Origin of the sequence: Dactylosporangium sp. NPDC050588 (assembly GCF_040654975.1) — a bacterium.
Lineage (GTDB): Bacteria > Actinomycetota > Actinomycetes > Mycobacteriales > Micromonosporaceae > Dactylosporangium > Dactylosporangium maewongense.
The window spans coordinates 1-56,604 of sequence record NZ_JBFAJA010000072.1; the positions used below are offsets into that span (position 1 = coordinate 1).

A 56,604-nucleotide genomic window follows, 5' to 3' on the forward strand; every position below is an offset into this window, starting at 1 on the left:
GCCGGCCAGCCACAGCTGCCGGCCGGCGCAGTCCACGGCCCGCGCGAGATCCTCGACGGTCGCCCGTGCCCCGGCCCGGACCCTCGCCGCGAACTCCCGGCCGTCCGTGGCGACCCGCACCTCACGCTCCATGCCCGTGATCCGCATGTCGCCGGTTCAGCCGCCGGCCTGCTCGAGGGCGTCGGCACGCCGCCGCACCTCGTCCGCCGCGTCCTGCAACGCCACCGACAGCCGGGTCAGCGCCGGCTCGTACTCACTGCTCCACGACGAGCGGAACCGTTCCGAGGCGCCGCCCTGCCAGTACGTGTTGGCCAGTGCGGTGCGCAGATCACGCAGCAGGCTGTCGACCGTGCTGCTCTGCCGGGCGAAGTTGCCGTTCAGCGTGTGCAACTGCCCGATCTCGCCGCCGATCACCGACATGGGACTCTCCTTCGCTGGTGGACTGTTCGCCACTCAACGTAGGGACCGCGCCGGCACCGGCGACATCGGAAAGGCTCCCCAATCCCGGTGACCGCGGCGGGCGCTCAGCGCAGCAGCCGCAGGTCGTCGCGGGTGATCAGCTCCCGGCTCAGCGCATACTCGGCCAGGCCGACGAGTGCGTTGTGGCCGGTCATGCCCGGCACACCGGCCTCGTCGAGCCGGGCCCGCAGGTACTCGATCCGCTTCACGAGGGTCGTGCGCGGCCAGTCCAGCCGCGCGGCCGCGGCCGCGTACGTGCGAGGGTGCGGATCATAGTGCGGCGGCTCCCGCAGGTACCCCGCGAACAGGGCGACCATCGCCAGGCGGTCCGCCGCGCTGATCACCACGGCGGCACCGACCTCGGTCGGCACGGCCGGGGTGAGCGGCTCCGCCACGGGCTCGCCGGCCGGCTGCGGTGCACACGGCGGTGTCAGCCGCAGATCGTGCTGGGCGAGGCTGCCGTCCACGAGCACCGTGACCGGCCGCTCGACCGCGACCCGCCGGCCCGGCGGCAGGACACTGCGGAAGCCGTACTCGTCGGCGACCGCGAACGGCCGGGTGGACGACGCGTTCGTCAACCACCAGACGGACCCCTCCCTGGTGATCGTCCCGGCGATCCGCGAGATCGCCGCGTCACCCGGGTCCAGGCAGATCGTGCACTCCTTCGCCCGCCCGAACGTCAGTCGATCTTCATCGACCAAGGTCAGCGCCTGTCCACCGCGTTCAACACGCATCCGTTGGGAAACCCTTCCCGTCCGACCGCCGCTCCGATTGACCGGCATCGTCGCTATTCTCGGCCACGCCGACAAACCGAGGGAGTGCCATGTCCGGCTTCACCGCCCGGCTCAGGTCCATGTCGCTGCGCCTACCGGGCCGCGCGTCATCGACCGGCGAACGGGTCAACCGCGCCACCCTGGCCGTCGTGCTGTGTGGTGCCGTGATCGCGGTCGGGCTCGGCGTCGGCTACCGGTCCTCCCGCGCCGCGTACGGCGACGGTGGGGCGTTCCTGCAGAAGGACACCAGGATCGTGCACGTCAACGCCGACAACCGTGACGCCGACGCCGTCGTCGCCAAGCAGCTGGCGACCGGCAAGCAGACGCTCGAGGTCGTGCAGGTCCGGCCCGGCGTCGTGTACGTCGTCAACAACGACACCGGCACGGTCACCCTGCTGCCGACCGACACCCTCGACCCGAAGACCGTCGACAAGCGGCCCGACTCCCAGGGCAAGCTCACCGTGGTCAGCGGCGGCGGCGACGCGTACCTCCTCGACTCGCAACGCGGCACGGTCAGCCGGCTCGACGGCACCGCCGGGCAGCAGACCCAGGTGACGGACCTGCCGCCGGTCGACCGGGCGGTGGTCGACGGCGCCGGGACCGCCTGGGGATACGCACCCGCCTCCGGTGAGCTCGTGGAGATCGTCAAGGACAAGGTGAAGTCACGGCAGCGCGTGCTCAGCGCCGGCGAGCGCGCCGAGCTGACCCTCGTCGGCGGCGCGCCGGTGATCTACGTACCGCACACCGGGCAGGCCGGCATGTACGGCCCGGACGGTCCGAAGCGCGTGCTCGACCTCGACGCGACGTTCGGGGTGCTGGCCGCCCCCGGCGCGGCCGCGACCGTCGCCGTCGCCGTCGGCCGCACGGGTGAGCTCGTCCTCGGCGAGTTCAGCGACGAGCGGGACGTGCGCAGGATCGCGCTGCCCGGCCGTGCCGGTCACCGGTTCGGCCCGCCGGTCATCCACAAGGACCGCGTGTACCTGCCGGACTTCACCGCCCGGCACGTGCTCGTCGTGCACACCGCGAGCGGCAAGGTGGAGACCGAACAACCCGTCCCCGGCCGCTCCGACACGTTCCAGGTCTTCACCCGCGACGATCACGTCTGGGTCAACGACCCGCACGACACCGCCGTGGTGATCACCTTCGACGCCGACGGCCGGCCCACCACCACGGACCTCACCGACGCGACCAAGCCGAGCCCGTCGCCGAAAGCGTCGCCGAAGCCATCGGGGAAACCGTCGGCGAGCCCCAGCGGCGCCCAGCCGGCTGCTTCGGCGAGCGCGGCGCCGCAGCAGCCGGTCACCCTGCCGAACCTGGTCGGCGTCGACCGCACCGCCGCGTGCGCGCGGCTGACGCAGCTCAGCCGCCAACTGCGGTGCAGGCTCGTGGCCCAGCCGGATGGCCCGGCCGACACCGACAAGGTGACCGGCACCGACCCGCCGGCCGGGTCGCGGGTCAACCCGCGCAGCACGGTGACCGTCTTCTACCGTGGGCCCGCGCAGGTGCCCGACGTCACGAAGCTGCCCGCCAGCCAGGCCTGCCGGGCGTTGGTCGCGGCGAGCCTGACCTGCCGGGAACAGGTCGGCGGGCTGGCCGCCGACGGCAGCCAGGTCCGGGTCGTCACCGCGCAGAGCCCCGCACCGGGGACGGCCGCGGCGACCGGCACGGCGGTCACCGTCACCTACCCGGACATGATCGCGGTGCCGAACCTCGTCGGGCAGCCGTCCAACGTGGCCTGCCCCACCGGTCTGACCTGCGCGCCGCACAGCCTCGGCCCGGGCACCCCGGCGTACGTGGTGATCGCCCAGCAGCCGGCCGCCGGCGCCGGCCTGACGCCGGGCGCGGCGGTGACCCTCGACCACTACGTGCACGGCGGCGTGGGGAACCTGGTCGGGATGAGCCCCGACGAGGCGTGCGCGAGCCTCGCGCAGCAGCAGCTGGGCTGCACCCGCAGCGACACCGCCCAGATCCTGTCGCCGATCGGTGTCGTCGTCGCGCAGGACCAGCCGCCGGGCACCGCGCTGCCGGTCGGCACCGCCGTCACGATCGCCTACCAGTCACGGACACCGGTGCCGATGAACCGGTTCAAGGCACCGGGCGCCAGACGCGGCAACTTCCTGTCGCCGGGCGGCGGCGGGCCCGCCGGCTTCTCGTCACAGGGCGCGATCGGGCAGATCTATCCGGTCGCGACGGCCGCCGGGATGCCCGGGCTGACACTCATCTACCAGCAGCATTGCGAACGGGCCTGCGGTGAGGTCGGCGGCTACTACTACTCCGCCAACCCGAACACGCAAGCCAACTGGGTCATGGACGGGCCGGCGTTCGCATGCTTCGTCGACCAGATCCCAGGCACCGTGCCGATCCGGGCCTTGTTCAACCCCACCGCAGCCGCGTGGGCCTGGGCCCAGCCCGGGTCCGGCGAGTACCAGGCCTTCGTGGCCGGTGGTTTCGGCTCGCAGTACGACTTCACCCTCTGCCACGTCTGGCCGCGCCCGTAACCGTCACCCGCCGCGATGTCGCGGGGAACCCTTCCCATTGAAGGGTTCCCCGCCACCGGCAACGCTTGGGGCATGCTCCCGCGCGACCCTGTTCTCATCGACGGTGCCCGCTACGCCGAGTACGCACAGACGGCCACCACCCAGGCGGCGGTCCTGCGATCCGCGGCGACCCGCGCCGAGGCGGCCGTCCGCGCCGTCGGACGCGCCACCGCCGGCGCCGCGTTCGAAAGCCCGTCGGCGAGCCGGTTCAAGCAACGCACCGGCGACATGACCGAAGACCTCCGTGCCGCCGCCGACCGGCTCACCGAACTCGCCGAGGACCTCGACCGGATGTCGAAGCACTACGGCGACCTCTACCTCGCGTGGAAGGCGGTCCAACCATGAACCCGGTCGTCCGGTACGTCTTCAACCTCGACGACCTGCACGGCCTCGCCGGCACCCTGCGCGGCGCGGCCCACGTCCTCGACGACGCCGCCGGGTCGGTGCGGGCGGCGCGGTCGGCCGTCTCCGACCTGCCCGGGATCGGCGCCGACACCGCCGCGGTGGCCGGCGGCATCGCGGTCCGGTTCGAGGCCGCGGCCCGCGGGCTGCGCGCCGACGCCGGCTGGCTCGCCGCGACGGTCGGCAAGCTCGCCGCGCTCGACGCCACCTTCTGGGCCGCGGCCGGTCTCGGCAAGGTCACCAGCGCGTTCCAGGGCGACCGCGCGCTGCGCCGACGGTACGGACGCGACGCCGCCGCCCGGCGGCTGGGCAACATCACCCGCACCGGCGTCGACCTGTTCGGCGAGGACGTGACCGGTTCGAAGCTGCCGCAGCAGGCGATGCGCTACTACCAGGGGCTCAAGCACTTCAAGGCGGTCGACCGGGCACTGTGGCAGCTACGCTACCCGCTCGCCTGGCACGCGACGGCCGCCGCCGACGCGCTGCGTCATGCCGCCCGGCGCGCCGGGGTGCCGGCCGCGAAGCGACCCGACTGGATCCGGCGTCTCGCCGGCGACGGCCATGGCCTGCGCCGCCTCAGACGCGTCGGGAACTGGGCGATCCCCGGTGGCTCGGCGGCGCTGCTGCTCGAGGACGGCCGTCAGCTGTTCAACCAGAAACACACGGGCGCGCGAGGAGGCCTCGAGGTGCTGCGGGACACCACCGCGACCGTCGGCTCCGGGTTGCACCTGGCGAGCGACGTGCTCAACGTCGTCCCGGTCGCCGGTACCGTCGCCGACAAGGGCGTCGACGCCGCCGTCTTCTTCACGTTCGACGCGTCGGTGATGGCCCTGGACGCCGTCGACTTCGTCGGCTTCGAACACGGCGACGACGTGGTGCACGCCGTCGGCGACGCGGCCGGCGAGGTCAAGGACTTCGTGGGCGGCATCCTGTGAACGGCCCTGTCACGCCGCCGGCGCTGCTCGCCACCGCCGATGAGCTGGACGCCCTCGCCTACGGCCTCGCCGGTGCCGGGTTTCCCGGGGTCGGGCCGACACTGGTCGCCGCCGCCCCGCCGGAGCACCGGGCGGCGGTCGCCCGCCGGCTCACCGGCGCGCTGCGGATGCGTGGGATCGTCCGGTCGGACACCGGCGGCTGGCAGGTCGCCCCCGCCTACCGGGACCTCTTGGACGCCGTCCTCGACCCCGACCTGGTCGTCGGCGTCCGGGTGCGCACACCGGCCGCGTCGACGATGACGCTGGTGTCCCGTGGTCGCGGCACGGTCGTGCTGCACGAGGCCACCACCGACGGCGACCACCGGCTGCGGCATTCCCCCACCGACCTGCCCACCGCCGTGCGGCACCTGCTCGCCGCCCCGACCTGGCCACCCTGCGGCACCGGCGCGGAACGGCTGACCCGGACCGGACTGCGCCGGCGCATCGACCAAGGCCCCACGACGCCGTTCACGCACGCCGTCACCGGCTGCCGGTACGCCGCCCGGGTCACACCGTTCGGCGGCGCCGGCGACGGCACATACCACGCCGCTTCAGCCGTGCTGCTCGCCGCCGAGACCGGTCCACTGTGGACCGTCGAGGTCCACGACGACGACCTGGTGATCGCCGAACCCGTCGACGACATCGCCGACTGGCTCCGGCACCTCCTCCGCGAACCTGTCCCCGCCCGCTCGAACCGAGGCTGACATGGCGCTGACCCCACCCCACGAACTCGACGACCTCGCCACCGCACTCGACCGGCACGCCGGCGAGCTGGACCGGGTCCGCGACGAGCTCCGGCACGCCGTCCACGACACCCGCGGCGGGTGGGAGGGGCTCGTCGCCGACCGCTTCCGGGCCCACCTCGACGGCCGGCACCGGCAGCACCACCTCGCGCAGGCCGCCGACCGGCTCCGCGACACCGCACGGCTCGCCCGGCTGGCCGCCGACGAGCAACGCGACCGGCTGGCCACCGCCCAGACCGGCGGGACCCCGGCACCATGACGGTCCACCCCGCGCCGGCCAAGCTGACCCTCACCCTCGACGAGCTGCGCGCCCTCGCCCGGCTCGCCGGCTACTGGCTGCCCGCCGACGTCACCGACGACGACGACGCGGACATGCGCATCGACCTGGCGGCGGTGCGAGGTCTCGCCGCGCGTGGACTCCTGCCCGGCGAGGAGCCGCTCGCCGGTGCCCTCGAACCGCTGACCGGGCCTCGCACCGCGGTGGAGATCGACGCCGACGAGGCCGGAACCCGGCGCTGGTACGCGGCTTCCGGCGACACGTCCACCACCGTCCTGGCCGGCCGTCACGACGGGCTCGTGGACGTGGGGCTCCTCGACGGGTCGCCGGCGGCGGTCGTGCCGCGGCTGCTGCTGTTGCCCGACGCCCACGTCGACACGACCGGGTTCGACGTCGACGCCGACGCCTTGGCGGAGGCCGACGAGCTGGTGGCCGCCGGCGCGGACGGCGCCGCGCTGGACGTCCTGCGCCGCGCCGGGGTGCCTGCGGGGCCGGCGACGAGGTGGCTGCGCGCGATCACCGGCCGGCGGTTCGCCGCCGCGGTCCGGGTCGCCCACCACGACGCGGCAACGGGCCGGTTCGTCGCCGACGAACTGCGGTGGCTCGTCGCCGGCGACGGGACCGGCTGGCAGGTCACCACCATCCACAGTGGACGCCATCGGGTCGCCCCGGCCGACCCCGGCGACGTCCGCGAAGCCCTCGACCACCTGCTGTCCTGGAGTGCCTCATGCCGAGTGCCCTGAGCCGGTTCATGGCCGCGATCCGCTCGGTCAAGTCCGGCGGCGACTACCACATCGCCGGCCCGCCGACCCCGTACGGCCGCGCGAGCGGCGCGTACCAGTTCATCGACTCGACCTGGAACAACTTCAAGGGCTACCCGACCGCGAGGAGCGCCCCGCCGGCCGTCCAGGACCAGAAGGCGGCGCAGCTCATGTCGTCCTACCACCGGGAGTTCGGCCGCTGGGACCTGGTGGCCGTGGCCTGGCACGCGGGCGAGGGCACCGCCCGCCGGGTCGCGCACGACCCGTCCTACCTCAACCGGCTCAGCGACGGGTATCTGCCGACGTCGGCGTACGTGCAGCGGGTGCTGCACCGGGCCGGCCTGCCGCCGGCCGGCGGTAAGCCGGGGGGTGGCGGCAGTGGCGGCGGCAGTGGCGGCGGTGGCGGTGGCGCGGTCCTTCCGATGCGGCCCTGGCAGGTGCCGCGCAACATCGCCGGCAAGCACGGCCGCATCGTCATCGACCCGCCGCTGCTGTCCCGGCTCGCCCGGCAGCTCACCGACAACCTGGCGACCGTCGACTCGGTGTACCACCGCACGAAGCGCGCCACCGCCGACGTCCACCGGATGCGGTTCGCCGACCCGGCGACCGGCCGTCGCCTGCACGCCGCCCTCGACGACGTCCTCGACGGCCGGCACGGACTCAGGCTCGTCCCCGGCTACCTGAGCCGCGACGTCGGATACCTCCTGGAGGCCCGCGACCGGGCACTGCGCGCCGACAGCGACAACCGGCACGAACGGCGCGGGGTCGAGCGCCTGATCGCCTCGCTGGCCGCCCGGCACGGCACCGGTACCCGCAGGAACGTCGCCCACCTGCTCCGCGACCTGTACCGGCGGGACAGCGCCCACACCCGCCGGCACCTCCCGACTTCCCCGGCGTCGTCACCGTCCGCGCCCCGGCGGCACGGGTTGTCGAACGTCAAGCTCGGACACGCCTGGGGCGGCAGCAAGTCGATCTTCGACCAGTTCGTCACGCCGTTCCTGGGCAAGGAGGGACTCACCGCCGGGTCGCAGAAACGACCGACCGACTCCGTCCCCGGCCCCGCCACCTCGGACCACTTCGTCGGCAGCAGATCCTCCTACGCGATCGACTACCCGACCTTCTCCGGCGAGGACGAGGCCCGCGCCCTGGCCCGGGCGATGGGCAACCGCTCCTGGCAGCCGAACAGCTACGACTCGTTCGTGGTCAAGGTCGATGGGGCACAGTTCCGCGTGCAGATCCTGTGGGGCGCCCGCATCGATCACGCCGACCACGTCCACGTGGGCATCCACCGCCTGTGAGCAGAAACGACGGCCGTCCGGGCCGCGTCTCAGCTGTACACGTCGCCGCAGTACTGGGATGAAGAACGCGTTGGACGTGTTGGTGGCACACCGTCAGGTCGGCACAGCCAGCCGGACCTGCCGCTTGCGGCGGTACATCTCGGCGTCGGCCCGGCGCAGCAGCGCGTCGGCGTCGGCCGGAGTGCCGGTGGCGACGCCGATGCTGGCGCCGACGTGCGCGACGGTGCCGGGCAGGTGGCACGGGCGGGTGACGGCGGCGCCGATCGAGGCGGCGCGGTGGTGCGCCGCGTCGGCGTCGACGCCCGGCAGGAGCAAGGCGAACTCGTCGCCGCCGAGGCGGGCGACCAGCGCGTCCGGGCCGGCGGCCGCCTCGAGGCGGCGGGCGACCTCGACGAGGAGCGCGTCGCCGGCGTGGTGGCCGTGGACGTCGTTGACCTGTTTGAAGCCGTCGAGGTCGATGACCAGGACGCTCAGCTGGGCGGCGGTGTCGATCGCCGCGAGCCGCTCGGTCAGCAGCGCGCGGTTGGCCAGGCCGGTCAGGGCGTCGTGCGTCGCCTGGTGGCGCAGCGCGTCGTGCAGTCGCTGCAGTTCGAGCATGCTGCGGTCGAGGTCGGTGAGCAGCCGGTCGTTGTCCTGGAACGCGATCAGCTGGCGGGTGAGGACCACGGCGGTGATCAGCACGACGCCGACCGCGACGCCCCACGTGCGTGCGTCCGCCCCGGCGACGTACAGGGCGACGATCGCGAGCAGTTCGGTGGCGGCGACGGCGACGTACGGCATGACACTGAACCGGCGCTGCCGCGCCTCGGCGGGTCCGGCCGGGCAGCGCTGCTGGATCCCCTGCACGCGCAGGCTCGCCACGGTGAGGATGCACGGCAGCAGCGACGCGACCGCCTCGATCCGCGCATCGGCGGCCCCGGTCAGGACCGCGGCGACGGAGGTGCCCACGGCCGTGCCGCCGACCCCGACACAGCCGGCGATGCCTGCCTGCCGCGTGAAGGGGGCGGTGCCGCTGAGGATCAGCTTGAGCACGCCCAGCACGATCACCAGCATGACCACGGCGCCGGCCGCGGCGGCCAGCCGGTCCCCCAGGCGTGGGCTGTCCAGTTCGGCGCCGATCGAGAAGTACCAGAGGAAGACGGCGACACCGATCAGCACCGCGCCCGCGTCGAGCCACAGCCGCATCCGCTGCCGCCCGGCATCACCGAGCGGGTGACGCAGCATCACCACCGCCATCACCGTCATCGCGCACACGACGCACAACGACTGCACGATGCTCACCGCGGCGCCGGGGTCGGCGACCATCACGACGGTCTGCGTCCCGTCCCCGACGGCGCACAGCAGACCGGCCACCGCCATCGCCCGCCAGAACCGGCGCTGGTGCCGGTCCGTGCCGCCGTGCGCCCGCAGCCGGCGGGCGAACACCACGATCGACACGTCGAGCGCCGCCTGGATCCCCCAGGAGACGGCGCCGCCGCCCGGCCCGGCGAGGAACCACACCGGCACGATCAGGGCCAGCCCGGCGAAGCCGAGCAGCACCGGGTCACGCAGGAGCTCACCGACCGGGGACCGTTGCGCCATGCCCGCCCAGTCGGCCGGCGGCACGACGACCTGAGCCCGGCGGGCGGACCGCTCCAGCCGTCAGCGGTACTGCAACCGATCCGCACTGGAAACGCTCGTCACCAGGCGAAGCGCTCGCGGTGCAGGCGCGGGGCGGGGACGCCGACGCGGCGTGCGGCGCGCAGGACGGCGGCGGTCCACGGGTCGGGGCCGCAGACGAAGACGTCGTGGTCGGCCAGGTCCGGGGCCAGGGAGCGCAGCGCCGCGATGTCGTCGTAGTCGGCGTACACCACCGGCAGCCACGACCCGGGCGCCGCGCGCGGGCCGACGAGCGGGACCAGGCGGACGCCGCGCTCCCGGGCCAGCCACTCCAGTTCGGGCAGGAACGCCACGTCCTGCGGGTGGCGGGTGCGGTACACCAGGGTCGCCTGGCCGTGGCCGTACGGCAGGTCCCACAGCAGCGCCAGCAACGGGGTGACGCCGACGCCGCAGCCGAACATGGTGACCGAGCCGCCGCGGTACGTGTCGGCGGTCATCCGCCCGTACGGGCCCTCGATGACGACCTTCGTGCCGGGGCGCAGGTCGGCGACCCGGGCCGTGGCCTCGCCGACCGTCTTCACGGTGATGCGGAGGCGGTCGGCGCGGGGCGGGCCGGACAGGGAGTACGGGTTGCCGCGCCAGCCGCCCTCGCCGTCCAGGAACCGCCACACGAAGAACTGGCCCGCGCGGGCGGGGAGGCGATCCAGGCGGCGACCGCGCAGGTAGACCGAGACCAGGCCGGGGGCCTCCTCGACGACCCGGTCGACGCGCAGCCGGTGGCGCAGGGTGCGCCACACCGGCATGCCGAGGCGGAACACGACGGTCGAGCCGGCGGCCGCGCCGTACATCGTCCACCAGAACACCGACGCGAGCGGCGTGCCGAAGTCGCTGCCCAGCCACAGCTCGTGCGGCACCGCGAGGGCGATGCCGGCGTACGCGTACAGGTGCAGCAGATGCCAGGTGGCGTAGCGCAGGCGGCGGCGGACCGGACGCAGCGACGTCGCCGCCACCAGCACGAGGGCGAGCAGGCCCAGGGTCGCGGGGACCATGCCGCGGTACCCGGTGACGAGCGCCCACAGCTGCCCGGCGCTCTCGACGTGCGACACGAGCGCCAGGACCACGTGGGCGAACAGCAGCGCGAAGGACGCGGTGCCCGTCCAGCGGTGCCAGCGGCCGAGGGTGTCCTGACCGAAGGCGCGTTCGAGCCACGGGATGCGGGCCGTGCCGAGCACCTGCAACAGCAGCAGGTCGGTGGACCACAGCGCGGCGAGGCGGCCGGCGGCGGCCGGCCCTGGCGCGGACGTGGGCAGGCCGAGCACCCACAGCACGGTCGCGACGGCCAGGCTGGACGCCGCGAAGAGCTTCGCCGCGGTTCGCACAACGCACCCCACTGGGCATGAGGAACGGCCCCGCCTCTGGGGCGGGGCCGTTCGGAGGGACGAGGTCAGCCGCCGGTGAAGGACGGGGTGGTGCCGCACTTCGCCTTCGCGTTGAGGCAGACCTTCACGAGGGGGCCGAGGTTCTCCGGCTTCCAGGCGTTCATGAAGTCGCCGTGCATCGACGAGGCCATCCCCGACGACAGCGCGAGGCCGTCGCCGCCGAGGGACTCGTAGTTCACCATGAACGACAGGTTCGGGATGGCGACCGGGTAGTCGCCCTGGCACTTGCCGTTCTTCGCACCGCCCATGTGCGACTTGTGATCGGGCGAATCGATGTGCTTGCCGTCCCAGCAGTCCTGGAAGGTCAGCTGGAAGATGAGGTTCCCGCCGGGGGCGCAGACCGGCCAGTTGCCGTCGGCGCTGCGGCCGACCTCGGCGCTGCCGGCGCACCAGAACTGGCCCGGGGCGCCCTTCTGCGTGGCGACCTGACGCTTGGCGTCGCCGTGGACCATGACCAGGCCGGGCGGGAACGGCACCGTCGCCGACGGGTCGGGCAGCCGCGAGCCGTAGTACACCCGGAAGCTCTTCATCTTGACCGGCTGCCCGTTCTTGAGCAGCTGGGGCACCCAGTAGGCGCTGTTGTCGCCCGGGGCGTTGCAGTTGGTCTTGCGGGCGAAGAGGTCGGCCGGCTTGGTGGTGGCGTCGACGGTCGGGCCGAAGAACGTGTGCATGTGCGACGCGCCGGGCAGGCCGGGCAGCACGATCGGGTCGTCCTTGGCTTCGTTCGACACCGCACAGTCCGTGTGGAACTCCGCGACCCGGGTGGTGCCCGCCGGCACCGGCAGCTGCTGGAGCTGGTTGAACGCGGCCAGCTCCGCCTGCCACTTGGCCTGGTCGACGTCGACCCAGCCGCCGGCCGGGGCGGAGCCGGTCGGTGAGGTGGTGGGCGAGGTGCCGCCGGTCGGGGCGGCGCTGCTCGGCGGGGGCGGCGCGACCGTGGCGGTCGCCGGCGGGCGCGTGCCGGAGCCGAGCGCGAACCAGTTGACGTTCACGAAGTCGCTCTTCTGGTCGCTCTTCATCACGGCGACCAGGGTCTGCGGGCCGGACGGGACGCGCGCCGCGGTGGCGTTGACGGTCGTCCACTTCTGCCAGCCGCCGGTGTACGCGACCGGGAACGTCGCGACGAGCTCGCCCGCCGGCGAGCCGAGGTGCAGCTCGATCGAGCCGCCGGCCCGGTTGTTGGCCGCGATCCGGGCGCTCAGCTGGGCGCCGACGGTCACGTTGTCGTACTGCAGCCAGTCGCCGGCGGCGAGCCACCCGATGTTCTTGCCGCCGCCGCTGTCGGCGGTGTTCTCGGTCCGTGCCCCGTTCTGGGCCGACCAGGTCTCCGCCTCGATCCTGCCGGGCGCTGCCTCGTCGGCGTTCGCGGTCGCCAGGTAGGCCCCGCTCACACCGACCGCCGACACGACCGTCGCGGCGATGAGGATGTTGCGGGCCCGGCGTCTTCCTCGCGGGTTCTGGGAATAGTTGCGCATGCGTCTGTCTCCGCCGTCCTGGGCTGACGTCGTGGATTCCGTGCGGTCAGCAAGTTACCAGCTCAGAGGCTTATTTCAAGTCGCAAAGGAACTCTTAGAAATACGTATTCCCAGCGCTGCTGGCCCGGTCGCTGACCCTACTCGATTACGCTTTTCCGGCTTAAGTTTGGCTTAAAGACGTTCGGGAGTCGGACGGTGACCTTCCGCAGGCGGCGCGGTGGTGGGCGACAAGTTTTTGCCCACTGATCGCGCACAAGGCAGGCCTAGCGTGCGGGGAGACCGGCGTCGACGGTCTTTGACGGACAACGAAGGAGCGCAGCGATGAGCACGCCTGTCGTCTTCATCCACGGACTGTGGTTGCACGCATCGTCCTGGCAGCCGTGGGTCGAGCTGTTCCGGGCGGAAGGCTATGCGCCGGTCGCCCCGGGATGGCCGGGTGAGCCGGGAACCGTCGCCGAGGCGCGGGAGCATCCGGAGGCGGTCGCCGACCACGGCATCGACGACGTCGTCGAGCACTACGCGAAGGTGATCGCGGGCCTGCCGGCGAAGCCGATCCTGATCGGGCACTCGTTCGGTGGCATGATCGCGCAGAAGCTCCTCGGCCAGGATCTCGCCGCCGCGGCGGTGGCTGTCGACGCGGCGCAGATCAAGGGAGTGCTGCCGCTGCCGCTGTCGGCGTTGCGGGCGACGCTGCCGGTGTTCCGGAACCCGGCGAACAAGCACCGGGCGGTGTCGTTGACGGCGCAGCAGTTCCGGTTCGCGTTCGGCAACGCCGTCACCGAGCAGGAGTCGCAGGAGCTGTTTGACCGGTGGGCGGTCCCGGCACCGGGCAAGCCGCTGTTCGAGGCGGCCGCGGCGAACTTCGACCCGCACTCCCCCGCCAAGGTGGACACGGCCAACGAGCTGCGGGGTCCGCTGCTGCTCATCACGGGCGGGCGGGACCACACGGTGCCGGAGTCGGTGACCCGGGCGACCCTCAAGCAGTACCGGCACTCCCACGCGGTCACCGACCTCCTCGACTTCCCCGACCGCGCCCACTCGCTGACGATCGACAGCGGTTGGCGGGCGGTCGCCGACGAGAGCCTGGCATGGCTGCGGCGCAACGGGCTCTGAGGTGACGCGGGACTGACCGGCCGGCGCGACCGTCGTCCCGTGCGGGAACCAGAAAGGAACACACCATGGATCTGCATCTTTCGGGCAAGACCGCGGTGGTCACCGGCGCCAGCAAAGGCATCGGTCTGGCCGTCACCCAGGCCCTGGCCGCTGAGGGGGTCCGGGTCGTGGCGGGGGCCAGGACCGCCGGACCCGACCTCACGCAGCTGAGCGGTAGCGCCGACGTGCGGGTCGTCGAGGTCGACCTGAGCACCGCGGACGGACCGGCCGGTCTCGTCGACACCGCCGTGACCGCGTTCGGCGGGCTCGACATCCTGGTCAACAACGTCGGTGCGGTGCGGCCACGCACGGCCGGGTTCCTGGCCGTCACCGACGAGGAGTGGACGGCGACGCTGACGCTGAACCTCCTCGCCGCGGTCCGCACGACCCGGGCGGCGCTGCCGCACCTGCTGGCCGGCGGCGCGGGCAGCATCGTCACGGTCGGGTCGGTCAACGCCACGCTGCCCGATCCGCTCGTCATCGACTACAGCGCCGCGAAGGCCGCCCTGGCCAGCTTCTCCAAGTCGCTGTCGAAGGAGTTCGGAGGGCGTGGGGTCCGGGCCAACACGGTCAGCCCCGGGCCGGTGAGCACCGGGTTGTGGCTCGGCGACGACGGGGTCGCGGCAACCGTCGCCCGCTCGCTGGGCGGCGGTGACCCCGGCGCGGTCGCCGACCGGGCCGCCGGCGAGTCCGTCACCGGCCGGTTCACCCGCCCGCAGGAGGTCGCCGATCTGGTGCTGCTGCTGGCCAGTGACCGCACCGCGAACGTCACCGGTGCCGACTTCGCCGTCGACGGCGGCCTGGTCAGCACGTTGTAGGTCAGCGGCCGGCCTGGACGTGGACGAGGCCGGCCAGCTGGGCTCGCGAGGTGATCTCCAGTTTCGGGAAGATGCGGTGCAGGTGTGAGCTGACGGTGCGGTGCGACAGGTACAGCCGTTCGCCGATCTCGCGGTTCGTCATGCCTTCCGCGGCGAGCTGCGCGATCTGCAGCTCCTGCGCGGTGAGCCGGCCACGGGCGTCGACGCCGCGCCTGCGGCTGGTCTCACCGGCGGCGCGCAGCTCCTGCCGCGCCTGCTCCTCCCACGGGACGGTGCCCAGGGTGTGGAACGTGTCCATCGCCGTGCGCAGCAGGGCGCGGGACTCGGCGACCCGGCGCTGGCGGCGCAGCCAGCGTCCGTAGGCGAGCTGCAGCCGGGCCCGGGCGAACGGCCAGCGTCCGACGTCGACCTGCAACGCGGCCTGGAACAGCGCCTCGGCGTCGGTGTCGCCGGCGAGGACCGCGCGGGCGTGCCGCAGCCCACCGTGCAGGGCCGGTGACGGTGTCTGCAGCGCGAACGTCTCGAGCTCGGCGACGATCCCGGCGACGGCGCCGGCCTGACCGCTGTGCACGGCGGCGTCGGCGAGCTCGGCCAGGGCGAAGCAGCGCAGCGCCGGATGGAACGAGGGGTCGACCGGGTCGTGCATCCGGCGGAACTGCTCGAACGCGTCGGCGTAGCGCCCGGCGCCGAGCGCGGCGAGCCCCCGGGCGAGCCGCGCGGTGGCGAGGACCGGCCGGACCCGGCCGGACATGGCGCCCTGCTCGGCGGCACCGGCAAGGGCCTGAGCGCCCGGCTCGTCGCCGCGCAGGGCGGCGAGGACGGCAGCGGTCGCCTGGCCGATGCCGACGAACAGCGGCTGCGACGTCTCCCGGGCCAGGCGGGTGCACTCCTCGGCGGCCGGGATGCCGACGTTGAGGTAGGCGAGGTGGGCGGCGCTCCACGCCTGCGCCCCCGACGCCCGCGCGACGAGCCCGAGGCGGCCCTGCGCCCGCAACGCCGGCAGCGCCGCGGTGCAGCAGGACTCGGCGAGGTCGAACGCACCGACCAGGACCGCGGCGCTGCCGACCAGGCGGAGCGCCTCGGCGTTGCCGGCGGCCCGCTCCGCGCCGCGGCGAAGGCTGTCGATCACCGCGGCGCCGCGTTCGATCGGTGCCGCGAACGCGAGGATCGCCAACAGGTCCGGGTCGTCGGCGGGGATCGGCAGTGCTTCGGCGACGCTGACGAGCCGGTGCCTGCTCGGCAGGTCCGCCTCGGTCCAGAATGATCGCAGCGCCGCGCCGTTGAGCAGCCGGAGCGCGACGTCGACGTGACCGTCGGCGGCGACCCGTTCAGCGACGTCGGCGACCCGTGCCGGTTGGCGGTGCTCGTCGCGGAGCCCGTCGCCGAAGCTGGCCTCGATCCACAGCAGCTGGGCCCGTTGCCATGAGGACAGCTCGACGGTTGCGGCGTCGCGCAGCAGCCGGTGGACCACGTCCTGCCGGCCGAGCTCGACGGCGGCCTCGGCGGCGCGCAGCAGCCGGGCGGCCCGCCGGACCGGGTCGTCGGTGAGTTGGGCGGAGCGTTCGAGGGCGGTCAGCGCCGCGACGGCCGCGCCGCGACGGCGGGCCGCGGCGGCGATCTGCTCGAGGTCGGCCGCGACGTCCTCGTCCGGTCCGTGGCTGGACGAGGCCCGGTGCCAGCCGCTGCGGTCGTGCTGGCCCGCGAGGACCTGGGCCAGTGCGGCGTGCGCGGCGTGCCGTTGCTGGAGGTCGGCGTGCTGGTGGATCGCCGAGCGCATCAGCGGGTGCCGGAACCGGATGCGGTCACCGTCGATGTCGACCAGCGACGCCGCGACGGCCGGCGGCAGGTCGCCGACCGTGACGGCGGTGCCGGCGACGAGCGTCGCCGCGGCGAGGGTCTCCGAAAGGGCGTCGCCGTCGTTGGTCGCGGCGACGAGCAGCAGGGTCCGGGTCGCCGCGGGAAGCTGGACCGCCCTGGCCGCGAACGCCTCCTGCAGCCGGTCGGTGAGCGGGCGCAGGGCCGCGGTCGCCGGGCCGGGCGGTCCGGACGCCGCGGTGTGCCCGGCGGTGATCGTGGACAGCTCGACCAGGGCGAGGGGGTTGCCGGCGGCATCCAGCAGCAGCTGCCGTCGCACGCCGGCCGGCAGGTCGGCGGCGTGCGCGTCGAGCACGGCAGCGGCGGCGGTCTCGTCGAGCCGGTCCAGGCGCAGCTGCGGCAGGTCGGCGCCGAAGGACGTGGGGAAGCCGTCGCGAACGGCGGCCAGCAGCAGCACCGGGTCCGCGTCGAGGCGCCGTGCGACGAACCCGAGGACCTCCGCGGTGGCCGGGTCCAGCCAGTGCGCGTCCTCCACGACGAGCAGGGCGGCGGGTCCTGTGGCGGCGTCGGCGAGGATGTTGAGCACGGCGAGCGCGACGAGGAACAGGTCGGGGGTGGCCACGTCTGCCATGCCGAACGCGCCGTGCACCGCGTCGCGCTGCGGGCCGGGCAGCGCCTCCGCGCGGGCCAGGACGGGGCGCAGCAACTTGTGCAGGCCCGCGAACGGCACCCTGGCCTCCGCCTCGACGCCGGCGGTGGTGAGGACCAGCATCCCGCCGGTGGCGGCGACCCGGCGGGCCTCCGTCAGCAGCCGGGTCTTGCCGATGCCGGCCTCGCCGCGCAGCACCAGCGCGCCGCCGCGCTCGCGGACACCGTGCAGCAACGTGGTCAGCTGCCGTAGTTCGGCGTCGCGGCCGTACAGGTGCTCGCCTGGCATACCGAAGGTCACCCGTCCAGGTCGGCCCGCCCGTGTCGGTCCTGAGGGTACACATGCCGGCACGGTCGGTTCGAGGAGCGCTCCCACGTGTGCGAAGATGCTCCCGGCGTGGGCAGAAGATCAACTGGGCTGGTTCCGGTCCGGAACGGGGGAAGGGTGCCTCCGACCGCCGAAGGACGTCCGGTTCCGCCGCTGCTCGGCCGGCAGGAGGAGTGCGCCGCCCTCGACGCCCTGCTGGGCACGGTCCGCGACGGCCTGAGCGGCGCGCTGGTGCTGGTCGGGGAGCCGGGCATCGGCAAGACCCGGCTGCTGGACTTCGCGGCCGCACAGGCGTCGGACGTCCTGGTCGCCAGGGTGGTCGGCATGGAGGCGGAGACGCAGCTCGGGTTCGCCGGGCTGCACCGGCTGCTCCTGCCGTTCCTCGACCGGACGCCGGCGCTACCCGCCCCGCAGCGTGCCGCGCTCGGCGCCGCGTTCGGGCTGGTCGCCGGCCCGCCACCGGACCGAGTCCTGGTCGGGCTGGCCGCGCTCACCCTGCTGTCGGACGTCGCCGTCGAGCGGCCGCTGCTGTGCCTGGTCGACGACGTGCACTGGCTGGACCGCGAGACGGTGGAGGTGCTGGCGTTCATCGGGCACCGGTTGCAGGCCGACGGCATCGGCATGGTGCTGGGCACCCGCGACGAACAGCCGGTCGGGCAGGTCCTCGCCGGGCTACCGGTGCTCGCGCTGCACGGCCTCGCGGCGCCGGACGCGCGGCGGTTGCTGCTGGAGACGGGCGGCACCGTCGCCCCCGGCGCCGTCGAGCGGGTCATCGAGGAGACCGGCGGCAACCCGCTGGCGTTGCTGGAGCTCGGCGGTGAACAGATCACCGGTCCGCTCTCGCCGGCGCCGCTGCCGGTCGGGCCGAGGATGGAGGCGCACTTCCTGCGCCGGGTCCGGACGCTGCCGGCGGACACGCAGACGCTGCTGCTGCTCATCTCGGCCGCCTCGACCGGTGACCCCGGCGAGCTGTGGCAGGCCGCCACCGACCTCGGCGTGGAACTCGACGCCGCGGAAGCCGCGGTGGCCGCCGGAATTCTGACCCGGCGGGACCGGCTGGCGTTCCGGCACCCGCTGATCCGCTCCGCCGTCTACGGCGGCGCCGTGGCAGGTGTCGGACCGCTCCCCTGTCACCGATCGGCTGGTCGAGGCCTGCACGGTCCGGATCACCGAAGGGCATGCGCGGGCGCTTCCGCTGATGCGCGCGGCCGTCGCGGCACTGTGCACCGACGACCTCGTGCAGGCGGGCATGCCGATCTCGTTCGTGGGGTGCTTCGCGGCCGAGGAGTCCTGGGACGACCGGGGGTTCCGGGCGGTGGCCGAGCGGATCCTGACGCTGAGCCGCGAGCGTGGCGGGCTGCACGCCGTCAATGACACGCTCAAGGCACCGACAAGCGATCGCCCGGCTGAACGAGACACTGATCGTCACCGAGCTCGCCCGCGCCCACCTGCTCTACGGCGAGTGGCTGCGCCGCCGCAAGCGCCGCGCCGACGCCCGGGTGCAGCTGCGCACCGCCTACGACATGTTCACCGCCATGGGCGCGGCCGGTTTCGCGGAACGGACCAGGGTGGAGCTGCTCGCCACCGGCGAGCAGGCCCGCCGGCGCGACCCGCGGACCGAGCACGACCTCACCCCGCAGGAGCGGCAGGTGGCAGGTCTGGCCGCCGACGGTGTCACCAACGCCGAGATCGCCACCCGGTTGTACATCACCGCCTCGACCGTGGAGTACCACCTCAACAAGGTGTTCCGGAAGCTCGGTGTCACGTCCCGCCGGCAGCTCGGCGCCGCGCTGCGCACCGACACCTGACCCCAGCGGGCGCCCGCCGTCGACACCCCAGCGGGCGCCGCCCGTCAACGACTGGGGTGTGACCCCGATGCGAGCGGTCACGCCCCGGTGGTTTCGTGACGTCACCACCGTTTCGCCGTTGCGGAAGGACGTCATGACCGGACCCCCTGTGCTGTTCATCCACGGTCCCTGGCTGCACGCCAGCTCGTGGGGCCCGTGGATCGAGCTGTTCGGCGCGGCGGGCCATCGGGCGTCCGCGCCGGGCTGGCCAGGGCATGCCGACACCGTGCAGGACGCCCGCGACAACCCCGAGAGCATCGCCGACCACGGCATCGACGACATCGTGGAGCACTACACCACCCTGATCGCCGCGCTGCCGGACCTGCCCGTCCTGGTCGGGCACTCCCTCGGCGGGTTCATCGCCGAACGGCTGCTCAGGCAGGACCTCGCGGCCGCCGCCGCCGCCGTCGCCGTCGACGCCGCACGGATCACGGACATGCCGCCGGCACTGCCGCTGTTCAGGAACCCGGCCAACCGCCGCAAGGCGGTGTCGCTGACCGCTGAGCAGTTCCGGTCCGTCTTCGGCGGCGCCGTCAGCGCGCAGGAGTCGGCCGAGTTGTACGACCGCTGGAGCATCCCGGCTCCCTGCAGGCCGCTGTTCGAGGCCACCGCCGCCGGCTTCGACCCGCACCGCTCCGCGAACGGGGACCCGGCCGACCCTCCGCGTGGCCCGTTGCTGCTGATCACCGGTGACGGGCAGCACCGTGCCCCGGCGACCCGGGCGACCGACGTCGTCGCGTTCCCCGACCGCGGCCACTGCCTGACCATCGACAGCCGCTGGCGGGCGGTCGCCGACGCCGCCCTGACGTGGCTGCGGGACCGATCCCTGTCATCGCCGCACACGGAGCCGCACACAGAGAGGAGCTGACGATGTCGGACGTCAACGAACCGAACTTCGCCGTCATGCCACGTACCGTCATCTGACACAAGCGACGCCCGCCGCCGGGGCTCTACCGTCCGGTCATGGCCAACATGTGGTTCACCGTCCTGGGGCCGGTCCGGGTCTGGCGGTCCGACGCAGAGGTCGACCTCGGCGCCCCGCAGCAGCGGTCCGTGCTCGCGGTGCTGCTGGCCCGGGCCGGGCAGCCGGTCGGGCTGGCGGAGATCGTCGACGTCCTGTGGGGCTCGGACCCGCCGGCGTCGGCCGTCAACGCGGTGCACCGCAGCGTCGGGATGCTCCGCCGGGCCCTGGAGCCGGACCTGGCGACCCGCAGCGCGGGCCGCTGGCTGACCCGTGCCGGCGGCGGGTACCGGCTCGACGGCGACGCCGACACGGTGGACCTGCTCCGGTTCCGGCGGTTGCTCGCGCAGGCCAGAGCCGCCGGCGACGCGGGGTCCCGGGCCGCGCTGTTCGGGCAGGCGCTGGACCTCTGGCAGGGGCCCGCGGCCGGCACCGTCGCCGCCGAGATCCGCGGGCTGCCGATCTTCGCCGCGCTGGACCGAGAGTACGAGGCCACGGCCCGTGAGGCGGCCGACGCCGCGCTCGCCGCGGGGGCACCGGCGGTGGTGCTGCGGGCCGTGGAGGCCGCCGCCGACCGGGCCCCGCTGGACGAGGCGTTGCAGGCACGACTCATGCTGTTGCTCGCCGCGACCAGCCAGCAGGCGGCGGCGCTGCGCCGCTACGACACCGTCCGGGCCCGTCTGCGCGACGACCTCGGCCTCGACCCCGGTGCCGAGGTGGCCGCCGCACGCGACCGGGTCCTGCGCCCGACCGCGCCGGACCTGTCAGCCGTGCCGGCGCCGACCGTGCCGGCGACCCCGCGGGTCGCCCAGCTGCCACTGGACCCGGCCACCTTCACCGGCCGCCGCGCCGAGCTGACCGCCGCCCTGGCCCTGCTGCCCGGCGACGCGTCCCCGGCCTCGGTCGTGATCGGCTCGATCAGTGGCATGGCCGGCATCGGCAAGACCACCCTTGCGGTGCACTGGGCGCACCGGGTCGCCGGCCGCTACCCCGACGGCCAGCTGTACGTCGACCTGCACGGCTTCTCCCCCACCGGGCAGGTGATGGACCCGTCCGAGGCCCTGGCCCGATTCCTGGAGGCGCTCGGCGTCCAGCCGCACCGGATCCCGGCGAGCCTCGATGCCCGCGCCGCGCTGTACCGCAGCGAACTGGCCGGCCGGCGTATGCTGGTGCTGCTCGACAATGCCCGCGACACCACCCAGGTCCGCCCGTTGCTGCCCGGCACGGCCGGCTGCCTCGTGCTGGTGACGAGCCGCGACCGGCTCGCCGGGCTCATCGCCTCCGACGGCGCCACCCCGATCCCGCTCGGCCTGTTCTCGCCCGACGAAGGCCGCCAGCTGCTGGTGCACCGGCTCGGCGCCGCACGGGTCGACGCCGACCCCCGGGCCGTCGACGAGATCGTGGGCCGGTGCGCCGGGCTGCCGCTCGCCCTGGCCATCGTCGCCGCCCGCGCCGCCACGGACCCGCACCTGCCGATGGGGGTCCTGGCCACGGAGCTGCGCGACGAGGGCGGCCGGCTGGACACGCTCACCACCGGCGACCCGGACAGCGACGTCCGGACGGTGTTCTCCTGGTCGTACCGTGCGCTCAACGCCGACGCGGCACGACTGTTCCGGCTGCTCGGTTTGCACCCCGGCACGGACGTGCCGGTCCTCGCCGCGGCGAGCCTCGCCGGGCTCGCGCCGGGACGGGTCAGGCCGCACCTCGGCGAGCTGGTCCGCACCGGCCTCGTCACCGAGCGCACCCCGGCCCGGTTCGCCTTTCACGACCTGGTCCGGGCGTACGCCGTGGACCTCGTCCACACCGTCGAGCCCGACGCGGAACGCGGTGCCGCCGGTGCCCGGCTGGTGGAGCACTACCTCCACACCGCGCACCGGGCCGCGCTGCTGCTGGCGCCGGGGCGGGAACCGATCGTCCTCACCGCACCCGGGCCGGGCACGACCGTCGAGCCGCTCGCCGACCAGGACCGGGCCCTGTCCTGGCTCACCGCGGAATACCGGGCGCTGCAGGCATTCGTCGCCCGCCTCGCCGCCACCGGGGCGGACGAGCTCACGTGGCAGCTGGCGTGGACGCTGGACACGTTCCAGCGCCGCCAGGGGCATGTGCACGATCTGGTCGCCAACCGCAGGACCGCGCTCGCCGCGGCACGGCGCCTGGCCGACCCGGCGGTCCTCGCCGACGCGCACCGCGACCTCGGTCACGCGCTGACCGGGGCGGGGCGTCCGGAGGAGGCGCGCACCCATCTCGCCGCCGCCCTGGACGGCTACAGCGCCCTCGGTGACCTCGCCTGCCAGGCCCACGTCGAGCGTGGCATCGGCTACTCGTACCAGGTCGGCGGCCGGTACGACCGGCTACTGCTGCACTGCCAGCGGGCCGAGAAGCTGTACCGGGCCGCCGGGCACCGGCTCGGGCTAGCCAAGGCGCTCAACGAGATCGGGTTCGCGTACACCAGGCTCGGTCAGCCCCGCCTCGGCGAGCCGCGCTGCGAGCAGGCGCTGGCGCTGTTCCGCGAGCTGGGCGACCGGCACGGCGAGGCGGCATGCCTGGACAGTCTCGGCGCCATCCACCACAGCCTGCACGATCACCCGCAGGCGGTCCGTCACTACCGGCGGGCGGTCGAGCTGTACACCAGGGAGGGCGACTCGTGCCAGGAGGCAGCGTCGCTGATCAGGCTGGGCGACGTGCACCACGACGCCGGTGACGCCGACGCCGCGGGGCTCGTCTGGCGGGTGGCGCTGCGCATCCTGCAAGGTCTGCAGTCGCCGCAGCCGGAGCTGGTCCAGCCGAGGCTGGACCAGCTGGCCGGCGGACTCAGCGCAGGAAGTCGATGAGCAGCCTGGTCATCTCGGCGGGCCGCTCCTCGTAGAGCCAGTGGCCGGAGCCCTCCACCACGGTGCCGGTGACATAGGTGGCGTTGTCCGTTCCTGTGGAGGTGGTCGCGGCGTCAGGTGGTGGCTCGGGCCGCCGACTCGATGACCGTGGTCACCACGTCCGGCCTGGACACCATCGACAGGTGCGCCGCCTTGACCTTCGTGACCTTGCTCCTGGCCCGGTCGGCCATCTGCTGCTGCAGGGCAGGGGGCAGGATGTTGTCGGCGAGGCCCAGCACGTACCAGCTCGGCAGCGCCTTCCAGGCGACGGGCCCGGAGGGCTCCAGCAGTGCGCTGAGCGTGACCGGCCGTTGCGCGGCCGCCATCGTCGCCGCGGTCGCGGCGGGCAGGTCGGCAGCGAACACCTGCGGGTAGACGGCGGTCTTGATGTACAGCTCGGCGTCGTCGGCGGGTGCCCCCGGGTACTGCACGACGTCGAACAGGGCGGCCGGGTCGCCGCCGGCCTGCAGGCCGAGCACCGACTCACCCTGGTCGGGAACGAACGCGTTGACGTACACGAGGGCCGCCACGTCAGGGTCGGACAGGGCGGCGTTGCTGATCACGGCGCCGCCGTAGGAGTGCCCGACGAGGATGACCGGTCCGGTGGTGCGCTGCTGCGGCCCGGTGCGTCACAGGTCTGGCGTGTGGCGGCCCTTGACACGTCTGCGTCCAGGACATAGCCTGCCGTCAAATTAGCAGGAAACTTAACAATTGCCGGAGGATGCCGTGCCTCGTTCCCCGCGCAGCCTGCTGCTGGCCTCCGCCACGGCCGTCGCGACCGTTGCCGCCGGCGTCGCCTGGGTGCTGGCAGGCTCCCCGGCCAGCGCCGCGGTGAGCCTCTCCGACGTCGTGCCCGCACCCGTGTCGGCGCAGCCCGCGGCCGGCGTGACCTACACGCTGCCGTCGAACGCCGCGATTCAGACCGCGGCCGGCGCCACCGACGTCGGCGACTACCTCGCCGGCATCCTCCGCCCGTCGACCGGTTACGCGCTGCCGGTCTCCACCACGACCGGCACGCCGGCAAGCGGCATCGCGCTGCTGCTGTCCGGCGCCGACCCCAGCGTGGGCACCGAGGGCTATCAGCTCGACGTGACCGCCGCCGCCGTCACGCTCCGCGCCCAGACCACGGCAGGGCTGTTTCACGGAGTACAGACGCTGCGGCAGCTGCTGCCGGCGACCGTCGAGGCGCGGACCGTCCAGAGTGGACCGTGGACGGTCACCGGGGGCCGGATCGTCGACTTCCCGCGGTACGGGTACCGCGGCGCGATGCTCGACGTGTCCCGGCACTTCTTCGCCCCCGACGTGGTGAAGCGGTACATCGACGAGATCGCGCAGTACAAGATCAATACGTTGCACCTGCACCTCTCCGACGACCAGGGCTGGCGCATCGTGATCGACGCCTGGCCGCAGCTGGCGACCGTCGGCGGCAGCACCCAGGTCGGCGGCGGCGCGGGCGGCTACTACACCAAGGCGCAGTACTCCGACCTGGTCTCCTACGCGGCGTCGCGGCAGATCACCGTCGTGCCCGAGATCGACATGCCGGGGCACACCAACGCCGCGCTCGCCTCCTACGCGCAGCTCAACTGCAACAACACGGCCCCGCCGCTCTACACCGGCACGGCCGTCGGCTTCAGCTCGCTGTGCGTCGGCAAGGAGGTCACCTACACGTTCGTGCAGCAGGTGCTCAACGAACTGGCCGCGCTCACCCCCGGGCCGTACCTGCACATCGGCGGCGACGAGGCGTCGAGCACGCCGCCGGCGGATTACACCACCTTCATGAACCGCATCCAGCCCTTCGTCGGCACCGCCGGCAAGACCGTCATGGGCTGGCACCAGATCGGGCAGGCCACCCACACGACGAACCGGGTCGCGCAGTATTGGGGAACCTCCACATCGGACGCCGACCTGAGCGCGGCGGTGAGCAAGGGCGACAAGATCCTGCTGTCGCCGGCGAACAAGGCGTACCTCGACATGAAGTACACCAACTCGACCCCGCTGGGCCAGACCTGGGCCGGCCTGATCGAGGTGCAGACCGCCTACAACTGGGACCCGGGCGCCTACCTCGCAGGCGTTCCGGCCAGCGCGATCCTCGGCGTCGAAGCTCCGATGTGGACCGAGACGATCACCAACCTCGCCGGCATCGAGTTCATGGCGTTCCCGCGGCTGCCCGCACTCGCCGAGCTGGCGTGGTCGCCGCAGTCGGCACGCAACTGGGACACCTTCAAGGTCCGGCTCGGCGCCCAGGGTCCACGGTGGACGGTCCAGGGAATCAACTTCTACAGCTCGCCGCAGGTGCCGTGGGGCACGCAGCCGACGACCCGCAGCGCGTACACCCAGATCCAGGCCGAGAGCTACACCGCGCAGTCCGGCACGCAGACCGAGACCACCACCGACACCGGCGGCGGCCAGAACGTCGGCTACGTCACGCCCGGCGACACGCTCGCCTACGACCTCGACTTCGGCGCGGCGTCGCCGGCCTCGGTCACGACCCGGCTGGCCTCCGGTGCGGGCAGCGGCACCATCCAGTACCGCCTGGACTCCGCCACCGGCCCGATCATCGCCAGCGTCCCGGTCACCTCCACCGGCGGCTGGCAGGCCTGGACCAGCACCACCACCAACCTGACCGGCACGGCCACCGGCGTGCACCGGCTGTACCTCACCTTCACCGGCACCGCGGGCACCGACTTCGTCAACCTCAACTGGCTGCAGTTCACCGCCGGCGGCCTCCCCAACGCCTACAGCGTCCGGCAGGCGGAGAGCTTCAGCAGCCAGTCCGGCACCCAGACCGAGACCACCACCGACACCGGCGGGGGCCAGAACGTCGGCTACATCACGCCCGGCGACTGGCTCGGCTACGCAGGCGTGGACTTCGGCACCCCGACCGCGGCGTCGGTGACCACGCGGCTGGCGTCCGGGGCGGGCAGCGGCACCATCCAGTACCGCCTGGACTCCGCCACCGGCCCGATCATCGCCAGCGTCCCGGTCACCTCCACCGGCGGCTGGCAGGCCTGGACCAGCACCACCACCAACCTGACCGGCACGGCCACCGGCGTCCACACCGTGTTCGTCACGTTCACCGGCACCGCGGGCGCCGACTTCGTCAACCTCAACTGGTTCCAGTTCAACCGGTAGCGCGGATTCGGCATGTCGGCGCGGACCTTGCGCCGGAAGGACTCGTCGGACACCAGCTCGGCCAGCGACACGGACGCTATCGACGGCTTCGGATGCTCGTAAACCCTTACCCGACCCCTGTCCACGATGTCCACAGTCGACAGATGACGGTCCGTGCCCACCGGATCCGACGCGCGGCCGCCCTGGGAATTCCACCGGGTAGGGGTTTACCCAGCGTAGTTCGGGGTGTGGCCGGAGCCCGGCGCCGCGTTAGCGTGCGGGCACTGGCGGGTCATGTCGGCCCGCCCGAAGCCAACCGTCCGGATGGGTTTCCGCATGTTCGCCAATGGCCTGATCAAACACATTGCAACGCACCTCGGAAGGGCCGGCTTCTTCACCGGAGCGGTCGTGCCCACCGAAGTGCTGATGACCTTCCGCGACCGCCCGGCCGGGCCGGCCCCCGGTGCGCCGCCGACCTCGGCTTCCGCCGGCTTGCGGTGAGCGTGGTGCAGTGGCTACCGCGCGACGACGGGTCGCATCACCGGACTCCAGACAGGAGTCGAACCGCCATGTCGCGGTGACCTGGACCGCGACACCGCCCCGTCGCCGCCTATTCGAAGAACTTCAGGCCGAAGCCGAGGTCCGTGGTGGGGCCGGGGACGTTGGCGCGGCGGTAGGTGACGCTGCCCCACCAGACCGCGGTGCCGGTGTACCAGTACCGGTTGGACCACGAGTACGGGGTGCCCTTGGCGACCGCGTGGTACATCGTCGGAAACCGGTTGCCGGACGGCGGGCTCGTCGCGATGTCGCCGCGTTCGAGGACGAACGTGTGGTGGCCTGGCCCGTCGACGTACAGCGTGGGGTCCCAGCCGGTCATCATGTTCGGCGCGTAGGAGCCGAAGAGGCAGCCGTTGCTCTTGTACCAGTCCCACACGTAGGTCGGGTCGCCACCGGCCCGTAGCCTCAGGTCGGCGAGGCAGTACTTGCTGCTCCAGCTGCCGTTGGCGGAGTACACGATGTGCAGGCGGCCGTTCGGGTCGAGAATCGGCTGCGGTGCCTCGTTGATGTAGGGGTTGCCGACGGTCCGCTCCCATGCCTCCCGCGGCTGGGAGATGACGTACCGGGCGCCGGTGGTCGTGGTCGGGCCGGTCATGCGGGCGATGTAGAGGTTCTGCTCGACGTTGGTGTCGCCGGCCCAGCCGGACCACACGAACCAGCGTTGTCCCTGGTACGTGAACGGCACCCCGTCGATCGCCCACTTGTCGCCGGGGAGCGCGACCTTCGTGGCGGCCGAGTAGCCGGAGTCGGCAGTCGCGGAGCTGATGTGGTACATGCGGTGGGCGGCGCTGCGGCCGGCGGAGAAGTAGACGTGGTAGCGGCCGTCCTGGTGGACGATCTCCGGCGCCCACACCTCGCCGAGGTCGCCGGTGTCGCGCCACACCTGCTTCTTCGGCGCGGCCGCGATGCCGGCGAGCGTGGTGGCGGTACGGATGGCGATGCCGCCGTCGACGGACTTCGCCGCGACGTACAGGCCGCCGACCTTGATGACGCTGGGATCGGCGCCGCCGAGCGTGGTCGCGCCCGCGTCGGCGGCCCTGGTCGGGGCGAGCACGAGCACGCCGAGAAGGGCCACACCTCCGATCAGGGCATGCCGAAGCTTCGCCATGATTCGTCCTCCCGGTCACCTGCATCGGGTCGCTGCTACCGAGTCTCCCTATAGACGCGCGGCAATCAATGACCTGGACGAAATCGTAAGCTTTATTTAAAGTTCGCCGCCAGATGGACTGTGGCCGGGACGCTCGGCATGTCCCGCGTCGACCAGGCGGATCAGGGCCGGTAGCGCCTGCGTGATGACGTCGCTGTCGCGCGGATCCAGCCGCTCGAACAACGTGTCGAGGGTTGCGGCGTGATACGCGAAGGTGCGGGCGCGCTGCTCGCGACCGGCCGCGGTGAGCTCCACGAGCACGGCCCGCCCGTCGCCGGGGTCGGCGACGCGCCGCACCAGTCCGGCCTTCTCCATCCGGCCGACCAGTTGCGTCATGCCCGGCTGGGAGACCCGGGCCAGCCGTGCCAGGTCGGTCACCCGCCCGGGACCGCGCTCCGCCAGCAACCGCAGCACGGTCAGCGCGACCGAGCTGGGCTGTTCCGGCCCTTGCAGCTGGCGTAGCAGGTCGACCAGACCCGACAGCACCGGCAGTAGCTGTGACCCGGGACTCGCACCGGACTCCGTTTGCATAACCCCATTATGCATCTAGAGTGGAAACCACTGATGTTCCTTCTTGGCGGCCGCACCGAGCGACGGCTCGACGTCGCGCACCGCCGGCATCCTGTCTCCGCGGAGGTGAACCGGTGAGTTCCGCTGCCGGTCAGTCGTTGTTCAAGCAGCCCCGGGCGGTCTTCGCCGTCGCCTTCGCCTGCGTGGTCAGTTTCATGGGCATCGGGCTGGTCGATCCGATCCTGCCGGCACTGTCGGAGAAGCTGCGCGCCACGCCCAGCCAGGTCAGCCTGCTGTTCACCAGCTACCTGCTGGTCACCGCGGTCGCCATGCTCTTCACCGGCTGGGTCGCCAGCCGCATCGGCGCAAAGGCGACCCTCATCACCGGCCTCAGTCTCATCGTCGTCTTCGCCGCGCTGGCCGGCCTTTCCGGCTCGATCGGCGGCATCGTGGGCTTCCGGGCCGGCTGGGGCCTGGGCAACGCGCTGTTCATCGCCACCAGCCTGGCGGTCATCGTCGCCTCGGCCACCGGCGGCTTCGCCGGCGCCATCGTGCTCTACGAGGCGGCCCTCGGCCTCGGCATCGCCGCCGGCCCGCTCATCGGCGGCCTGCTGGGCAACATCAGCTGGCGCGGCCCGTTCTTCGGCGTCTCCGTGCTCATGGCGATCGCCCTGCTGGCCACCGTCATCCTGGTCGAGCCGACCCCGAAACCGGCCCGGCCCACCCCGCTGTCCGCACCGATCCGGGCCCTACGGCATCGCAGCCTGCTCACCATGGGCATCACCGCGCTGCTGTACAACTGGGGCTTCTTCACGATGCTCGGCTACGCCCCGTACCCGATGAAGCTCAACGAGATCCAGCTCGGGTTCGTCTTCTTCGCCTGGGGACTGCTGCTGGCCTTCTTCTCCATCACCGGCGCGCCCTGGCTGCAGCGCAGGTTCGGCACCGCACCATCGCTCTACGGCGCGCTCGGCGCGTTCGCGGTGCTGCTCCTGCTGATCGGCGTGTTCACCGAGAGCCGCTGGACCGTCATCGTCTGCGTCGTGCTGTCCGGGGTCATGGCCGGCATCAACAACACGCTGACCACCCAGGCCGTCATGCTGGTCTCTCCGGTCGAACGCCCGATCGCCTCCGCCGCGTACGGGTTCGTCCGCTTCATCGGCGGCGGCCTGGCCCCCTACGCCGCCGGCAAGATGGTCGACCAGTGGAACATCCACGTGCCGTTCGCCGTCGGCGCGGTCGCCGTCGTGCTCGGCGTCCTCGTGCTGTCCACCGGCCACGGGCCCCTCACCGCAGCCGACGCCGCCATGGCCGCCGGCACGCCGCACGGCTCCGCCGACGACGTGGCCGGCGAGGTCGCCGACGAGTTCGGCGGCGCCCCGGACGCCATCGACTTCGAGAAGACCACCGAACGCCGATGACCGACGACGGCCGACCGGGCATCGTCCGCAATCGACGACGTCAGCAGGCCATCAGGCCGACGATGTCGGCCGAATCGCCCATCCCGCAGGGTAGCCGGCGGCTTTAGCGTCGGGGCGGTGAAGCTGAGGACACTCTTTCCGACGGCGTACTACTTCGCGATGAGCCGATTTCCCAGCGGAGCGTTCAGCGAGGAGCTCGATCTCGCGGTGGACAGCAGCGGAATGCCGGCGTTGCCACCCGATTCGCGTGAACGCGAAGTCGCTCGCTGGCTGATCGGTTGGATGCCGGATTCGCCTCCGTCGATCATGACTGTGTCCGTCAACGAAGACGGCGAGGGAGCCGCGGCCGAATCGCCCGGCGCGCTCGCGGACAAGCAGCTGGCGGTGGGCGAGTTCGCCATCTTGGTCACCGACGTCAACCTGCGCATCAGCGCGTACAAAGGGCGCGACTACGACAACGACCCACTCGACGGTCAGAAGCGCGGCGGCGTCGTGGCCGCCCGCTGGCCCCTGGTGACCATCGACGAGGTGGGCTACGAGAAGGACGTCATCCAGATCGAGACGGCCACACCCGGCACCTCGCTCGGAGGCGACAACGCCCTGCCCGGCTCACGGTCATGGGGAACCGGGTTCGCGTTTCGCCGCAAGAACCGTGAGTGCGCCGAGTCCATCGCCGGCGCTGTGGCCCGTGCCATCCTGGCGGGCGACGCGGACCAGGAGACGAAGCAGCGCGCGACCGCGATTCTCAACGGCCGGTGGGAGGCGGGCAGCGGCTTGAAGGCGGGTGGTACGGTCGCACGCTTTCGTCCATCCGCTTGACCACGTTCGAGTGTCCTCGTCCGATGAGCCACGCCCTCCCCGGGTGAGAACCCGGGGAGGGTCATGGTGCCATGGTGCGGATAGGCGGGAAGACCCGCCGGACGCGCACCGCCGTCGTGCCGGCTGCGCTCGAACTCGTCGGCGCTACACGCCCGGGCCGACCTCCAGTGTGCCGAGCCCGGCGTCGCCCTGATGCCACGTGGTGGTCACGGCGACGTACCGCGCTGCGGCGCCCACCTGGACCGAGCCCAGCCGCGTGCCCGCCGCGACCGAGCCGACGTCGGTGAACGTCAGGCCGTCGTCGCTGACCGACACCGTCACCGCAGGCGCCCGCGCCCCGTCCCAGGTCAGCGCGACCGTGCCGATCGCGGCGGACCGCCCCAGATCGACGACCATGCGCCCGTCCGGTCCTGGGACCCAGGCGGTGCCCCGGTCGCCGTCGACAGCGGCGGACGGCGGCGTCATGCCCTGCGGCAGCACGGACGCGGGGAAGATCTCCGTGCCGAGCGCGAGATCCGCGACCGGGTACGGGCGGGCGGAGGAGAAGGACACCGTCTTGACCATGCCCGTCGGCGGCAGGCCGGCGCCCAGCACCTCCCCGGTCTCGAGGTTGCGGAGCTGCACCGAACGGGCGGTGCCGTTGGAGGAGACGTGGATGGTGCGCGCGTCGTCGACCACGGCGGTCAGTCCGGCCGGGGCCGTCCCCTTGCCCGGCGTCACCGCGGTGACCCGCGGGGTGAGCACGACGGCCGAGCCCGGGCGGAGCGTCACGTCCAGCACGGAGGACGTCGCCCCGACGCGCTGTGTGCCGGCATACAACGGAACAGCACCGCCGCCGTGCGGGATCGTGACCGCCGTGGTGGCCCCGGTGCCGGAGAGGTTGAAGACGACCAGGAAGCCGTCGACCAGCGCGGCCTGCGTGGCGGGGTTCGACGTCGTCGGCTCGGGGCGCGCAGCCTGCGCGGCCGTCGCGGCGGCCGTGCCCGGCACCATCTCGATCAGGCGCGGCCCCTGGCCGCCGTCGGCGAGGCGGATCACCTGCTGGGTGTCGCTCGCGCGGGAGACGGTGATCGGGGCGTCGGAGCCGCGGACGACGAACCCGCCCTTGTTCTCGACGGAGATCCACCCGCCGTCCGACTCGAGCACGCGGTTGCCGGTCTCCCGGTGCCGCGCGACGTCCTGCCAGGTGACGCCGTCCGTCGAGGTCTGCACCCGGTATTCCTCTCCCGCCGCGGCCTCCCAGCCGAGCTGCACCTGCGACAGCGCGGTGGGCCCGCCGAGGTCGACCTGGATCCACGAGTCGCTCCGGAGGCGGTCCGCCTTCGACACGGCCCAGCGCGTGGTCGGGCTGCCGTCGGTGACGGCGCTCGCGGGGAAGCCGGTGTCGGCGCTCGACGCCGTCACCGGGCGTTTGGCCGCGACGTCCGTGCCGTTCGGCTCGAACGCCCGGAAGTGGTACAGCGAGTAGCCGTACTGGGCATTGCCCCGCACCCCCTGCATCCGCACGTAGCGCGTCGTGACCGGCGCCGGTGCCGTCTGCCCGGGCGGGGTCAGGTCCACGGTGTCGAGGCGCGCGACGTTGACGTCCGCCGGAGCGTTGCCGTAGGCCGCGGCCGTGCGCCAGATCTGCCCGTCGTCGGAGACCTGCACCAGATAACGGGCGCCGGCCGCCGACTCCCACGCGACGCGGACCGAACCCAGCTGGGTCGGGGCACCCAGGTCGACCTGAAGCCAGGAGTCCGGCCGGGTGCGCTCGGCGACCGAGACGGCCCACCGGGTCGACGGGTCACCGTCAGTGACATGGGCCGCCGCGTACCCGCTCGCGGCGTCCTCACTGGACGCCGTCGCCGGCCGGCCGGCCGCGACATCGGTGGGCGCCGTCGAACCGTCGCCGGGACCGTACGCGTGCAGCGAGTACATGGAGTAGCCGTACTTGGCGTTGCCCTGCTGGCCGAGCATGCGCACGTACCGGGCGGTGGTGGGCGCGCCGAACGTGAGGTCGTCCACGCGGGCGGCTTTCGCGTCGGCCGGGTCGGCGGGAATCCTGGCCTGCGGGGCGACCGTGGCGGTGCCCTCGGCTGTCGTGTAGGTCCGCGAGCCGTCGAGCCCGAACGCGCCGCCCATGTCGAGGTTGCGCACCGACACGATGCCGTCATCGGCTCCGGCGCCCGTGGAGGCGTAGACCGCCGCGCCGGTCGACAGCGTCGCCTGCCCCGCGTAGCCGGACCCGACCTGGAACACCGACGCCGTGCCGTCGAATCCGTCGCGAGGCCGTGTGTACGTCGTGACGTCGCGGGACGCGATCTTCGCGCTCGTCGACGGGTACAGGAACGGCGTCGCGCCCGAGACCTGGAACAGCCACGAGTCGTGGCCGGGCACCCACGGGAACTTGACGTACCCGGGCTTGCTGAGGGCGGCCGCCCACGCCGTCGTGGTCTGTTGCATGACGATCCCAGCGCTGGCACCGTAGTCGCGCATGCCGGCGGCGGCGGCAAGGGCCTGCGCGTCGGTCAGCGGCTGCACGGGCCCGGCGGCCGAGTTGGCTGCGTGGTCGTGCAGCAGGTAGGAGATCGCGATCTCCGCGCGCGCCTCGGGCTCGTACTTCGCCTCGCCGGAGAACTTCGTCAGCCGGTTCGTCGGCGCATACGCCTGATAGGCGGCCAAGCCGGCGGCCAGGTGCTTCTCGGCGGTCACCGCCTCGGGGCGGCGCAGTACCTGACCGACGAACGCCAGCGGGATCACGTCGCGGCCGTAGAGGAACTCGCGGTCGGCGACCATCGGCATGAAGGGCTCACCTTGCGCCGACATGCCGAGTTGGAGCGAGTTCCACAGCTCGGCCGAGTTCGGCTGGCGCAGCAGGACCTCGGGCACGGGCCGGCCGTTGAGGATGAACTGGATGGAGTTGCGGCCGCCCGAACGCCAGATGTCCGACTGGTAGTGCGGTGCGTACGCCCCATGGTTCTCCACGAGGTAGGTGTCGCGGATGTTGTGCATCGTGTTGCTCGAGATCGGCGCTCCGCCGACCTGCGCCGGATTGTTGCGGTCCGCAGTCGGCTGACCGGCCGCGTTCCGGGCCCAGGTGTTCAGCTGGTCGGTCCAGCGTCCCGCGTCGGGGTCGTCGGGCGCCCATGCGACGCCCGGGGACAGCGCCTGCGTATAGACGCCGGACTCCTCCAGCGCCGTGTCTCCCTGGTAGGCGCCGTCGGGCCACCGCGCGTCCCAGCTACCAGACAGCGGGTCCTGCGCGAAGTTCAGGTCGGCGGCGTACTTCGCCTGGCCTGTGGCGATGGTCTTGAGGTTCGCCTGCGTGGCCGGGTCCAACTCGGCCCACAGCAGCCTGCCCGCGTCGAGGAAGTACGACTCGAACGTCGAATCCCAGAAGAGCCTCTTGCCCCAGGTGCCGTTCGCCCGGACGAGCCGGTTGTCCGCGGCGAACTTCCTGATCGTGGCCAACGTGTGCGCCCGCAGCACGTCCTTGCTCACGCCGGCGAGTTCGGCGTCGTACTCGCCGTGCGTGAGCAGGACGGCGTTGCCCAGGACGACGGCGAAGTTGAAGTCCGTCAGCTGGTAGGCGCCGGCAGCCGGGTCCCACACTGTCTCGACCCACCGGGTGTGCCGCAGCAGTGCCCCGTAGTAGTCCGCGGCGATGGCGTCAGGGGCACCGAAGGCGGGGGCGTCGTCAGCGACCGCCGCGGGGCCGACGAGCACGGTCGCGACGAGCGCCACGGTCGCGGCGGATGCCGCAACGGCGGAGAGCAGGCGGCGCATGTGTTGCCCTTTCAATTGGCTGAACCGAACCCGAGCCCTTGGCGCAGAAAGTCCCATGGGATGCCGGCCGATCAAAGAGTTTCGTGGCTCCGATCGGCCGGCGTCAAGACACTAATACGAATTATCACGCGCTGGCAGGTCACACTGCAGAGACGCAGATCTGGTTCAGCGTCAGGTGCCACGCCGCGGGCGCGCCGTCGTCGTCCTCGGTGGCGTTGGCGCTCATGAGCCACTGGTTCCCGTAGAAGCTGCCGGGCCACAGGTTGTGCAGCACGACGTTGCCGGTGCCGCCGACGATGTTCGCGCCGCCACCGAGGGCGACCTTGCCGACCGGGCAGGGCTGGCTCTTGCCCTGGCTGCCCGACCCGGGGGTCGTCGAGCTGGTGCGGATGACCAGGCCGGTGAGCGAGGAGGCGCAGATCCGGTAGGCGGTCACGCTCCAGGCGGCGGTCGTCGCGGAGTTGTTCTCCTCGTACGCCCGGACGTAGACGTGATCCGACGACGGGATCACATCGGTGACGCCCACGTCGCCGCCCGCCCCGGCGAGCGCCCAACCCATCCCGATCAGCGCCCTGCCACCCGTGCAGGTCGACGTGATGTCCTTCGGCGACCTCGAGTCCGGGGTACTGGTCACGCCGACGATCTCGTAGTTGATCAGTTCCACGTCGGGTGCGCAGATCGCGCGGACGGTCAGGCTCCAGCTGCCGGAGAACCCGTTGCCGTCCTCGAACGCGTGCGCGTACACGGCCCGCGTCTCCGGCCGCAGGATGTCGACGACGACCTGGCCGAGGCCGGTGTTGGTGACCCCGGCCCCGACGACCCTGGTGCCGGCCGGGCACTCGGCGTACGCCTCGTTGTCCGGGTCACTGTTGACGCCGCTGCTGTCCTCGACGATGTCGAGCCCCGAGATGCCCGAAGCCGACGCCGGCCCGGCCAGCACGGCGGTCGCCGCAGCGGCGATGAGCGTCAGCGCCGCGACGGTACCGAGTCGCCGGCCCCACCTCGCGATGGTGGTGTTCATGTCCTTGTCTCCACCTCTCGTGTGATTTCGGCCCACCGGGATCGGCGGGCCGCACACGTGGAGACACGCGCTCGACTTCAGCACAACGTCAAGGCAACGTACGAGTTCGGTAAGGAACCGGCTCCGGGATCTTCCTGGTCCCGGCCGAGCTCAGCGAAACCATGATCGCGTGAACCTACAGTTCGAGACCGGTAACCAGAGGCCTCCAGGCGGACATTCCCAGATATGGAACCAGACGACGCGGCCGCTCGAAGGCGCTTCGAGGAACTGTTCGAGGCCCACTACGCGGAGTTGACGCGTTTCGCTACACGTCGGGTAGGCGCCGACGCGGCGGGCGACATCGTCGCCGGCACGTTCCTCATCGCCTGGCGCCGGCTCGGCGAGCTGCCGCCCGACCACGCCCGAGCCTGGCTCTACTCCACCGCCCGGCAGGTCATCGCCAACGAGCTGCGGGGGCGGACGCGCCTGCAACGGCTGACCGACAAGGCGGCCGCCGGTGGCGACGTCCACGCGCCGGACCACTCGGCCCAGGTCGACGAGCAGATGCGCGTCCGTGCGGTGCTCGCCGAACTGTCCCCGGCCGACCAGGAGGTCCTGCGGCTCATCGAATGGGAAGGGCTGGACGTGGCCGAAGCGGCGCTCGTCCTGCGATGTACGCGCACAGCGCTCAAGGTGCGGCTGCACCGGGCGCGGCGACGATTCGCCCAGCGGTTGCTGGCGACGGACGAGCAGGACACCTCGACGGCCCGGCGCACCCGGCCATCCATCGTTCCCCAAGGGAGTACCAGTCCATGAACGACACTCTGGGCCGCCTGCGCGCGGCCGACCCGGCGCTCGCCATGCCCGAACCCGATCCGCGCGACTCGCAAGCTCAGGCCCTGCTCGAGCGGGTCCTCGCCGTGCCACAGGTGTCACCCGGGCGGCGCGGACGTCGCCGGCTCGTCGCCGCGGTGGCCGGTGCGACGGTGGCCGCCGCCGCCACCGCGTTCTTCGTCGCCGGACCCGCCGCTGCGTACACGGTGGACAAACACGCCGACGGGTCGATCGCCGTCTCGTTCCGCGCCGACCGCCTGAAGGACACGGACAGGCTCAACGCCGAACTCGCGCGGGCCGGCGCGCGCACCGTCGTCATGCGCATGGTCCCGGCCGATCGGTGCACGACACCGCTCGACATGGATCCGATGTTCCCGTTCCTCACCACTGCGACTCCCGAGCAGCTGAACCGCTATCCGGTCTCCTACCGGTTCCAGGACACAGGCGTGGTCATCACCGTCCGGCCTGACAAGATCCCGGCCGCCGACACCCTGGCCTTCGGCTACGCCATCCGCGACGACCCCGACGGCCGCACCACGATCGCGGTCCCCGCGGTCGTACGCACCTTGCCATCCTGCATGGCCATCCCGAACCGCCCCCGGCGGTGACACGAGCGGCGTCGGGTACCGATCGTGGTACCCGACGCCGCCTATGCTTCCGGGGCGGGAGTGAGGGGTGGGCCGCCGTGGCCGGGCAGGCCGCGGTCGGGTGGGATCGTCTCCTCGACCGGTGCGGCGGCGGTGATGCCGTGGCCGCGGGTCTGGCCGGACAGGCGCCGGTAGTAGGCCGCGATCACGTCCAGCGGCGCGCGGGCGGCCCCCAGCAGGTCGGCGGCGGCGTGCTCGACGACGTCGGCCTCGTGCGTCTCGAAGGCCCGCACGCCGGCGAGCAGGGCGGTCTTCACGTCGCGCAGCAGCTGGACGTCGGCGTGGGCGTAGGTGTGGCACAGGGCCGTGACCCGCCGGTGGTCCTCGCCGGTCAGCAGCAGCTCGCGTACCGCGGGGGCGCTGTGACGGACCAGCGCGGCGTGGGTGGTGCCGGACAGGGCGGCCAGGGCGGCGTCGTACGCGCTGACGTCCTGGGCCGGGTCGCAGAAGCCGACCGTCTGCCGCCACAGGGTCCGCAGGTCCTCCTGCAGCAGCCCGTCGAGGTAGCTGACGAGGAACCGCCGGTGCGCCTCGAGCACGTACTGGGCCTTGAACGGGGTCAGTTCGGCCGGGTCCTCGCCGGCCGTCGCGGTGGCCGTGGTGAAGCCGTAGTCGGCGCTGAGCGCGTTCTCCATGCCGACGACGAGGTACACGAGACGCACCCAGGACCGGAAGAGCTCCTCCAGGGGCAGCGAGCGCAGCCCTTCCTCGGTCAGCACGACGCCCCAGCGGGAGCCGAAGCGCAGCCGGCGCAGGTGGCCGATGTGGTACATCGCGAGCTGCGCGTCGATCTCGGCGTGGGTGTGGTGCAGCACCTTGCGGTAGGCGGCGGTGGCGTCGAGGCCGGCGTGGTTGCGGATGATGTGCGGTCCGCCGACGTGCAGGTGCAGGAACTCGCCGACGTCGAACACGGCGCCGCCGATCGCCATCCAGTAGCCGGCCTCCGGGGTGTTGCGCCGGGCGAGGTCCGACACGTCGAAGCGGGGGCCCTGCTGGGCGTGGCCGAGGTACGTGGTGAAGACGTCCTCCCCGAGCCGCCCTTCGGCGACGAGGCGGCGCAGGAACTCGCGCCCGTCGCCGGGCATGATGCCGGTCAGCGCCCGCACGACGGCGGCCGCGAAGTCCGCGCTGCCGCAGATGTAGACGTGCGCTCCGCCGCCGCCCTCGTCCGCCGGGCGCAGCAGCTCCTGGAGTGCTTCGGCGTCGACCCGCACGGCGTCGTCGACCCGGTGCCGCTCGCCGTCCCCGGCGACGTGGCGCTGTCCGTCGAAGGTGACGGCGGCGTCGGCGCGGGAGAACGCGACGTGCAGCCGCAGCCGGCCGGCCGAGGCCGCCGCGTCGAGCCCGTCGTGCTCGACGAACTCCGAAGGTGTCCGCAGGCCCCAGTAGAGCCGGTCGGGCACGGCGCCGGTGCGGGCGGCGACGAACGCGAGGAACGGGGCGATGCCGGAGCCGGCCGCGAACATGAGCACCGGCCGTGCCGGGTCGGCCGGCAGCCGGAACCGGGGCGTGGGCACGATGCGCAGCGACACCTTCGCCCGGTCTTCCAGGCTCGCCCGGCGCAGGAAGTGGGAGGCGGCGCCGCGCCGGTTGCGCGGGTACGACCACGGGGTGCGGGCAGAGGCGTACTCCAGCCCGCCGACGACCAGGTGCAGCGCGGTGACTGGGCCGTCGGGCGGCGGAGCGGAGGCGATGGAGTACAGCCGCAACGGCTCGGGCGGGATCACCGCGCAGATCGCGTCGGGCTCGCCCGGGTCCGCCTTCCAGAGCCGGGTGACGTCCCAGCCGCCGGCGTGCAGCAGGTTGAGCACGTCCCAGAGCTCCCACTGGTCCTCCATGCGGGCGTCCACGATCCGCCCCCAGGAGCCGACGGCGCTCAGCCGGGCGAGCCGCTTGGCCACGCCGCGGCCGATCGGGCGCAGCTGGGCGAAGCGCAGCAGCGTGCGCAGCGGCAGCACGTCGACGTCGCCGTCGTAGCCGGCCCGGGCGGACACCGCGGCCTGCCAGGCCGGGGTCAGCCGGACCAGCTCGTCGCCGCCGGCCTGCAGCGCGGCGACGGTGCGGGTCACGAGGTCGTCGTCGTGCTCGGCGAGGATGCCGACCCGGTCGCCGGGCTGGTGCTGCACGCCCTGGCCGGTCACGTCGAGCTCCAGGTAGCAGGTCCACGCGCCGTGCTCGGCGGTGACGACCCGGCCGCGGCGGGCGGTGCCGAACACCACCGGCGGCCCGACCGGCGGGCGCCGCTCGTCGCGGACCACGGCCAGCTCCGCGTCGACCCGGTCCCAGGTGCGGTCCTTGAACAGGCCCGTGAACCGGGCCCCGGTGGTGACCTGACGGCCGACCTTGAACGCCACCTCGAGGAAGCCGTAGGCCTTGATGCGGTGCAGCCCCATCCAGCCCCGGTCGCCGGCGTACGCGTCGAGGACCGCGTTGTAGACGCCGCGCAGCGCCTGGTTGCGGGTCTGCTCGACGTACTGCCGCACGGACACCTCGCGCAGCGCCGCCACCAGCTCGCGCCAGTGCCGCGGGAAGAACCCGGCCAGGTAGACGCTCTGCTGGCCGACCAGCGAGCCGTAGGCGCGCCGCTCCAGGAACGCGTCGATGGCGTGGAAGTGCGGCTGTGCGGTGCCGCTGGGGCTCGGGGCGCCGTCGAAGATCGGCACGCCCGCGGTGCCGACCGTCTTGGCCCACAGCACCTGGTCGAGCGGGTGCCGTCCGCGCGGGTTCGGGTCGATCTGCGGATAGACGGCCTCGGTGACGTGGCGCAGCCCGCCCAGCATGCCCAGCAGCGCGCGCTCCAGCCGGGCCGGGTCGTCGGCGACCACGGCCTCCTGTGCGTCGAGCATCGCCGCCAGCACCGGGGTCAGGCCCATCGCGAACTCGGTGGTGACCAGGTAGAAGACCCGCTCGGCGGCGTTGTCCCAGGTCGGGACGAGCAGGTCGAGGTTGTCCAGGGCCCGCGGGCCCGACGGGTCCTTCAGCCGCCAGTTGTAGAAGAAGAGGTCGATGTACGACACGGCCGGCATCGCCTTGCCCAGCCGCCGCGACACCGTCGTCCACGGCCGCAGCAACGACTCCGGCAGGGCCTTGGGCGGGTCGACCGCCATGTACTGGTAGGCGTGCGCGAACACCCCGAGCATCGTCGAGGCGCGCAGCAGGTACCTGTCCGGCAGCGCCTCGGGCCGCGCGTCGAGCACCGGCAGCGCGTCGAACGCCCGGCGCAGCGCCAGCCGGCGGAACAACTCCGGCAGCCTGCCCGTCATGTCGTCCCACGCCCGGTGCGACTCGGGGAACGCGGTGAGCGGCGGCTCGACCGGCAGGAAACCGTGTGCGAGGGACAGGAACCCGTCCAGCTCGTGCCCCACCCGGCGGTTGTGCGCCTCGGCGTTGTCGACGACCGCCCGGGCGGGGACCGTGGGCGGGCCGACCAGCCGGAGCGAGGTCCGCTCGCCCGGGTCGATGAACGCCGTCGCCTCAGGATCGATGAAGAGCCAGTGGATCTGGTACCGCCCGATGCGCAGCACCTCACCGGCGGCCAACGCCCGGCGGGTCACCCGCTCCTCACCGGCGAACGTCCCGTTGGTGCTGCCCAGGTCGGTCACCTGCAGCGTGTCGCCGGCCGCCTCCAGCCTGGCGTGGCGCCGCGACACGTCCCGGTCGTCGAGGACCACGGAGGCCACCTTGCCGTCGCGGCCGAGCGTGGCCGGCAGCGCGCACACCCGTTCGGTGCGTTCCCCGGTGTGCCGGTCGACGAGGACCAGCCGGACGTCAGGAATGGTAGATCACCGCACGGCAGAGGTCGGCCCGCGACAGCGTGCCGACGAGTTTCCCGCCGTCGACGACGGGCAGGCGCCGGATCCCGCGGTCGACCATGACCACGGCCGCCCGGGCCAGCTCGTCGCCGGGCCGTACGGTGGCGGTGTCACGGGCGACGAGGGGGTCGACGATCCGGTCGGCCAGCGCCCGCCCCTTCTCCAGGAACAGCCGAAACGCGTCGTCGAGGCTGCCCCCTCCCCCGGCGACCTCGTCGAAGCTCGGCAGCATGGCGCGGACGAGCTCGTCCTCACCGACCGACCCGACGAACCTGCCGTCGTGGTCGAGCACCATGAGCTGGCCGACCTCCGACACGCTGACCAGCTCCGCCGCCCGCCGGATGGTGGCGCCGAGCCGGATGTACGCCGGAAACGCTGACATCACGTCGCTGACCAGCACGCCGCCTCCCGCGTGATCTGTCTCCTGCCAGTGAATGTAGCCCCGCTCCCCGCCCTCCGATGATTGGACGAACGGCTTTCAATGCCCGCCGCTGAGGCGGGTTGAGTTACGTGGTGGCGCACGCATCAGCCGCGCAGTGACGGCGGTCTTCCGCGGGGCGGCCCGGCGAGGAGGCATGATGGATCGATGGCGACGATCAGGCGGCTCCGGGACGTCGATGCGCCCGCTGTAGCGGGGATCATCGAGCGCTGCCTCCGCGAGGTCAACAGTCGCGACTATCCGATCGAGATCATCGAGCGGATGTGCGGGCACTTCACCGAGCACCGCGTCAGGGAGCTCGCCACGCAGCGGGAGATGTACGTCGCCGAGGCGGACGGGATCGTCGGGACGGTCTCCCGCGACGGCAACAAGGTCTACACCATGTTCGTGCACCCGAGCGTCGCCGGTCGCGGCATAGGACGGCAGCTCATGCGCCACATCGAGGCGCTGGCCGCGGCCGACGGCCACGACCACATGGAGACCGGCGCGAGCATCTCAGCGCACGACTTCTACCGCCGGCTCGGCTACGTCGACGTCCGCTCCACCGACACGGACTTCGGGCTCAACTTCATCCTGCGACGTAGCCTGCCCTGACCCGCGCCGACGAACCGGTCGGCGTTCCCGCCTGCACACCTTCCGGTCAGGCGCAGACCTTCTCCAGGGCGGTCTTCGCGGCTTCGGCGGCGTCGACCACCCCGGTCTTGGGCGTGCCGCGTGCGGCGGAGAACTGCTCCAGGGCGGCGACGAGCCGGTTCAGGGCCTCCTTGAGGCCAGGGTCGGAGACGACGGCGGTCAGTGGGCGCAACTGCTTCGCCCATTCCTTCGCCAAGCCGTCCTGCTCCGCGGCCGCCGCCGCAGCGGCGGCCGCGTCGCCCCGCTTGATGGCGGCGAGGGCCTTGCCGTCGGCCTCGATGAAGGCCGGCACGTACAGCTCGGTGGTGTCCTTGAGGCCGCGGCACTCCGGGCCCGGGGAGCCGCCGGTCCGGGCGGCGGCGCTGGACGCGGGGGTGCCTGGGTCACCGCCGCAGGCCACACCCGACAACAGGACGACCGCCGCAACCATGATGCCCATGAGGAACCGCATGCCCGTCACTGTATCGGCCGCGGCCGGTGCAGGTCGGACGGGTCGCGCCCGTGTCGAACGTGTCGCTGAACGTCGATGCGCCGGTCCTCTACACTGCCGCCATGTTTTCGCTTGAGCAAATCACCGAAATACATGACCGCCTTGGCAGCAGAGCCACCTTGGGCGGCTATCTACGGGCGCTGCGGGACATCGGCATCGAGTCGTACGATTCATACGTGACCGACGGGCACTCCGAATATCTCGGCGTGGACGGCCATCGGCTGGTCGGCCCGGTGTTCCACGAGACGTTCGCCATTGCCGAGACCTGCGACAAAGAGCAGTTCTTGCAGTACATGCGGCAGGTCGAGCAAGGCGGCGTCGGCTACGTGGAGATGTCTGAAGCACTGGCCGCTCACGGCGTTGAGAAGTGGACGTTCGACACGGAAAGGTTGACCATCACGTACTTCGACAAAGCCGGAAACGTATTGCTGGACGAGAAGGTCGATTAGTCGGCGTGCGCTCACGCCCTACCCGATGTTCATCTCCGACCTGACCACCATGTTGCCGCTGGTCATCGTGCGCCGCTGCGTCGTGTCCGGCACTTAAATCGTCCGCAAGGCCAGAACTTCGGCATGGCTTCCGCAGGTTACGCGCGGCCGACGACATCCAGATCGTCACGCTTCGTGACGGCAAGTGGGCGTGTCGAACCACGAACGCAGTGCTCGCTCGTGCCGATGTGCGGACGTCTGATCGGCTGTTCCAGCGCCTCGGCGACCTCGACAACATATCCGGCACCGGTCTCGGCTTCGCCATGTCCCGGGGCTGGCCAAGGCGATTGGCGGCGGCCTAGAACCGGAGACCCCCGGCGGCGGGCTCACCAATGACGATCACGCTGGCGCACCTCTCCGGACCCGGCATGACCGGGCCTGGTCGTGCCCGCTCAGCTAGCGGCTGGCACGACCATCTCGGCGTACGCCCGCTGGCCCTGATAGTTGGGGTGGAAGCTCGTCTGCGCGGGAGCTGGCTTGCCGACGATGTACTCGAACTGCAGCCCGTTGATGTACGAGTCCTTCCGGTCGCAGAGCGAGTGGTCCTGGAAGGCGTTGACGCGGTCTCCGACTACCGGCACGTACACGACGGTGGTGCTGGACTTCTCCGCGCCGGTCGGCACGATGAACTGCTGCCGCTCGCCGCCGCCGGTGCCGGTGAGCCCGTCGCCGACGAAGAAGACCTGGCCGACGACGGGCCTGATCGAGGTGAACCCGACACCCGAGGCGGCGGCGAAGTCGAGCCTTGCCGGCGCCGGGACGGGCGGGACGGTCCCGCCGGTGAAGACGCCGTTGAGGGTGAGCCCGCAGGCCGGACCGCCGGGGATGTCGGCGCCGACGATCCCGTCCAGTGACTGGATCTGCACGGTGCCGCCACCCGACCAGCCGTCCGGGCCGGCCGTCGCCCCAAACGACGCCGCCGCACTGGCCCGGGTCGCCGCCTCGGCCGAGGACTGACTCAGCGGCCAGGCCCGCGCCGCCAAGCCCGCGACGGGATGCGGATCCGCGCCCAACTCCTCGCTCGGGCCCCAATCGTGTACCTTGCCGCCTGTGAACGCCGATCCTCAGGTCAACATGGTCGCCTTCCGGCTGCACCCGCAGGGACGCGTCGCCACCGGACGTGCCCGCACCCGCGACGACGACGCCCTCCAGCAGGCGTGGAACACAGTGCGCCAGGAGACCGGGGCGACACCCGCCGACGTAACCCGGGTGTACAGCGAGTGGCAGCCGTCCGCAGCCGACTCCGCCTTCGCCGCCGCGACGTTCCCGGGCGTGGAGCTGTCCTGGAGCTTCCGCCGCCCGGCCGCGGACGGGTGGGAAGCGGCGTTCGCCGACGTGGCCCGACAAATCGAGCGGGCACTGACCAAGACCAGGATGGAGCAAACCGCGAAAGGCGCCCCGCCGCCGCTGCTGTAGCCGTACCGACGGACCTGCAGCCGCCACGGTCCTCGCAGGGCCCCGCAACACCCATCCGCCCCGCACGATCGAAGCCCTCCACAACACGCTCGCCGCCCACGACAACCCAGCGAAGCCACGCAGTAGTTAGTTGACGCGTCCTCACCAGCGCGTCTCCCCGGCGAAATACCGGGCGGCCTTGCGCAGGATGCGGATCGTTCACTAGCGCCGATCGAGATCGCCGACCTGCGGCGGTTGGCCGATCTGGCCGCCGATGCCGAGGCGGACTTGTTCAGTCGGCATCCACAGGGGTCCGGCCGCTATGCCGGCCGTCTGCTGGGTCGAGCCCTGTGCCAGGGTGCGGCTCAGCACTACGTGGACGGGAGCAACGGGGTCAAGGACTTCGACGTCTGGTCCTTCTATGCTGAGGACAACGACTGGCCGTTCCCGGCCCGATGGCGCGGAACCCGAGACTTCGGGCCTTCCAAGTTCGGGCGATACCCAAACGATCCGCCGATATATTCAGGCCGACGTGTCGACCTTCTCGGACGATCTCTTCCCGTCTCGCTCGACGCCGATCCGGCACATGCCCTGCGGCACTGTCTCGCTGGTCGCCGGACCGACTCGGCCAAAGCTCTGGCCGCTAAAGCTGTGGTTCTGATCGACCCGCCCGATCGCGTCGGCGAAGTCGTGTGGCCATCTGACGCTCGCTCACGCCGCAAAGCGCTCGCCACGGCCCAGTATGGCGATCAATGATCGCCATACTGGTGGCCTGCGGCTTCACCGCCGTCCGTGCCCGAACCCGCCGTGCAACTGTGCAACGTTGGACCCGGCCTCGCGGTCGAAATCGGAGTCCTGATCCCGGTTCCACCAGCCTATCGATGGCATCGGTGGAACGATGGGAGGCGTGGGAACTGCGACAACTGCTACGCCTGCTGTCTCGCCGCTTGTCGGCGATCCGATTGAGCGTGCCGACGCCGAGCGGCTCGCGGGAGTACTGAAGGCATTCGCCGATCCGGCTCGGCTGCAACTACTGAGTCTGATCCAGTCCGCTCCGGAGGGCGAGGCGTCCGTAAGTGACCTCACCGCGCCGCTTGGTCTGTCCCAGCCGACCGTGAGCCATCATCTTCGGATCCTCACCGAGGCCGGCCTGCTCGAGCGCGAGAAGCGCGGCGTCTGGGCGTACTACCGCCTGGTGCCGTCCGCGATCACGGCCATCGCCGACCTGTTGACGCCGCCCCGAAAGCGGACGACGAAGAGGGCGCGCTGAGCGGCACTGTCGAAGACCACGAGCGCGTCAAGCAAAGCGCGCCCAATCCGCCAATTCCCTTGATCCGATGCGCGCTCATGCCGCTGTCACGGCGCAGACGTCCACCTGCGGTCCGTCACCGTCCGTAGCAACGTGCCGATGGCGTGAGCGGCCGGCCATGCCGAGGCCTCGTTACGACAACTTCCCGGGCCGGGTGGTGCTCGTGGGATCTTTGGAGCGGGCTGTTGAGATTCGGCTGGCGGCGACCGAGGACGGTTCTCCGGGTGACCGGCCCGGTGGAGCCGGGGACGTCCGTAACTGGGCGGATGGCGTGGCCTATCCTGGAGTCGTGGTTATGGACCTCCGTACGGCATTGAGCGCAGCGTTCCACCCCCTTTAGGTGGCCGCAGTTGCGGCCCCGGAAGGGGTCAACATGTCTCGTACGGACAAGGACGGTCCGCATCACCCGCGGACTGGCTTGCGACTTCTCCTCGGTGGCGCCGGTCCGCCCAAGTGGTTCGTCGACCACGTCTGGACCAGCAGAGAACGTCAGGAAGCGCGAGTCGCATGCCGAAACGCCGCCAAGGAGTATCGCGGCGACGGGATCGTCGACACGATCCCCACCATCCAGCAGCATCGCCGCGGTGCCCAGTGGCTCTGGTGGTGACGTAACGCCAGCCGTGTGCTCCGTCCGACTGACTCGACGGAGCACACGGCGGCAAGGTCGACCGTCCGGATCTGCCGCGGCGAGCGCGTACCGGTGTTCATCGCCGCGCGTGACGCACGGTGATGTGTGGCTGCCATCATCACCCAGCCATCAGCTGCGGGTCGGCGAAACGAGCTCGTACTCCGCGCGGCGCGGTGGGTGGATAGGCTGTCTGTGTGGCTGAGCTGCCCAAGACATCGAGCGTTCCGGTCGTCCGTGCAGACTTCGGCGAAAACGTCGTCTGGGAACGTGTCAAGGTCGAGATTGCAGAGCCGACCGAGGAGGGCTTCGGCGCTGACGTGGAGTTCGTCGAGGACCGAACGCTGAACGGCCTGAGCGAGGCGGTGATCGCAAACTCGTACCCGCACGACTACCCGCACCGGTACCGGCACCCGGTTCTGTTCGTGGTCGACACGATTGCCGCGTCCACATCCGGACATCCCGTCCTGGTTGTCAACCTCAATGCATGGGTCGATGCTGAGCCGTTCAGGGCTTTAGCCCGGCAGGTGCAGTCGATCCAGAACAACCTGTCACTCGCGAACATGGATTACCTCGAATTCGCGCGATCAACAGATGCGGACGGCATCTTTCGAGGTTTCTGACAGACGATCCCACGTTCGCGCCGCTGTGGTCACGGCCGTGCGCACATCTGGCCGCCGACCGCGCGTGGTGCCTCGCTGGGCGTTCGTCACGCTATGTACGTCGAGCCACCCCGCATGTCCTGAGCATCCGGCGCGCCCTTGTGCCGAATTGAGGGCGTTGCGCGGGTGGGTAGCCGCGAACGCGACGACCGTGCCACATTCGTTCATACTGCGTGGATGCCGGTACCCGTACACCGGACAAGGCCTCAACTGCGGGGCCGCAGTGAACCTCGCCGCACCGTCCATCCCAGTCGTAGACCTCACCGCCATAGCGCCGATATTGACGCTCACACCACGGCCCTCCGCCCTTGGCTGAGCCCGAATTCAGGGCATCCGCATCTGGCCGCTGACGGCGCGTCGCGTGCTCGCTGCCGACGGCGGAACCTCAGTCCCACCAGAATGACCAGATCGGCGCATCGATGAGTCGGCTGGCGTAGCTGGTGAGGTCCGGTGCGCTGCCCTGCCAGACGTTGTCGGGACAGAACGCGAAGTGCTCCGCCGCGATGTTGAGGGCGGCGGCGTGGTTGGTCGGTGGGGCTGCGACGCTCAGGTAGAGCTCGGCGAACCCGACGCCGATGACGCGCGTGGCGAACCGGTGTTCCCAGGAGCGCAGTACGGCGGAGAGCTTCGCCATGTCGTTGTCGTAGTTCGCCGGGCCTTACCATCCGGCTGCGGTGATGGAGTCTGTGCCACGGGCGGTGGCGACCAGGCCGAGCCGCAGCCCGGGGTCGTCGGCCAGCATGACGCTCACGCACTCGTCGGCGTGCAGGTCAGGATCGTCACCGGCCGGCTGCGGCGCGGCGACGCCGGGCCAGCGCTGCCCGTATGGAGCGGTGACGGCGAGACGCTCGGCCGGCGACAGGTTGTCACTGTCGTCGATGCCGGTGTGGTCGGCCCACCAGCCGGCCATCAAGGCCTGCGCGTCCCACGCGCCGGGGTCGGACATGTCGGCCGGCCACAGCTCGCCGTCGTCCCACGGGCGGGCGGTGTCACCGCGGAGGTGGTCAAGCAGCAGCGGCCACAGGCCGGACTTCTCATGTGCGGCACGTAACGCGGTCCACAACTGCCTTGTGGCAGGACCGTCGCTGACCCACATGGCTGGTTGATCGTCTTCGCCCTCCTCGCAGTACACCAGGCGGCCCTCCGGGAGTACGACGCCCGCAGCAGCGAGCGCATCAGGAAGCGCCGCCAGCAGACGGGGCAGTTCGGAAGATCCAGACATGCCAGGGAGCATAGGCAACCGGAGACCCGCCGCGAGGCGCGCGGAGAACTGCGACCGCAACCAAATGGCCAGACCGTGGGCGAAGCAGCCTGCCTTGAGATCACGTGCGCTGTCAAGTAGCCGCTGACGGCGCGCTTGGTCGTTGCCGGGCATCGCGGACGGCGGTAGTCGTGGAAGATGGCGCGATGATCGCGCTGCCGCATGAAGACTCCGGGTTACCACCACGGCACGTTGGACGACAGATGCTCACGATGGCCGAGCGTGGCGGACCCAGCTTCGCCGAGCAGTCATTCGTGTAACGACGGCACACTCGTCCGCCCGCCGGTCCGCACTGCGGTGTGGGCGCCGGCCAACCCGATCGCGGGTCAAAGTGAAGGCCCCGCTGTCACGTCTTGAACCATCCTCGCAGGGTCCCGGCGAACCGTTCGTCACCCAGCGGCGCCCGCCCGCACAACAGCGCCTTCACTACCGTCGGCGGCTTGTGCTGGCTGGCCATTGATGGAGTCCTTTCGGCTCAGACCGGAATCGGTTGCTTACAGGGCGGTGTGCTGCGTCGAACGTTCGGGTGTGAAGGTGTGGTCCCATGCGTAGGGAGATGCGTCCTGCTCTTCGCCGGGCCACCAGAACACCTCGGCGCCGTCGAGGTCGTCGCCGATCATGTTGATCGACTCGACCTCGACCAGCGCGACACGGACGCGGACACCGTGCGCGTTGACGTAGGCCTGTTCCGCGGCGCGCCCGAGCTCCAGCGCTCGGCCAAGCGCGCCCGCGTGATCAGTGGCCTTGAACGTGTAGACCGACACGCTCGGCAGGTAGTAGCCGGCGTCTTCCGTGTACAGGGCGAACCGCGCCGTCGCGCTGAACCACACCGGCAGCGAGCCGGCACCGCGTTCGTCCATGCCGGCGATCATCCACACCGGCGGCAGTGAACACCAGCCGTTTCACGCAGACCGCCGCCTCGCGGCCGCGACGCCGGCGATGACGGTGAGCGCCGTGACCACGGTGAGGTACGCGCGGTCCGGCAGGGTGTCGGCGTGGCCGATCAGGCCGAAGACGGTGTGACCTGCGAGTGCCCCGGTGCACGCCGCCACGGTGTGGTGGGAGGTCCAGCCGCCGGCCGCGGACCAGCGGCGCAGCGCGACGAACATGGCGGCGGCCACCGCGGCCGCGCCGGCCATCGGCAGCAGCGCCCAGGCGCCGTGGGTGAACAGCGGCTGCCTCGCTCCCGCGAACGGCCAGATCGCGCCGAGGAAGACCAGCGCCGTCACCGCCGTGAGGGCGCCCAGGACGGCGGGCCGCGGTGGCGTGGCGGGGCGCGCCGGGCGGACGCGCACCCGCAGGGCGAGCAGCGTCAGGACGGCGATCGCGGCGGCGACGCCCACGACGGCGGGCAGCGGCATCGTGTACCCCGGATCCTCGCTCGGCGGCACGGCGACCCGCAGCAGCGCGGCACCGAGGAGGGTGACGACCCCGGCCGCGATGACGCCGCCGCGGCGCAGGTAGGGCGCCGTGCCGTGGCGCGCGAAGCACAGCTCGGTGAGCGCGACCGGGACCGCGATACTGAAGACCGCGTGGTAGACGAGGTTCAGCTCCGCGTAGGCGGTGTTGACGCCGAACAGCCGCGGCGCCCAGTCGGCGGCGTGGTACAGGTGCGGGCTGGTCAGGCTCTGCAGGGCCAGGCCCTCCTCCAGCAGGCCGTACGCGACGCCCATGAGCAGCAGGTGCGGGTAGCCGCCACCCGCACGGCGGACCACCTCGCGCGCGAACAGGGCGCCGGCGCTGTAGACGGGGGCGAAGACCAGCCAGGCCCAGGCCAGCCGCAGCGGCACCGTGCCCAGCGTGACCTCGGCGGCGACCGGTGCGAGGACGGCCAGCAGCAGCGCGGCGCGGCGGTTGCGGGGGCGCGGGTCGGGCACCGGCGGGAACACGGCGCGGGCCACCGGCCGGTTGACGGCGGCGATGAGCGCGGCGAGGACGGCGAGCTGGACGCCCTGCACGGCGCGCAGCCACGCCGGGTACTCGGCCGACACGAGCAGCCAGCCGACGGCGACGAAACCCAGGACCGACACGATGCGGACCCGGCGGTAGGCGCGGTGCGCGCCGGCCAGCAGCTGACGGGCCACCCACACGTACAGTCCGGCGACGACGAGGATCGGGATCGGCCTGGTCCACAGGGTGCGGGCGAGCTCGGCCCGGTCCGCGTGCGGGTGCCGGCTCTCCTGGTACGCCAGGACGTCGCCGCGGAAGAGCAGGGTCAGCGCCGCGAAGGCCAGACCGAGCGCGAGACCGGCGACGAGCAGGCCGACGACGACACGAACGGCCCGGCGTTGCTGCGGTGTCATCATGCCACCGACGCTAGGAACGCGGCGGCGGGCGCACCTCCATCCGGCGACCGGTCCCGCGTCTGCGACTTCAGGCGGAGGGCCGGGGCCGGACCAGTCCTAGGTCGTAGGCGAGCATCAGGCGGAGGGGCGGGGCCGGACCAGCCCGAGGTCGTAGGCGAGCACGACGGCCTGGACCCGGTCGCGGACGCCGAGCTTGCGCAGGATCGACGACACGTGGGTCTTGACCGTCGCCTCGGTCACGACCAGCCGCTCGGCGATCTCGGCGTTGGTGGCGCCGCGGGCCAGCAGCATCAGCACCTCCCGCTCCCGCTCGGTGAGCTGCTCCAGGGCGCCGTGCGGGGCGGGCGGCGTCACGTCGGTGGCCGCGAACCGGTCCAGCAGCCGCCTGGTCGCGCTCGGCGCCAGCAGGGCGTCGCCGCGGGCCACGACCCGGATCGCCTCGACGAGGTCGGCCGGGCGGACGTCCTTGAGCAGGAACCCGCTGGCGCCGGCCCGCAGCGCCGCGTACAGCGCCTCGTCGAGGTCGTACGTGGTGAGGATGATGACCCGTGGGGCGCCGGGCCGGCCGGTCAGCCGCTCGGTGGCCGCGACGCCGTCGAGGCCCGGCATCCGCACGTCCATGAGGACCACGTCGGGCCGGGTCTGCTCGACCAGCCGGATCGCGTGCTCGCCGTCGGAGGCCTCGCCGACCACCTCGAGGTCGTCGCGGGCCTCGAGGATCATCCGGAAGCCGGAGCGCACGAGCGCCTGGTCGTCGGCGATCAGCACCCTGATCGTCATGTCGTCACCTCCGCTGCGCCGCGCTCATCGGTGCTGCTCCTTCGTGGGCAGCCGCGCCGCCACCTCGAACCCGCCGCCGGGCGCCGGCCCGGCCCGCAGCGTGCCGCCGAGCAGCGCGGCGCGCTCCCGCATGCCGGGGATGCCCTGCCCGGCGCCGGTGCCGGAGCCGCCGCGGCCGTCGTCGCGGACCTCGACGGACACCTCGGAAGGTCCGCTGCGGATCGTCACCTCGGCCTTGCCGGCGCCTGCGTGCCGGAGCGCGTTGGTGAGCGCCTCCTGGATGATCCGGTACGCCGACAGCTGCACGGCCAGCGGCACGTCCACGGCGTCGGCGTCCTCCCGGTGTACCGTCACCTGCAGCCCGGCGGCGCTCACCGTCTCGGCGAGCCGCTCGACGTCGCCGAGGCCCGGCTGCGGTGCCGTCTGTGCCCCGGCGTCGCCCTCGTCGTCGGCCCGGACGGAGCGCAGGAACCAGCGCAGCTCGGCGAGGGCCTCCCTGCCGGCCTGTTCGGTGCGCCGCAGCGCCTCGCGGGCCCGCGCCGGGTCGACGTCGAACACGTCGTCGGCCGCGGCCGCCTGCACGACCATGACCGACACGGTGTGGGAGAGCACGTCGTGCAGCTCACGCGCGATCCGGGCCCGTTCCTCGAGCACGGCCTGCCGCCGCTCAGCGAGCCGCCGCGCGCCGCGGGCCCGCACCAGCGCGCCCCAGCTCCAGGCGAGCACGACGCCGCCGAGCCACAGCCCGGCCAGCGTCCAGCGCCCGCGCGCGACGGCCGGGCCGCAGGCGGCGAGCGCCGCGAGGCCCAGCACCCAGAGCGTCTCGGTGGCGGGTCGCAGCCACGCGTACGTGCACACGACGACGAACGCGAGGCCCGGGCCCACGCCGGGGTACAGCACCTGCAGCCCGGCGGCGGCCGCGAGCACGACGGTGGTCCCGAGCCGGTGCCGGACCCCGAGCCACCAGAACCCGGCGGCCTGCGCGAGCACGAGCAGCACCGTCACGGTCCGCCCGGCCGCCCCGGTCACGACGAGCGGTGCGGGCGTGAGCAGCGGCGCCGACACGACGACGGCGCCCACGGCGGCGGCGACCCGCCAGCGCCGCGAGAAGCGCGCCGTGTAACCGTCCCCCATGCCGCCGTACGTTACCCGCGGCCGCGCCCGAGCGGGCTGGTCCCGCTGCCGGCTCTCATCCTGAAGTCGTAGACGCAAGACCCGTCTCGAGACGGGTGTGCCCGGTCCCGCGAATTCGTACGGTTGATGCATGACCGCTGCGAAGTGGTCGTTCACGAGGGGGGATTTCGATGAGGACGAGCGAGAACGCGTGGAGCGGAACCGTCGCGAAGAAGTCGCGCGGGCTGCTCGACGGCTCCAACCTCTACCGGCGCCTGAAGGTCCGGCTCGACGACGGGACACACGTGGACGTCAAGGTCGACCGGGACCTGTGGAGCCAGCTCGAGGTCGGCGACCGGGTCGTGAAGGCCGAAGGTGGACAGCCACGCCGCGGCTGACCGGGACGGCGTTACCGTGCTGTGGTGACAGAGCCGGTCCCGGAGCTTGTCGAGCTGCCGCAGCCGAGGGCGCTCACCGAGGCGGAGCGCGCCCTGGTGGTGCGGCTGGTGGAGTTCGCCGGTGTCGCTGAGCTCGGCGAGCAGGTCACGACGGTGCGCGTGGTCTCCGCCTGCCGGTGTGGCTGCGGTTCGGTCGGGCTGCGCAGTGACGGGCCGGCAGTTCCCGCGGCCGTGGTCGCCCGGCTGAGCGCCAACGGGCGCGACGACTACTTCGCCGTGTCGGCATCCGGCGGGGGCGACGTCAGCGTCGTGCTGCACGTCGGCAGCGGGTCGGTCGTCGAGCTGGAGCTCTTCGCGGGCGAAGGAGTCCAGGTCGCCGCGCCGCGCGCCGACGGGTTGACCGGCCTCTGGATCGGCTGACCGGACGCGCGGGGGTGGGTCACCGGGCGGCGCCCCGGGCCTGGGAGGACGTCGACGTCGGTGGCGCGCATCGGGGTGCCGCAGTGGGAGCAGCGCAGTTCGGCGTGGGCGATCTCGCCGCAGGCGTGGTGGCGGTAGAGGACCGGCGGGCCGGCGTCGCCTGCGGTCCAGCGGTCACCCCAGCCGACCATGACGAGCAGCAGGTCGCACAGCTCCTGGCCCTTCGTGGTCAGCACGTACTCGTGCCGGGGCGGGCGGTCGGAGTACTGCCGGCGGGCCAGCACGTCCTGCTCGACCAGCCAGGCGAGGCGCTGCGTGAGGACCTTGCGGGAGATGCCGAGGTCGTCGTGCAGCTGGTCGAAGCGGTTGATGCCGACGTACACGTCACGCAGGATCAGCGGCGACCACGGCTCGCCGATCACGTCGAGGGTGCGGGCGATGGAGCACGCCATGCCGGCGAACTGGGTGCGCTGCATTCCACCACTATAGGTTCCCTCAGGAGACTCTGTGCGATAGAGTTCCCTCAGGAAACCTACTGAGGGAGGTCGTCATGCCCCTGCCCGCGGTCGTCACTCCGGCGGAGTGGCAGTCAGCGCGCGATGCGCTGCTGGTCAAGGAGAAGGAGCTCACCCGCGCCCTCGACCGGCTCGCCGCCGAGCGCCGGCGGCTGCCGATGGTGCGCCTCGGCACGCAGTACCGGTTCGCCGCGCCGGACGGCACCGAGGTGGGCCTGACCGACCTGTTCGCCGGCCGGCGGCAGCTCGTCGTCTACCACTTCATGCTGGCGCCCGGTCAGGACTGGCTGTGCACGGGCTGCAGCACGTTCACCGACAACCTCGCCCCGCACGCGCAGGCGCACCTCGCCGCCCGCGACACCCGGCTCATCCTCATGGCCCGCGCGCCGCAGGCGGAGATCGAGCCGGTCCGGCGCAGGATGGAGTGGACGGTCCCGTGGTACTCCAGCCACGGCAACGACTTCCACGCCGACCTGGGCATCGAGGGTTTCGCCCTCAGTGTCCTGCTCCGCGACGGGGACGAGGTGTTCCGCACCTATGCGACCACCGGCCGCGGCGTGGACCGGCTGCGCCTGGACTTCAACCTGCTCGACCTCACGCCGTTCGGGCGGCAGGAGACCTGGGAGGACTCGCCGGACGGCTGGCCGCAGACCGAGACCATGGGCTGGCTGCGCCCGCACGACGAATACGACAACGAAGACGGAGACCACCATGCCTGAGCTCGACGCCGACGTCGCCCGCCTGGTCGAGGACGTCAACTACGCCCACATCGCGACGCTGCTGCCCGACGGCTCGCCGCACTCGGTGCCCGTCTGGATCGACCGGGAGGGCGACCGGCTCGCCGTCCTCACCGGGCCGGGGTCGCGCAAGGCCCGCAACGTCGCCCGGGACCCGCGGGTCGCCATCTCCATCATCGACCACGCCCAGCCGTACGCGACCGCGCTGATCCGCGGCCGCGTCACGGAGGTCCTCGACGGCGACGACGCGTGGCGGGTGATCGACCGCATCGCCGTCAAGTACACGGGCGCGCCCTACCCGCTGCGCAGCGACCGGGTGGTGCTGCTCATCGAGCCCGACCGCGCCCAGGCACCGTCGTTCGGGTAGGTCAGCGGGTGTCGACCCAGACCCGCACGATGGTGTGATTCGCGCAGCTGGTGTAGGACACGGCACCCACCGGCGCCCAGTTGCCCTGGCAGATGATGCCGCCGGCGCCGGGCATGAAGTGCTGCTGCAGCATCGAGACGCGGTGTTCGCCGGCACCGCCGGTGCACAGGCTCTGCGCCCAGTTGGACCCGTACGTGACGGTGCAGTCGGTCGGGGCGGCGCTCGCCGCTCCGGCGGTGGCGGCCAGCGTGCCCGCCGTGAGCAGCGCGCTGAGGGTGACCGCGGTCGCGAGCCGTGCCTTGGTGCCCATACCCACCTCATTTACTGTTAGGAATATTAACGGTCGGACTGTAACGCCTCCGTCACGCGCCGTCTAGACTCATCCATGTCAATGTGCGGCGGCATGTCATGATCGCCCGCATGAGCGAATGGGCCTACAACGACCGCCCCTCCGGCGTCCGGTTCCTGCCCGACGAGGTCGCCGAACCCGAGCGCGGCGAGATCGAGGACGAGATCTGGTCCTGGATCGTGCAGGGCCGCGACGACGCCGCCGGGTTCGTCGACTACTTCGACGACGACGAGCGGCGCGCGGGCCTCACCGACGACCAGCTCGCCGCCGCCTACGAGCGCGCCGTCGACGCACGGCTGGACCAGCAACGGCAGTGGGGTCCCGTACAGAGCAACCTGACCGCCGCGTTCACCGAGCTCAACCAGCTCGGCGTCGTCGCGCGGGAGAACTTCAGCTGCTGCGGCACCTGCGCGTCCGGCGAGATCGACGACGAGCGCGACGACTCCCGGCACTGGCACGGCTTCCTCTGGTACCACCAGCAGGACGCCGAATCCCTCGCCGCCAGCGCCAACGGCTCGGTCTACCTCGGCTACGGCGCCTACCCGCCCGAGGACTTCGACGAGGACGCCTACGAGGCCCTGCCGAAGGCCGAGCAGGAGGCACAGTACCGGGCGGACCTGGAACGCTTCCTGGACGACCTGGTCTTCCCGGTGCTGCGCAGGCACGGCATGCACGTCACGTGGAACCGCAAGCAGTCCACCCGCATCCTGCTCACCGGTGCCCAGTGGTACGCCCCGCTGAATTGAGCTAAACCGGTTGCGGCGGCACCGTGGCCGGGCCAGGGTGGGAAGAAGTCCGAGAGCGAAGGAGTCAGGGGATGCGAGCTGCGTCTGTGTTCACCCAGATGGCCATCACCGCCTATCTCGAGGACCTGACGCCCCTTGCGCATCCTGAATCTCGGCATCCTGGCGCACGTCGACGCCGGTAAGACCAGCCTCACCGAGCGGCTCCTGCACGCCGCCGGCGTCATCGACGAGCCCGGCTCCGTCGACGACGGCAACACGCAGACCGACACGCTCGCGCTGGAGCGCCGGCGCGGCATCACCATCAAGTCGGCGGTGGTGTCGTTCACCATCGGCGACGTCACCGTCAACCTCATCGACACGCCCGGCCACCCGGACTTCATCGCCGAGGTCGAGCGCGTCCTGCACGTCCTCGACGGCGCGGTGCTCGTCGTGTCCGCGGTCGAGGGCGTCCAGGCGCAGACCCGCATCCTCATGCGGACCCTGCGCCGGCTGCGGATCCCGACGATCGTCTTCGTCAACAAGATCGACCGTGGCGGCGCGCGCGGCGACGCCGTCCTGCGCGAGCTCGCCCGGCGGCTCACCCCGGCGATCGTGCCGATGGGCGCCCCGGCCGGGCTGGGCACCAGGGCGGCGGACTTCGTGCCGGCGCCGCCGCCGCTCGACGTCCTCGCGGAGCACGACGACGACCTGTTGTCGGCATTCGTCGACGGTACGGCGGTGCCGCGTGAACGCGTCCTGCACGCGCTGACCACGCAGACCCGCCGGTCC

General features: G+C 72.2%; 51 protein-coding genes and 1 pseudogene (1 of these 52 only partly in view). 29 read left to right on the forward strand and 23 right to left on the reverse strand.

Going from position 1 to position 56,604, the window contains the following annotated elements; translation table 11 throughout:
• Positions 1-156: 156 nt before the first annotated feature.
• Together AB0I21_RS39970 and AB0I21_RS39975 are read right to left on the reverse strand one after the other, a co-directional pair.
• A complete protein-coding gene (locus AB0I21_RS39970; RefSeq protein WP_344510109.1) occupies positions 157-420 on the reverse strand; it encodes a WXG100 family type VII secretion target in 264 nt (87 codons plus the stop codon).
• A 104-nt stretch (positions 421-524) separates the two neighbouring features.
• Entirely contained in the window at positions 525-1,193 is a 669-nt protein-coding gene (locus tag AB0I21_RS39975) for an FHA domain-containing protein (protein WP_360568898.1), read from the reverse strand.
• Between the two features lie 89 nt (positions 1,194-1,282).
• Between AB0I21_RS39975 and AB0I21_RS39980 the strand changes: the two genes are divergently transcribed.
• From AB0I21_RS39980 to AB0I21_RS40010, 7 genes are all read left to right on the forward strand, one after another.
• On the forward strand, positions 1,283-3,730 hold the full coding sequence (locus AB0I21_RS39980; RefSeq protein ID WP_360568899.1) for a PASTA domain-containing protein: 2,448 nt from the start codon (positions 1,283-1,285) through the stop codon (positions 3,728-3,730).
• Between the two features lie 72 nt (positions 3,731-3,802).
• Complete coding sequence (locus AB0I21_RS39985; RefSeq protein WP_360568900.1) at positions 3,803-4,114, forward strand: hypothetical protein; 312 nt, start codon at positions 3,803-3,805, stop codon at positions 4,112-4,114.
• The gene (locus AB0I21_RS39990) at positions 4,111-5,106 is read left to right on the forward strand and encodes a hypothetical protein (RefSeq protein ID WP_360568901.1); all 996 of its coding nucleotides are present in this window, start codon (positions 4,111-4,113) and stop codon (positions 5,104-5,106) included. Before AB0I21_RS39985 ends, AB0I21_RS39990 begins: the two co-directional genes overlap by 4 nt.
• Entirely contained in the window at positions 5,103-5,849 is a 747-nt protein-coding gene (locus AB0I21_RS39995) for a hypothetical protein (RefSeq protein WP_360568902.1), read from the forward strand. The genes AB0I21_RS39990 and AB0I21_RS39995 overlap by 4 nt, the downstream gene beginning before the upstream one ends.
• A 1-nt stretch (position 5,850) precedes the next feature.
• The gene (locus tag AB0I21_RS40000; protein WP_360568903.1) at positions 5,851-6,147 is read left to right on the forward strand and encodes a hypothetical protein; all 297 of its coding nucleotides are present in this window, start codon (positions 5,851-5,853) and stop codon (positions 6,145-6,147) included.
• Positions 6,144-6,908 carry a hypothetical protein gene (locus AB0I21_RS40005; protein WP_360568904.1) on the forward strand — a complete coding sequence of 255 codons (765 nt, stop codon included), beginning with the start codon at positions 6,144-6,146 and terminating at the stop codon, positions 6,906-6,908. The genes AB0I21_RS40000 and AB0I21_RS40005 overlap by 4 nt, the downstream gene beginning before the upstream one ends.
• Positions 6,893-8,224 (forward strand): hypothetical protein, encoded by a 1,332-nt coding sequence (locus tag AB0I21_RS40010; protein WP_360568905.1) that lies wholly within the window; start codon positions 6,893-6,895, stop codon positions 8,222-8,224. Before AB0I21_RS40005 ends, AB0I21_RS40010 begins: the two co-directional genes overlap by 16 nt.
• A gap of 93 nt (positions 8,225-8,317) precedes the next feature.
• Here the strand turns inward: AB0I21_RS40010 and AB0I21_RS40015 are convergent, their stop codons facing one another.
• The 3 genes from AB0I21_RS40015 to AB0I21_RS40025 form a co-directional block, all read right to left on the reverse strand.
• Positions 8,318-9,805 carry a GGDEF domain-containing protein gene (locus tag AB0I21_RS40015; RefSeq protein ID WP_360568906.1) on the reverse strand — a complete coding sequence of 496 codons (1,488 nt, stop codon included), beginning with the start codon at positions 9,803-9,805 and terminating at the stop codon, positions 8,318-8,320.
• A gap of 98 nt (positions 9,806-9,903) precedes the next feature.
• Entirely contained in the window at positions 9,904-11,202 is a 1,299-nt protein-coding gene (locus AB0I21_RS40020; protein ID WP_360568907.1) for a ferredoxin reductase family protein, read from the reverse strand.
• Positions 11,203-11,267: 65 nt separating this feature from the next.
• Positions 11,268-12,737, reverse strand: a complete 1,470-nt coding sequence (locus tag AB0I21_RS40025) for a DUF1996 domain-containing protein (protein WP_360568908.1) — start codon at positions 12,735-12,737, stop codon at positions 11,268-11,270.
• Between the two features lie 321 nt (positions 12,738-13,058).
• Between AB0I21_RS40025 and AB0I21_RS40030 the strand changes: the two genes are divergently transcribed.
• Together AB0I21_RS40030 and AB0I21_RS40035 are read left to right on the forward strand one after the other, a co-directional pair.
• The gene (locus AB0I21_RS40030) at positions 13,059-13,850 is read left to right on the forward strand and encodes an alpha/beta fold hydrolase (protein WP_360568909.1); all 792 of its coding nucleotides are present in this window, start codon (positions 13,059-13,061) and stop codon (positions 13,848-13,850) included.
• Positions 13,851-13,915: 65 nt separating this feature from the next.
• Positions 13,916-14,707 carry an SDR family oxidoreductase gene (locus AB0I21_RS40035; protein ID WP_360568910.1) on the forward strand — a complete coding sequence of 264 codons (792 nt, stop codon included), beginning with the start codon at positions 13,916-13,918 and terminating at the stop codon, positions 14,705-14,707.
• A gap of 1 nt (position 14,708) precedes the next feature.
• On the opposite strand, the gene AB0I21_RS40040 is transcribed toward AB0I21_RS40035, so the two are convergent.
• Positions 14,709-17,471, reverse strand: a complete 2,763-nt coding sequence (locus tag AB0I21_RS40040; RefSeq protein ID WP_360568911.1) for an AAA family ATPase — start codon at positions 17,469-17,471, stop codon at positions 14,709-14,711.
• 144 nt (positions 17,472-17,615) lie between these two features.
• On the opposite strand from AB0I21_RS40040, the gene AB0I21_RS40045 reads away from it, so the two are divergent.
• The 4 genes from AB0I21_RS40045 (at position 17,616) to AB0I21_RS40060 (ending at position 23,137) form a co-directional block, all read left to right on the forward strand.
• Positions 17,616-18,872, forward strand: a complete 1,257-nt coding sequence (locus tag AB0I21_RS40045; RefSeq protein ID WP_360568912.1) for an ATP-binding protein — start codon at positions 17,616-17,618, stop codon at positions 18,870-18,872.
• Positions 18,869-19,306 carry a helix-turn-helix transcriptional regulator gene (locus tag AB0I21_RS40050; RefSeq protein WP_360568913.1) on the forward strand — a complete coding sequence of 146 codons (438 nt, stop codon included), beginning with the start codon at positions 18,869-18,871 and terminating at the stop codon, positions 19,304-19,306. Before AB0I21_RS40045 ends, AB0I21_RS40050 begins: the two co-directional genes overlap by 4 nt.
• A gap of 133 nt (positions 19,307-19,439) precedes the next feature.
• A complete protein-coding gene (locus AB0I21_RS40055) occupies positions 19,440-20,213 on the forward strand; it encodes an alpha/beta hydrolase (RefSeq protein WP_360568914.1) in 774 nt (257 codons plus the stop codon).
• A gap of 95 nt (positions 20,214-20,308) precedes the next feature.
• Positions 20,309-23,137, forward strand: coding sequence for a BTAD domain-containing putative transcriptional regulator (locus AB0I21_RS40060; RefSeq protein ID WP_360568915.1), 2,829 nt, complete (start codon positions 20,309-20,311; stop codon positions 23,135-23,137).
• A gap of 113 nt (positions 23,138-23,250) precedes the next feature.
• Here the strand turns inward: AB0I21_RS40060 and AB0I21_RS40065 are convergent, their stop codons facing one another.
• Positions 23,251-23,769: an alpha/beta hydrolase gene (locus tag AB0I21_RS40065; protein WP_360568961.1), complete on the reverse strand. Its 519-nt coding sequence runs from the start codon at positions 23,767-23,769 to the stop codon at positions 23,251-23,253.
• 133 nt (positions 23,770-23,902) lie between these two features.
• Here AB0I21_RS40065 and AB0I21_RS40070 point away from each other — a divergent pair, with 133 nt between their 5' ends.
• The gene (locus tag AB0I21_RS40070; RefSeq protein ID WP_360568916.1) at positions 23,903-26,308 is read left to right on the forward strand and encodes a family 20 glycosylhydrolase; all 2,406 of its coding nucleotides are present in this window, start codon (positions 23,903-23,905) and stop codon (positions 26,306-26,308) included.
• A 303-nt stretch (positions 26,309-26,611) separates the two neighbouring features.
• A complete protein-coding gene (locus tag AB0I21_RS40075; protein ID WP_360568917.1) occupies positions 26,612-26,788 on the forward strand; it encodes a hypothetical protein in 177 nt (58 codons plus the stop codon).
• 109 nt (positions 26,789-26,897) lie between these two features.
• Here AB0I21_RS40075 and AB0I21_RS40080 read toward each other — a convergent pair whose 3' ends face one another.
• The gene (locus AB0I21_RS40080; RefSeq protein WP_360568918.1) at positions 26,898-27,953 is read right to left on the reverse strand and encodes a glycoside hydrolase family 43 protein; all 1,056 of its coding nucleotides are present in this window, start codon (positions 27,951-27,953) and stop codon (positions 26,898-26,900) included.
• A 96-nt stretch (positions 27,954-28,049) separates the two neighbouring features.
• A complete protein-coding gene (locus AB0I21_RS40085; protein WP_360568919.1) occupies positions 28,050-28,523 on the reverse strand; it encodes a MarR family transcriptional regulator in 474 nt (157 codons plus the stop codon).
• 113 nt (positions 28,524-28,636) lie between these two features.
• Between AB0I21_RS40085 and AB0I21_RS40090 the strand changes: the two genes are divergently transcribed.
• Together AB0I21_RS40090 and AB0I21_RS40095 are read left to right on the forward strand one after the other, a co-directional pair.
• A complete protein-coding gene (locus tag AB0I21_RS40090) occupies positions 28,637-29,923 on the forward strand; it encodes an MFS transporter (RefSeq protein WP_360568920.1) in 1,287 nt (428 codons plus the stop codon).
• A 117-nt stretch (positions 29,924-30,040) separates the two neighbouring features.
• Positions 30,041-30,742 carry a hypothetical protein gene (locus AB0I21_RS40095; RefSeq protein WP_360568921.1) on the forward strand — a complete coding sequence of 234 codons (702 nt, stop codon included), beginning with the start codon at positions 30,041-30,043 and terminating at the stop codon, positions 30,740-30,742.
• Positions 30,743-30,886: 144 nt separating this feature from the next.
• Here AB0I21_RS40095 and AB0I21_RS40100 read toward each other — a convergent pair whose 3' ends face one another.
• The gene (locus AB0I21_RS40100; protein ID WP_360568922.1) at positions 30,887-34,510 is read right to left on the reverse strand and encodes a discoidin domain-containing protein; all 3,624 of its coding nucleotides are present in this window, start codon (positions 34,508-34,510) and stop codon (positions 30,887-30,889) included.
• 139 nt (positions 34,511-34,649) lie between these two features.
• Positions 34,650-35,531 carry a hypothetical protein gene (locus AB0I21_RS40105; protein WP_360568923.1) on the reverse strand — a complete coding sequence of 294 codons (882 nt, stop codon included), beginning with the start codon at positions 35,529-35,531 and terminating at the stop codon, positions 34,650-34,652.
• Between the two features lie 225 nt (positions 35,532-35,756).
• Here AB0I21_RS40105 and AB0I21_RS40110 point away from each other — a divergent pair, with 225 nt between their 5' ends.
• Both AB0I21_RS40110 and AB0I21_RS40115 read left to right on the forward strand, forming a co-directional pair.
• Positions 35,757-36,326 carry a sigma-70 family RNA polymerase sigma factor gene (locus AB0I21_RS40110; RefSeq protein WP_360568924.1) on the forward strand — a complete coding sequence of 190 codons (570 nt, stop codon included), beginning with the start codon at positions 35,757-35,759 and terminating at the stop codon, positions 36,324-36,326.
• A complete protein-coding gene (locus AB0I21_RS40115; protein ID WP_360568925.1) occupies positions 36,323-36,952 on the forward strand; it encodes a hypothetical protein in 630 nt (209 codons plus the stop codon). Before AB0I21_RS40110 ends, AB0I21_RS40115 begins: the two co-directional genes overlap by 4 nt.
• A gap of 41 nt (positions 36,953-36,993) precedes the next feature.
• On the opposite strand, the gene AB0I21_RS40120 is transcribed toward AB0I21_RS40115, so the two are convergent.
• On the reverse strand, positions 36,994-40,710 hold the full coding sequence (locus tag AB0I21_RS40120) for an FHA domain-containing protein (RefSeq protein ID WP_360568926.1): 3,717 nt from the start codon (positions 40,708-40,710) through the stop codon (positions 36,994-36,996).
• A gap of 49 nt (positions 40,711-40,759) precedes the next feature.
• Complete coding sequence (locus AB0I21_RS40125) at positions 40,760-41,203, reverse strand: CBS domain-containing protein (RefSeq protein WP_360568927.1); 444 nt, start codon at positions 41,201-41,203, stop codon at positions 40,760-40,762.
• A gap of 186 nt (positions 41,204-41,389) precedes the next feature.
• Here AB0I21_RS40125 and AB0I21_RS40130 point away from each other — a divergent pair, with 186 nt between their 5' ends.
• The gene (locus tag AB0I21_RS40130; protein WP_354896961.1) at positions 41,390-41,836 is read left to right on the forward strand and encodes a GNAT family N-acetyltransferase; all 447 of its coding nucleotides are present in this window, start codon (positions 41,390-41,392) and stop codon (positions 41,834-41,836) included.
• A 46-nt stretch (positions 41,837-41,882) separates the two neighbouring features.
• Here AB0I21_RS40130 and AB0I21_RS40135 read toward each other — a convergent pair whose 3' ends face one another.
• Positions 41,883-42,326, reverse strand: a complete 444-nt coding sequence (locus AB0I21_RS40135) for a hypothetical protein (RefSeq protein ID WP_360568928.1) — start codon at positions 42,324-42,326, stop codon at positions 41,883-41,885.
• 50 nt (positions 42,327-42,376) lie between these two features.
• Here AB0I21_RS40135 and AB0I21_RS40140 point away from each other — a divergent pair, with 50 nt between their 5' ends.
• Positions 42,377-42,814 (forward strand): DUF1398 family protein, encoded by a 438-nt coding sequence (locus AB0I21_RS40140; protein ID WP_360568929.1) that lies wholly within the window; start codon positions 42,377-42,379, stop codon positions 42,812-42,814.
• 431 nt (positions 42,815-43,245) lie between these two features.
• Here the strand turns inward: AB0I21_RS40140 and AB0I21_RS40145 are convergent, their stop codons facing one another.
• Positions 43,246-43,836, reverse strand: a complete 591-nt coding sequence (locus AB0I21_RS40145; RefSeq protein WP_360568930.1) for a hypothetical protein — start codon at positions 43,834-43,836, stop codon at positions 43,246-43,248.
• Positions 43,837-43,903: 67 nt separating this feature from the next.
• On the opposite strand from AB0I21_RS40145, the gene AB0I21_RS40150 reads away from it, so the two are divergent.
• From AB0I21_RS40150 to AB0I21_RS40160, 3 genes are all read left to right on the forward strand, one after another.
• Positions 43,904-44,269: a hypothetical protein gene (locus AB0I21_RS40150; protein WP_360568931.1), complete on the forward strand. Its 366-nt coding sequence runs from the start codon at positions 43,904-43,906 to the stop codon at positions 44,267-44,269.
• A gap of 877 nt (positions 44,270-45,146) precedes the next feature.
• Positions 45,147-45,518: a metalloregulator ArsR/SmtB family transcription factor gene (locus tag AB0I21_RS40155; protein WP_360568932.1), complete on the forward strand. Its 372-nt coding sequence runs from the start codon at positions 45,147-45,149 to the stop codon at positions 45,516-45,518.
• Positions 45,519-46,379: 861 nt separating this feature from the next.
• On the forward strand, positions 46,380-46,805 hold the full coding sequence (locus tag AB0I21_RS40160; RefSeq protein WP_360568933.1) for a hypothetical protein: 426 nt from the start codon (positions 46,380-46,382) through the stop codon (positions 46,803-46,805).
• Between the two features lie 424 nt (positions 46,806-47,229).
• On the opposite strand, the pseudogene AB0I21_RS40165 reads toward AB0I21_RS40160, so the two are convergent.
• The 6 genes and pseudogenes from AB0I21_RS40165 to AB0I21_RS40190 all read right to left on the reverse strand — a co-directional run.
• Positions 47,230-47,490: pseudogene (locus tag AB0I21_RS40165) on the reverse strand (DUF4253 domain-containing protein); the annotation flags it as partial.
• A gap of 12 nt (positions 47,491-47,502) precedes the next feature.
• Positions 47,503-48,066: a hypothetical protein gene (locus AB0I21_RS40170; RefSeq protein ID WP_360568934.1), complete on the reverse strand. Its 564-nt coding sequence runs from the start codon at positions 48,064-48,066 to the stop codon at positions 47,503-47,505.
• Positions 48,067-48,599: 533 nt separating this feature from the next.
• A complete protein-coding gene (locus AB0I21_RS40175; protein ID WP_360568935.1) occupies positions 48,600-48,977 on the reverse strand; it encodes a hypothetical protein in 378 nt (125 codons plus the stop codon).
• Positions 48,978-49,007: 30 nt separating this feature from the next.
• Positions 49,008-50,411: a hypothetical protein gene (locus AB0I21_RS40180; RefSeq protein ID WP_360568936.1), complete on the reverse strand. Its 1,404-nt coding sequence runs from the start codon at positions 50,409-50,411 to the stop codon at positions 49,008-49,010.
• Between the two features lie 114 nt (positions 50,412-50,525).
• Complete coding sequence (locus AB0I21_RS40185; protein ID WP_360568937.1) at positions 50,526-51,191, reverse strand: response regulator transcription factor; 666 nt, start codon at positions 51,189-51,191, stop codon at positions 50,526-50,528.
• A 24-nt stretch (positions 51,192-51,215) separates the two neighbouring features.
• Entirely contained in the window at positions 51,216-52,325 is a 1,110-nt protein-coding gene (locus AB0I21_RS40190) for a histidine kinase (protein WP_360568938.1), read from the reverse strand.
• Positions 52,326-52,495: 170 nt separating this feature from the next.
• Here AB0I21_RS40190 and AB0I21_RS40195 point away from each other — a divergent pair, with 170 nt between their 5' ends.
• Positions 52,496-52,702 carry a hypothetical protein gene (locus AB0I21_RS40195; RefSeq protein ID WP_360568939.1) on the forward strand — a complete coding sequence of 69 codons (207 nt, stop codon included), beginning with the start codon at positions 52,496-52,498 and terminating at the stop codon, positions 52,700-52,702.
• 266 nt (positions 52,703-52,968) lie between these two features.
• Here AB0I21_RS40195 and AB0I21_RS40200 read toward each other — a convergent pair whose 3' ends face one another.
• Positions 52,969-53,598: a helix-turn-helix domain-containing protein gene (locus AB0I21_RS40200; protein WP_360568940.1), complete on the reverse strand. Its 630-nt coding sequence runs from the start codon at positions 53,596-53,598 to the stop codon at positions 52,969-52,971.
• Positions 53,599-53,672: 74 nt separating this feature from the next.
• Here AB0I21_RS40200 and AB0I21_RS40205 point away from each other — a divergent pair, with 74 nt between their 5' ends.
• On the forward strand, positions 53,673-54,356 hold the full coding sequence (locus AB0I21_RS40205; RefSeq protein WP_360568941.1) for a DUF899 domain-containing protein: 684 nt from the start codon (positions 53,673-53,675) through the stop codon (positions 54,354-54,356).
• Complete coding sequence (locus AB0I21_RS40210) at positions 54,349-54,741, forward strand: PPOX class F420-dependent oxidoreductase (protein WP_344509999.1); 393 nt, start codon at positions 54,349-54,351, stop codon at positions 54,739-54,741. Before AB0I21_RS40205 ends, AB0I21_RS40210 begins: the two co-directional genes overlap by 8 nt.
• Before the next feature lies 1 nt (position 54,742).
• On the opposite strand, the gene AB0I21_RS40215 is transcribed toward AB0I21_RS40210, so the two are convergent.
• Positions 54,743-55,051, reverse strand: coding sequence for a hypothetical protein (locus tag AB0I21_RS40215; RefSeq protein ID WP_360568942.1), 309 nt, complete (start codon positions 55,049-55,051; stop codon positions 54,743-54,745).
• Positions 55,052-55,161: 110 nt separating this feature from the next.
• On the opposite strand from AB0I21_RS40215, the gene AB0I21_RS40220 reads away from it, so the two are divergent.
• A complete protein-coding gene (locus tag AB0I21_RS40220) occupies positions 55,162-55,836 on the forward strand; it encodes a hypothetical protein (RefSeq protein ID WP_360568943.1) in 675 nt (224 codons plus the stop codon).
• Between the two features lie 135 nt (positions 55,837-55,971).
• Positions 55,972-56,604: the beginning of a translation factor GTPase family protein gene (locus AB0I21_RS40225; protein WP_360568944.1), read on the forward strand. It continues 1,326 nt past the right edge of the window; the window shows 633 of its 1,959 coding nt (coding positions 1-633); the start codon lies at positions 55,972-55,974; the stop codon falls past the right edge of the window.

Coding starts and splice junctions, on each gene's coding strand:
- AB0I21_RS40010 (WP_360568905.1), top strand. CDS start 6,893: ATGCCGAGTGCCCTGAGCCGGTTCATGGCCGCGATCCGCTCGGTCAAG.
- AB0I21_RS39975 (WP_360568898.1), bottom strand. CDS start 1,193: ATGCGTGTTGAACGCGGTGGACAGGCGCTGACCTTGGTCGATGAAGAT.
- AB0I21_RS40075 (WP_360568917.1), top strand. CDS start 26,612: ATGGGTTTCCGCATGTTCGCCAATGGCCTGATCAAACACATTGCAACG.
- AB0I21_RS40105 (WP_360568923.1), bottom strand. CDS start 35,531: ATGAACACCACCATCGCGAGGTGGGGCCGGCGACTCGGTACCGTCGCG.
- AB0I21_RS40205 (WP_360568941.1), top strand. CDS start 53,673: ATGCCCCTGCCCGCGGTCGTCACTCCGGCGGAGTGGCAGTCAGCGCGC.
- AB0I21_RS39980 (WP_360568899.1), top strand. CDS start 1,283: ATGTCCGGCTTCACCGCCCGGCTCAGGTCCATGTCGCTGCGCCTACCG.
- AB0I21_RS40210 (WP_344509999.1), top strand. CDS start 54,349: ATGCCTGAGCTCGACGCCGACGTCGCCCGCCTGGTCGAGGACGTCAAC.
- AB0I21_RS40180 (WP_360568936.1), bottom strand. CDS start 50,411: ATGATGACACCGCAGCAACGCCGGGCCGTTCGTGTCGTCGTCGGCCTG.
- AB0I21_RS39970 (WP_344510109.1), bottom strand. CDS start 420: ATGTCGGTGATCGGCGGCGAGATCGGGCAGTTGCACACGCTGAACGGC.
- AB0I21_RS40080 (WP_360568918.1), bottom strand. CDS start 27,953: ATGGCGAAGCTTCGGCATGCCCTGATCGGAGGTGTGGCCCTTCTCGGC.
- AB0I21_RS40215 (WP_360568942.1), bottom strand. CDS start 55,051: ATGGGCACCAAGGCACGGCTCGCGACCGCGGTCACCCTCAGCGCGCTG.
- AB0I21_RS40005 (WP_360568904.1), top strand. CDS start 6,144: ATGACGGTCCACCCCGCGCCGGCCAAGCTGACCCTCACCCTCGACGAG.
- AB0I21_RS40200 (WP_360568940.1), bottom strand. CDS start 53,598: ATGCAGCGCACCCAGTTCGCCGGCATGGCGTGCTCCATCGCCCGCACC.
- AB0I21_RS40000 (WP_360568903.1), top strand. CDS start 5,851: ATGGCGCTGACCCCACCCCACGAACTCGACGACCTCGCCACCGCACTC.
- AB0I21_RS40175 (WP_360568935.1), bottom strand. CDS start 48,977: ATGATCGCCGGCATGGACGAACGCGGTGCCGGCTCGCTGCCGGTGTGG.
- AB0I21_RS40170 (WP_360568934.1), bottom strand. CDS start 48,066: ATGTCTGGATCTTCCGAACTGCCCCGTCTGCTGGCGGCGCTTCCTGAT.
- AB0I21_RS40015 (WP_360568906.1), bottom strand. CDS start 9,805: ATGGCGCAACGGTCCCCGGTCGGTGAGCTCCTGCGTGACCCGGTGCTG.
- AB0I21_RS40100 (WP_360568922.1), bottom strand. CDS start 34,510: ATGCGCCGCCTGCTCTCCGCCGTTGCGGCATCCGCCGCGACCGTGGCG.
- AB0I21_RS40060 (WP_360568915.1), top strand. CDS start 20,309: ATGGCCAACATGTGGTTCACCGTCCTGGGGCCGGTCCGGGTCTGGCGG.
- AB0I21_RS40155 (WP_360568932.1), top strand. CDS start 45,147: ATGGGAGGCGTGGGAACTGCGACAACTGCTACGCCTGCTGTCTCGCCG.
- AB0I21_RS40135 (WP_360568928.1), bottom strand. CDS start 42,326: ATGCGGTTCCTCATGGGCATCATGGTTGCGGCGGTCGTCCTGTTGTCG.
- AB0I21_RS40185 (WP_360568937.1), bottom strand. CDS start 51,191: ATGACGATCAGGGTGCTGATCGCCGACGACCAGGCGCTCGTGCGCTCC.
- AB0I21_RS40025 (WP_360568908.1), bottom strand. CDS start 12,737: ATGCGCAACTATTCCCAGAACCCGCGAGGAAGACGCCGGGCCCGCAAC.
- AB0I21_RS40085 (WP_360568919.1), bottom strand. CDS start 28,523: ATGCAAACGGAGTCCGGTGCGAGTCCCGGGTCACAGCTACTGCCGGTG.
- AB0I21_RS40130 (WP_354896961.1), top strand. CDS start 41,390: ATGGCGACGATCAGGCGGCTCCGGGACGTCGATGCGCCCGCTGTAGCG.
- AB0I21_RS40220 (WP_360568943.1), top strand. CDS start 55,162: ATGAGCGAATGGGCCTACAACGACCGCCCCTCCGGCGTCCGGTTCCTG.
- AB0I21_RS40035 (WP_360568910.1), top strand. CDS start 13,916: ATGGATCTGCATCTTTCGGGCAAGACCGCGGTGGTCACCGGCGCCAGC.
- AB0I21_RS40190 (WP_360568938.1), bottom strand. CDS start 52,325: ATGGGGGACGGTTACACGGCGCGCTTCTCGCGGCGCTGGCGGGTCGCC.
- AB0I21_RS40055 (WP_360568914.1), top strand. CDS start 19,440: ATGACCGGACCCCCTGTGCTGTTCATCCACGGTCCCTGGCTGCACGCC.
- AB0I21_RS40195 (WP_360568939.1), top strand. CDS start 52,496: ATGAGGACGAGCGAGAACGCGTGGAGCGGAACCGTCGCGAAGAAGTCG.
- AB0I21_RS40115 (WP_360568925.1), top strand. CDS start 36,323: ATGAACGACACTCTGGGCCGCCTGCGCGCGGCCGACCCGGCGCTCGCC.
- AB0I21_RS40050 (WP_360568913.1), top strand. CDS start 18,869: ATGACACGCTCAAGGCACCGACAAGCGATCGCCCGGCTGAACGAGACA.
- AB0I21_RS39985 (WP_360568900.1), top strand. CDS start 3,803: ATGCTCCCGCGCGACCCTGTTCTCATCGACGGTGCCCGCTACGCCGAG.
- AB0I21_RS40110 (WP_360568924.1), top strand. CDS start 35,757: ATGGAACCAGACGACGCGGCCGCTCGAAGGCGCTTCGAGGAACTGTTC.
- AB0I21_RS40030 (WP_360568909.1), top strand. CDS start 13,059: ATGAGCACGCCTGTCGTCTTCATCCACGGACTGTGGTTGCACGCATCG.
- AB0I21_RS39990 (WP_360568901.1), top strand. CDS start 4,111: ATGAACCCGGTCGTCCGGTACGTCTTCAACCTCGACGACCTGCACGGC.